The sequence below is a fragment of the Enterococcus sp. MMGLQ5-1 genome, from assembly GCF_013155265.1.
GTDB lineage: Bacteria > Bacillota > Bacilli > Lactobacillales > Streptococcaceae > MMGLQ5-1.
This window is the reverse complement of sequence record NZ_JABJXU010000002.1, coordinates 230687-288357: the sequence shown is the minus strand read 5'-3', so window position 1 is coordinate 288357 and position 57671 is coordinate 230687. Positions and strand designations below refer to the sequence as shown.

General features: G+C 36.1%; 51 protein-coding genes, 1 other RNA gene and 1 pseudogene (1 of these 53 cut by a window edge). 49 read left to right on the top strand and 4 right to left on the bottom strand.

The window, feature by feature from the left end:
- Positions 1-49: 49 nt before the first annotated feature.
- Complete coding sequence (locus HOY35_RS04320; protein WP_172210575.1) at positions 50-466, bottom strand: HIT family protein; 417 nt, start codon at positions 464-466, stop codon at positions 50-52.
- A 97-nt stretch (positions 467-563) separates the two neighbouring features.
- On the opposite strand from HOY35_RS04320, the gene HOY35_RS04315 reads away from it, so the two are divergent.
- The 18 genes and pseudogenes from HOY35_RS04315 to HOY35_RS04225 all read left to right on the top strand — a co-directional run bounded on the left by HOY35_RS04315 (position 564) and on the right by HOY35_RS04225 (position 17325).
- Positions 564-1304, top strand: a complete 741-nt coding sequence (locus HOY35_RS04315) for an ABC transporter ATP-binding protein (RefSeq protein WP_172210576.1) — start codon at positions 564-566, stop codon at positions 1302-1304.
- Positions 1297-2481, top strand: coding sequence for an ABC transporter permease (locus HOY35_RS04310; RefSeq protein WP_172210577.1), 1185 nt, complete (start codon positions 1297-1299; stop codon positions 2479-2481). The genes HOY35_RS04315 and HOY35_RS04310 overlap by 8 nt, the downstream gene beginning before the upstream one ends.
- Positions 2482-2606: 125 nt before the next feature.
- Positions 2607-3383 (top strand): phosphotransferase family protein, encoded by a 777-nt coding sequence (locus HOY35_RS04305; RefSeq protein WP_172210578.1) that lies wholly within the window; start codon positions 2607-2609, stop codon positions 3381-3383.
- 53 nt (positions 3384-3436) lie between these two features.
- Positions 3437-4081: a tRNA (guanosine(46)-N7)-methyltransferase TrmB gene (trmB, locus tag HOY35_RS04300; protein WP_172210579.1), complete on the top strand. Its 645-nt coding sequence runs from the start codon at positions 3437-3439 to the stop codon at positions 4079-4081.
- A 451-nt stretch (positions 4082-4532) separates the two neighbouring features.
- Positions 4533-4673, top strand: a complete 141-nt coding sequence (locus HOY35_RS04295) for a hypothetical protein (RefSeq protein ID WP_172210580.1) — start codon at positions 4533-4535, stop codon at positions 4671-4673.
- Between the two features lie 319 nt (positions 4674-4992).
- Positions 4993-5421, top strand: coding sequence for a MarR family winged helix-turn-helix transcriptional regulator (locus HOY35_RS04290; RefSeq protein WP_172210581.1), 429 nt, complete (start codon positions 4993-4995; stop codon positions 5419-5421).
- The gene (locus tag HOY35_RS04285) at positions 5414-7666 is read left to right on the top strand and encodes an excinuclease ABC subunit UvrA (RefSeq protein WP_172210582.1); all 2253 of its coding nucleotides are present in this window, start codon (positions 5414-5416) and stop codon (positions 7664-7666) included. Before HOY35_RS04290 ends, HOY35_RS04285 begins: the two co-directional genes overlap by 8 nt.
- A gap of 499 nt (positions 7667-8165) precedes the next feature.
- Positions 8166-8855, top strand: a complete 690-nt coding sequence (locus tag HOY35_RS04280; RefSeq protein WP_172210583.1) for a tRNA (adenine(22)-N(1))-methyltransferase TrmK — start codon at positions 8166-8168, stop codon at positions 8853-8855.
- 107 nt (positions 8856-8962) lie between these two features.
- Positions 8963-9754: a Nif3-like dinuclear metal center hexameric protein gene (locus HOY35_RS04275; RefSeq protein WP_172210584.1), complete on the top strand. Its 792-nt coding sequence runs from the start codon at positions 8963-8965 to the stop codon at positions 9752-9754.
- Positions 9755-9765: 11 nt separating this feature from the next.
- Positions 9766-10992, top strand: coding sequence for a peptidase T (gene pepT, locus HOY35_RS04270; RefSeq protein ID WP_172210585.1), 1227 nt, complete (start codon positions 9766-9768; stop codon positions 10990-10992).
- 81 nt (positions 10993-11073) lie between these two features.
- Positions 11074-11409 carry a metal-sulfur cluster assembly factor gene (locus tag HOY35_RS04265; RefSeq protein ID WP_172210586.1) on the top strand — a complete coding sequence of 112 codons (336 nt, stop codon included), beginning with the start codon at positions 11074-11076 and terminating at the stop codon, positions 11407-11409.
- 149 nt (positions 11410-11558) lie between these two features.
- Positions 11559-11762 (top strand): hypothetical protein, encoded by a 204-nt coding sequence (locus HOY35_RS04260; protein ID WP_172210587.1) that lies wholly within the window; start codon positions 11559-11561, stop codon positions 11760-11762.
- Positions 11763-11862: 100 nt separating this feature from the next.
- Positions 11863-12030 (top strand): phage holin family protein, encoded by a 168-nt coding sequence (locus HOY35_RS13655; RefSeq protein WP_367650301.1) that lies wholly within the window; start codon positions 11863-11865, stop codon positions 12028-12030.
- 8 nt (positions 12031-12038) lie between these two features.
- Positions 12039-12260, top strand: a pseudogene (locus HOY35_RS13650) (phage holin family protein); the annotation flags it as partial.
- A 74-nt stretch (positions 12261-12334) separates the two neighbouring features.
- Positions 12335-13924 carry a T7SS effector LXG polymorphic toxin gene (locus HOY35_RS04245; RefSeq protein WP_172210590.1) on the top strand — a complete coding sequence of 530 codons (1590 nt, stop codon included), beginning with the start codon at positions 12335-12337 and terminating at the stop codon, positions 13922-13924.
- On the top strand, positions 13921-14544 hold the full coding sequence (locus tag HOY35_RS04240; protein WP_172210591.1) for a hypothetical protein: 624 nt from the start codon (positions 13921-13923) through the stop codon (positions 14542-14544). The genes HOY35_RS04245 and HOY35_RS04240 overlap by 4 nt, the downstream gene beginning before the upstream one ends.
- Positions 14545-15258: 714 nt before the next feature.
- Positions 15259-16206 carry a S41 family peptidase gene (locus tag HOY35_RS13645; protein WP_172210593.1) on the top strand — a complete coding sequence of 316 codons (948 nt, stop codon included), beginning with the start codon at positions 15259-15261 and terminating at the stop codon, positions 16204-16206.
- Positions 16207-16419: 213 nt separating this feature from the next.
- The gene (locus tag HOY35_RS04225; protein WP_349627489.1) at positions 16420-17325 is read left to right on the top strand and encodes a TMEM175 family protein; all 906 of its coding nucleotides are present in this window, start codon (positions 16420-16422) and stop codon (positions 17323-17325) included.
- 711 nt (positions 17326-18036) lie between these two features.
- Here HOY35_RS04225 and HOY35_RS13605 read toward each other — a convergent pair.
- Positions 18037-18162 carry a hypothetical protein gene (locus tag HOY35_RS13605; protein WP_283770039.1) on the bottom strand — a complete coding sequence of 42 codons (126 nt, stop codon included), beginning with the start codon at positions 18160-18162 and terminating at the stop codon, positions 18037-18039.
- Between the two features lie 79 nt (positions 18163-18241).
- Here HOY35_RS13605 and HOY35_RS13440 point away from each other — a divergent pair, with 79 nt between their 5' ends.
- On the top strand, positions 18242-18640 hold the full coding sequence (locus HOY35_RS13440) for a LysM peptidoglycan-binding domain-containing protein (protein ID WP_249641466.1): 399 nt from the start codon (positions 18242-18244) through the stop codon (positions 18638-18640).
- A 107-nt stretch (positions 18641-18747) separates the two neighbouring features.
- Here HOY35_RS13440 and HOY35_RS04215 read toward each other — a convergent pair whose 3' ends face one another.
- A complete protein-coding gene (locus tag HOY35_RS04215; protein WP_172210595.1) occupies positions 18748-19173 on the bottom strand; it encodes a hypothetical protein in 426 nt (141 codons plus the stop codon).
- 301 nt (positions 19174-19474) lie between these two features.
- Here HOY35_RS04215 and HOY35_RS04210 point away from each other — a divergent pair, with 301 nt between their 5' ends.
- Both HOY35_RS04210 and HOY35_RS04205 read left to right on the top strand, forming a co-directional pair.
- Positions 19475-20644: a MucBP domain-containing protein gene (locus tag HOY35_RS04210; RefSeq protein ID WP_172210596.1), complete on the top strand. Its 1170-nt coding sequence runs from the start codon at positions 19475-19477 to the stop codon at positions 20642-20644.
- 133 nt (positions 20645-20777) lie between these two features.
- Positions 20778-21086, top strand: coding sequence for a hypothetical protein (locus tag HOY35_RS04205; RefSeq protein WP_172210597.1), 309 nt, complete (start codon positions 20778-20780; stop codon positions 21084-21086).
- Between the two features lie 190 nt (positions 21087-21276).
- Here the strand turns inward: HOY35_RS04205 and ssrA are convergent.
- Positions 21277-21630, bottom strand: a transfer-messenger RNA (tmRNA) gene (ssrA, locus tag HOY35_RS04200).
- A 397-nt stretch (positions 21631-22027) separates the two neighbouring features.
- Between ssrA and clpX the strand changes: the two genes are divergently transcribed.
- The 28 genes from clpX to rpoC all read left to right on the top strand — a co-directional run.
- Positions 22028-23263, top strand: a complete 1236-nt coding sequence (clpX, locus tag HOY35_RS04195) for an ATP-dependent Clp protease ATP-binding subunit ClpX (RefSeq protein WP_172210598.1) — start codon at positions 22028-22030, stop codon at positions 23261-23263.
- A gap of 16 nt (positions 23264-23279) precedes the next feature.
- The gene (gene yihA, locus HOY35_RS04190) at positions 23280-23864 is read left to right on the top strand and encodes a ribosome biogenesis GTP-binding protein YihA/YsxC (protein ID WP_172210599.1); all 585 of its coding nucleotides are present in this window, start codon (positions 23280-23282) and stop codon (positions 23862-23864) included.
- Positions 23865-24040: 176 nt separating this feature from the next.
- Positions 24041-25879, top strand: a complete 1839-nt coding sequence (lepA, locus tag HOY35_RS04185) for a translation elongation factor 4 (RefSeq protein WP_172210600.1) — start codon at positions 24041-24043, stop codon at positions 25877-25879.
- 300 nt (positions 25880-26179) lie between these two features.
- Positions 26180-26482, top strand: a complete 303-nt coding sequence (locus HOY35_RS04180; RefSeq protein ID WP_172210601.1) for a WXG100 family type VII secretion target — start codon at positions 26180-26182, stop codon at positions 26480-26482.
- Positions 26483-26500: 18 nt separating this feature from the next.
- A complete protein-coding gene (locus HOY35_RS04175) occupies positions 26501-26809 on the top strand; it encodes a WXG100 family type VII secretion target (protein WP_172210602.1) in 309 nt (102 codons plus the stop codon).
- A gap of 64 nt (positions 26810-26873) precedes the next feature.
- Positions 26874-27488 carry a hypothetical protein gene (locus HOY35_RS04170; RefSeq protein WP_172210603.1) on the top strand — a complete coding sequence of 205 codons (615 nt, stop codon included), beginning with the start codon at positions 26874-26876 and terminating at the stop codon, positions 27486-27488.
- Between the two features lie 14 nt (positions 27489-27502).
- Positions 27503-28885: an Mbeg1-like protein gene (locus HOY35_RS04165; protein WP_172210604.1), complete on the top strand. Its 1383-nt coding sequence runs from the start codon at positions 27503-27505 to the stop codon at positions 28883-28885.
- On the top strand, positions 28872-29054 hold the full coding sequence (locus HOY35_RS04160) for a hypothetical protein (protein ID WP_172210605.1): 183 nt from the start codon (positions 28872-28874) through the stop codon (positions 29052-29054). The genes HOY35_RS04165 and HOY35_RS04160 overlap by 14 nt, the downstream gene beginning before the upstream one ends.
- 29 nt (positions 29055-29083) lie before the next feature.
- The gene (locus HOY35_RS04155; protein ID WP_172210606.1) at positions 29084-29380 is read left to right on the top strand and encodes a hypothetical protein; all 297 of its coding nucleotides are present in this window, start codon (positions 29084-29086) and stop codon (positions 29378-29380) included.
- An 8-nt stretch (positions 29381-29388) separates the two neighbouring features.
- Complete coding sequence (locus HOY35_RS04150) at positions 29389-29688, top strand: WXG100 family type VII secretion target (protein ID WP_172210607.1); 300 nt, start codon at positions 29389-29391, stop codon at positions 29686-29688.
- Positions 29689-29851: 163 nt separating this feature from the next.
- Positions 29852-30349 (top strand): LURP-one-related/scramblase family protein, encoded by a 498-nt coding sequence (locus HOY35_RS04145; RefSeq protein WP_172210608.1) that lies wholly within the window; start codon positions 29852-29854, stop codon positions 30347-30349.
- Between the two features lie 85 nt (positions 30350-30434).
- On the top strand, positions 30435-31883 hold the full coding sequence (locus HOY35_RS04140; protein ID WP_172210609.1) for a gluconokinase: 1449 nt from the start codon (positions 30435-30437) through the stop codon (positions 31881-31883).
- 245 nt (positions 31884-32128) lie between these two features.
- Positions 32129-32917 carry a GTP-sensing pleiotropic transcriptional regulator CodY gene (gene codY / locus HOY35_RS04135; RefSeq protein WP_172210610.1) on the top strand — a complete coding sequence of 263 codons (789 nt, stop codon included), beginning with the start codon at positions 32129-32131 and terminating at the stop codon, positions 32915-32917.
- 34 nt (positions 32918-32951) lie between these two features.
- Positions 32952-33503, top strand: a complete 552-nt coding sequence (locus tag HOY35_RS04130; protein WP_172211007.1) for an isochorismatase family cysteine hydrolase — start codon at positions 32952-32954, stop codon at positions 33501-33503.
- 358 nt (positions 33504-33861) lie between these two features.
- Positions 33862-35610, top strand: coding sequence for an aspartate--tRNA ligase (gene aspS / locus HOY35_RS04125; RefSeq protein ID WP_172210611.1), 1749 nt, complete (start codon positions 33862-33864; stop codon positions 35608-35610).
- Positions 35611-35679: 69 nt separating this feature from the next.
- Positions 35680-35979: an Asp-tRNA(Asn)/Glu-tRNA(Gln) amidotransferase subunit GatC gene (gene gatC / locus HOY35_RS04120; protein WP_172210612.1), complete on the top strand. Its 300-nt coding sequence runs from the start codon at positions 35680-35682 to the stop codon at positions 35977-35979.
- Entirely contained in the window at positions 35979-37439 is a 1461-nt protein-coding gene (gene gatA, locus HOY35_RS04115) for an Asp-tRNA(Asn)/Glu-tRNA(Gln) amidotransferase subunit GatA (protein ID WP_172210613.1), read from the top strand. Before gatC ends, gatA begins: the two co-directional genes overlap by 1 nt.
- 3 nt (positions 37440-37442) lie before the next feature.
- Positions 37443-38876: an Asp-tRNA(Asn)/Glu-tRNA(Gln) amidotransferase subunit GatB gene (gene gatB / locus HOY35_RS04110; protein WP_172210614.1), complete on the top strand. Its 1434-nt coding sequence runs from the start codon at positions 37443-37445 to the stop codon at positions 38874-38876.
- A 325-nt stretch (positions 38877-39201) separates the two neighbouring features.
- Positions 39202-40860: a LysM peptidoglycan-binding domain-containing protein gene (locus HOY35_RS04105; protein ID WP_213173245.1), complete on the top strand. Its 1659-nt coding sequence runs from the start codon at positions 39202-39204 to the stop codon at positions 40858-40860.
- A gap of 45 nt (positions 40861-40905) precedes the next feature.
- Positions 40906-41169 carry a hypothetical protein gene (locus HOY35_RS04100; protein ID WP_172210616.1) on the top strand — a complete coding sequence of 88 codons (264 nt, stop codon included), beginning with the start codon at positions 40906-40908 and terminating at the stop codon, positions 41167-41169.
- A 197-nt stretch (positions 41170-41366) separates the two neighbouring features.
- The gene (locus tag HOY35_RS04095) at positions 41367-41531 is read left to right on the top strand and encodes a hypothetical protein (RefSeq protein WP_172210617.1); all 165 of its coding nucleotides are present in this window, start codon (positions 41367-41369) and stop codon (positions 41529-41531) included.
- Between the two features lie 72 nt (positions 41532-41603).
- Positions 41604-43979 carry a hypothetical protein gene (locus HOY35_RS04090; RefSeq protein ID WP_172210618.1) on the top strand — a complete coding sequence of 792 codons (2376 nt, stop codon included), beginning with the start codon at positions 41604-41606 and terminating at the stop codon, positions 43977-43979.
- 51 nt (positions 43980-44030) lie between these two features.
- The gene (locus HOY35_RS04085) at positions 44031-45047 is read left to right on the top strand and encodes a peptidylprolyl isomerase (RefSeq protein WP_172210619.1); all 1017 of its coding nucleotides are present in this window, start codon (positions 44031-44033) and stop codon (positions 45045-45047) included.
- Positions 45048-45175: 128 nt separating this feature from the next.
- Positions 45176-46093 (top strand): hypothetical protein, encoded by a 918-nt coding sequence (locus HOY35_RS04080; RefSeq protein WP_172210620.1) that lies wholly within the window; start codon positions 45176-45178, stop codon positions 46091-46093.
- A 56-nt stretch (positions 46094-46149) separates the two neighbouring features.
- The gene (locus HOY35_RS04075) at positions 46150-48837 is read left to right on the top strand and encodes a YfhO family protein (protein WP_172210621.1); all 2688 of its coding nucleotides are present in this window, start codon (positions 46150-46152) and stop codon (positions 48835-48837) included.
- Positions 48838-48972: 135 nt separating this feature from the next.
- Complete coding sequence (locus tag HOY35_RS04070; protein ID WP_172210622.1) at positions 48973-50430, top strand: glycosyltransferase family 39 protein; 1458 nt, start codon at positions 48973-48975, stop codon at positions 50428-50430.
- A 415-nt stretch (positions 50431-50845) separates the two neighbouring features.
- Entirely contained in the window at positions 50846-54442 is a 3597-nt protein-coding gene (rpoB, locus tag HOY35_RS04065) for a DNA-directed RNA polymerase subunit beta (RefSeq protein WP_172210623.1), read from the top strand.
- Positions 54443-54473: 31 nt separating this feature from the next.
- On the top strand, positions 54474-57671 hold the 5' portion of the coding sequence (gene rpoC / locus HOY35_RS04060) for a DNA-directed RNA polymerase subunit beta' (RefSeq protein ID WP_172210624.1). The gene runs 462 nt beyond the window's last position; only the first 3198 of its 3660 coding nucleotides appear in the window; it begins with the start codon at positions 54474-54476; its stop codon lies beyond the right edge, outside the window.

The following is a 57671-nucleotide window of genomic DNA, read 5'->3' as shown; positions in this document are numbered from 1 at the left end:
AAACAAATTTTTAAAGCTAGTCGTTTTTCTGACAAGCGTGTTCAGCACTTTATTTACCATTAATCCGGTCTGCAACTGCCTTTAGTTTTTCAATTGGATATTCGGCAGATCGGTCGGCAAAGCTCATTTTAAATTCATCTGTCTCATCATATCTAGGTAACAAATGAACATGGGTATGGAAAACTGACTGGTAGGCAATTGCTTCGTTGTTATTAACGATATTCATCCCAGTGGCACCTAAGTTATTTTTAATCAAATTAGCAATTTTAGGAATGCGACTGAATAGCTCACTAGCCTCACTTGCTGTCATTTCTAGTAAATTTCGAGAATGCTTTTTAGGAATTACCAAGGTGTGTCCTTCAGTTACCTGAGTAATATCTAGAAATGCGAGAATAAAATCATCCTCGTAGACCTTTACACTTGGAATCTCACCAGCAATAATTTTGCAAAAAATACAATCACTCATAATAACCTCCAGTATTTGTTTATAATAAGTGTAACAAATTTTGCTGATTTTTTCTAATTTTGTTACACTAAGAGAAAAGAAATTAATGAGGCGAGCTATGACATTAGAAATTAATAAATTAACAGGTGGTTATTTAAATTTTCCCGTTTTAAAAGAGGTTACCTTCAATGTAGCAAATGGGGAATTAGTGGGGTTAATTGGGTTAAATGGTGCTGGGAAAAGCACGACCATTAAAGAAATTATTGGTCTATTGACGCCGTATTCAGGTGAAATCAAAATTGACAAGCTCACCTTAAAGGATGACTTAGAGGCCTATCGAAAGAAAATTGGCTTTATTCCAGAGCAGCCTTCACTCTATGAGGAATTGACACTCAAAGAGCATATCGAGGTAACAGCAATGGCTTATGATATTCCAATTGAGCTAGCAATGTCGCGAGCTGAAAAATTGCTTGCTACCTTCCGACTTGAAGATAAATTAGAGTGGTTTCCTGCGGACTTTTCTAAGGGAATGAAGCAGAAGGTAATGATATTATGCGCCTTTTTGACCGAACCAAGTCTTTATATCATTGATGAACCGTTTTTAGGACTGGATCCGTTAGCGATTAATGCCCTGCTTGAGTTAATGCTAGAGATGAAAGCTAAGGGTGCTGCCATTTTAATGAGTACACATATTTTATCAACAGCTGAAAAATTCTGTGATCGCTTTATTGTTTTGCATGAGGGTCATTTAATTGCTGACGGCACGATTGAGGAGCTTAGAGCACAGTTTGGCTTGCCAAATCAGAGCCTAGACGAAATCTATCTGCATTTGACTAAGGTAGGTGGCGCGAGTGCGTGAACTATACCGAAAACGGCATAGAGCTTATCAAAAAGAACTGATAAAATATTCTAAATACATTATTAATGATCATTTTTCGATTGTTTTACTTTTTTTGATTGGCGGATTGTCTTATTATTATGTTCAAATTTTAGAAATGGTTGAGGTTGGCAACCTCTTTGCAAAGCTTGCAATTATGATTGCAATGCTATTGATCCTTCAGTTAGGTAAGTTGAATTTATTGGTTGAAGCAGCAGATATGACTTTCCTGCTAGTGAAAGAAAAGAAGATGAGCATCTATTTTCGTGAAGCCTTAAAGTCATCTATGCTTTTCCCAATTTTAGTTAATTTTCTATTAGTATTAATCATAACACCGCTTTATATTAGGTCAACTGGTTTTCCAGTTTATAGTGTTATTGCATTATTTATATTACAAATTTTTGAAAAAATACTTTTTAATCAATTAAAAATAAATAGCTTTTATCAAAAAAAACAAGCTTTACTTTGGACGTTTTATGCGCAATTAATTGTCTTGATTATTTTTAGTCAATTTATCTCACCAATATTTGTCTTACTTTTTGCCATTGTTATTGCAAGCATTTTACTGAATATAAGTAGTCAGAGTGTAGGGTTATTAAATTGGGAGTTGATTATTAACTATGAAGCCCAGCGTAAACGTCGCGTTTATCAATTTATTTCAATGTTCACTGATGTCCCAAATTTACCAGTAAAAGTCGCTCGCAAAAAATATTTCGATTTTTTATTGAGAGAAAAAGATTACACTACGCAAAAAACCTACCTTTATTTATTTAAGCACGCTTTTTTTAGAAATAATGATTATTTCAATTTAGCTTTACGATTAAATTTAATTAATATTCTAGTTGTATTTTCGGTTAATGATATACGAATCGCAGCGCTTGCAAATTTGGTTATTTTATATTTGATTGGCTTTCAGATGATCCCCTTGTATCGACATTTCGATAATCATGTATTAGCAGCCATCTATCCAGTAGCGCGCAAGTATAAAAGGGTGGCGCTTATTAAAATAATTTTTTCAATTATGACAGTTAGCGCTTTTATTTCTGTTATTTTAGCCTTCATCCATTTTGATTGGCAATTAGTATTATTAAATTTTGTAATTTCACTTATCTTTATCGTTATTTTTTGTCATTTTTATCTACCAAAAAGAATTGATTAATAATTAACCTTGACGATTATTTTCAGTATCGTTAAAATAGAGTAAGTCTGATGTAAAAAAGATGTGAATTGTATTTTTTGAACAATAAAATTTATTTACATTGAATAAGGTGAAAGGGGCATTTGATGGCGTTTCAATTGGATAATAACTGGCAATTAAGCCCAATTCCTGGTGAAACCGGCCAGTCATTTATTGGTATTAAAAACGGTGAACGTGCGTTTATCAAGAAAAATACCACGCCGCTTTTAGCTTCTTTAGCAAAGGAATATATTGCGCCGCGTCTTTTATGGACCAAACGCTTGCCAAATGGCGATATTCTTTCAGCTCAAGAATGGTTAGATGGCAAGATATTATCGGCTGATGAGGTTGTTAATTATATTGAAATTCCAGAAATTCTTTCACAGCTGCATAATTCTTCAACCTTGTTATCAATGTGTCAAAAAATTAATGTTTCAGTTAAGAGCCCTGAAACCATTTATAACGAATTTGTGATGAAGGCTGATTTACGCCTGCTCAATAACCAGTATCTCGTTAAAATTATCGAAGAGCTGCGTGATTTTCCAGAGTTTGATGAGCAGCATTTTTCAGTTATTCACGGTGACGTGAACCATCGAAATTGGGTAATTTCAGGCACGAGAATTTATTTGGTGGATTGGGATAGCGTTTGTATCAGTGACCGCTTAGTTGATATTTCTTATTTATTAACACATTATATTGAAGAGAAATATTGGAAGCACTGGTTTTACGCATATGGTAAGAGCTTAAATCAGTATGTATATAAAGATTTTATTTGGTACGCTCAGATGAATTTTTTAAATTTGATTCATCAATTTTATGAGGAAGAAGATCATTTCAGATTTAACCGAGAGATTGCGTTATTAAAAAAGCTAAGAAGAGAGTGAGGTAGGGTTAAACTTGCCTTGCTTTATTATGTGGGAAAGGAATTTAAAAAATAATGCGCGTTAGAAATCGGAAAGGTGCACCGGAGTATATGGCATCACACCCAGAGATTGTCGTAACTGAGCCAGAAATTTACAAAGGAAAATGGCATGAGCGATTTGGTAATCCCAACCCAATTCATATTGAGGTTGGTAGTGGTAAAGGCCGTTTTATTACCGAAATGGCGAAACGACATCCTGAAATTAATTATATTTCAATTGAAATTCAGCTCAGTGTCCTAAGTCATGTTTTGGACAAGGCTTTGGCGGATGAAATTCCCAATCTTCAGCTATTGCAGGTTGATGGCAGTAGCTTGACCAATTATTTTGCTGATGATGAGATTGATTTAATCTATTTAAATTTTAGTGATCCTTGGCCTAAAAAGAGACACGAAAAGCGTCGTTTAACATCAAGTGCTTTTTTAGAGGTTTTTCAAAAAATTTCTAAAAATCAAGGGGCGCTTTATTTTAAAACTGACAATCAAGTGCTTTTCGAGTATTCACTCGCTAGCTTTTCGCAGTTTGGGATGAAGCTCAAGCAGGTTTGGTTAGATTTACATTCTAGCGATTTTGAGGATAATATTATGACTGAATATGAGGAAAAATTTTCCACTAAAGGACAGCGAATTTATCGGGTTGAAGCCCAGTTTCCGCCTAAATAATTTTAAACCACCTAAACAAATAATTGTTTGGGTGGTTTTTGAATCGTTTCATTATAGAATTTTTTAGTGTGATTAGTATCAATCAATGATATTAATAGTGCTTTTTTATATTCTTTTCTACTCTTTGAAATCCATAATCAGTATTAAAATTAGGATGTACACTTATCAAGCCTGCAAACTTAATAGAAACATTTAAGCTCTTACGATAGTTGTTCCAAAATAATTAGATCAAAAAGCTATTTTGGGGAATGCAACAATATATGATGTTTTTGCTATATTACACCATATAGGAATAATGTTTTTTGTCTATAAATCACTTTTTAGTTAATATGGTAGTCTACAACTCACTCCACTGTGCCTTGTAGTGTATCTCTAAACTCTATTGTATCCGCACCCATTTATCTTACTATTGGACTCTAGTTGCGGTACGTGAGCTGAGATGGAGGTTTATATGACTAAAGCAATTATGCTTTTTTATAATACAGGCATGAATATGAATTTACCGATTATAAAAATGCAAAATGCTGCCAAAGAACAAGGCATTGAAATAAAAATATTTGCTGTTTCGTCTGCACAGCAAATGAAAATATAGAAAGTAAGTCGATAGATATTTTAATGTTTGATCCACAAGTACGATTTTTAGAAAAATAATTTAAAGTAAAAATAGTGCCAAAAGACATGCTGGTAGTTTCAATTAAGATATCAGATGATTAGTTAAACAAGAGAATAGCTTAGAGAAGACGTTATTTTATCTAAGTAAAAACATTAGTGCTTATGCTATAAGTAGCAGTAAGATTAAAATTTTGAACTGCCAAGTGTGTGAATTGACTATTCAGCTAAAAAAAGACTTTTAAATTGATTTCTAATAAGATATAATTTCCATATAGAAACTATATTTGAAAGGAATTATAATGAATTTAAAAACATCCTTAATTGATTTACAGTGTGAGATGGTGGCTGAAAGAACGCTAGTCAATCCCAAAAATATCTCATGGCTACAGTATGATATTTTATATCAATTAGAAAAAGAAGGCGCGATTTTACCCTCAAATTTAAGTATTATTTTAGGAACTTCACGGACAAAATTGTCAAAAGCTTTAAAAGCCTTAAAATCTTTAGGATATATCCAACAGCTACCTAATAAACTAGACGGAAGAGAATTATATACTTCTATCACTGAGGATGGAAAAATATTGCTAACGAATATTTTTACGAATCATATTGTGTTATATCAAACTGCTTTAAAATCATTTGATGAAAGGGAGCAGGAAGAATTTGCGCGTTTAGCAAGCAAACTATCAAATCGTTTAAGAGAGGAGCGAGTAGGAAACGATGAGTGACTTTATCAAGATAAAAAACGCAACAACAAATAATCTTAAGCATGTTTCAGTTAATATCCCAAAGCATAAGATAGTTGCTGTTACAGGCGTTTCAGGCTCAGGGAAATCCTCTTTAGTATTTGATACCATAGCAAGCGAATCACAACGGCTATTAAATGAAACTTATTCTAGCTACATTCAAGATCTGTTACCAAAATACATAAAGCCTGTTGTTGATTCTATCTCTAATCTTCCAGTTTCATTGGTCATTAATCAAAAAAGAATTCAAGGGAATTCTCGGTCAACAGTTGGCACTATTACAGATATTTATTCGAGTTTAAGGCTACTTTATTCTAGAATTGCCGTACCATTTATCGGTTACTCTATGAAATATTCTTTCAATAATCCAGATGGCATGTGCAGGAATTGTAAAGGTTTAGGTGAAGTAAAATCAATTAGCATTGAAAATTTAATTGATTTTGATAAATCCTTAAATGAAAATGCGATTCAATTCCCTACTTTTCAAAAAAATGGTTGGAGATTATCAAGGTATACAGAATCTGGGTTCTTTGATAACGACAAGAAAATATCTGATTACTCAAAGGATGCGCTAGATTTGCTCTTCTATTCCCCTAAAATAAAACCTAGTAACCCTAGTGAAAATTGGCATAAAACAGCTGAATACATTGGATTGATTCCTCGAATAATGGAAAGCTTTGTTAATGTAGAAAGCTCGAAATATAAAAAAGAATTAGATAAAATTTTAACAACGAATATCTGTCCATCATGTCATGGTACTAGATTAAATGATGAGGTATTGAGTGCGAAGATAGCTGGTAAGTCTATTGCAGATTGCTGCAATATGGCTATTACTGATTTATTCGATTTTGTTAATTGTATTGATAATCAAACAGTATCCATTATCATAGATGAATTGAAAACGAAATTAAAAAGCTTATGTACTGTTGGCCTAAATTATCTAACCTTAAACCGTGCTACAAGCACTTTGTCTGGCGGAGAGTCACAAAGAATTAAGATGACAAAATATCTAAATAGCTCGTTATCAGATGTTCTCTATATTTTTGATGAACCGAGCGTGGGCTTGCACCCACAAGATATTAAAGGTATTAATCGTATCTTGCAAGAGATTAAAACCAAGGGAAATTCTGTTTTGTTCGTAGATCATGACCCAGATATTATTAAAATAGCCGATGAAGTAATCAATTTTGGTGAAGGTGCTGGAAAAGACGGAGGCAATCTGACCTTTCAAGGTACTTTTGAAAAATTATTGCATTCTAATACAGTTACTGCCAAAGCATTTTTAAAAGAGCATCATCTTAATACATTGAGAAAAGATTTTTCAAACTACTATAAACTCGAAAATGTTTCAAAAAATAATCTCAAAAATATTTCTATCAGAATTCCTGAAAAAGCTATAACTATAGTGACAGGAGTTGCTGGTTCGGGAAAAAGTACATTAATAAGACACCTTTTTAAAAAGCAATATCCACAATCAACGATTCTGGATCAGAGCTTGCCTCATGCTTCGAGTCGCTCTAATCTTACTACTTATTTAAATATATTCATTGAAATTAGAAAAGTTTTCAGCCGCTCAAATAAGGTGGACATCGCATTTTTTTCGGTAACTGGTAAAGGGGCTTGTCCTGAATGTAAAGGGAAAGGTACAGTTAAGCTTGATTTAGCTTACTTAGGGGCTTCACAACAAATTTGTGAGAAATGCCAAGGAAAGCGATTTAATGAGCAAGCACTCTCCTATTCTTATCGCGGAAAAAATATAAGTGAAATTTTCGATTTGACAGCTCAAGAAGCGATGAATATATTCTATGATAATCCAGTAATCAAACATACCTTAGAATCTATCATACGAGCCAATCTATCGTATATAAAACTTGGACAAACACTTGATTCATTCTCTGGTGGAGAATTGCAAAGATTAAAGATAGCTCAATTATTATCACAAAAATCATCTGAAATCATTATTTTAGACGAACCATCGACGGGTTTGCACGAATCTGATATTGATCATTTAATCGCACTAATTCATGAGCTGGTCATAGCTGGCAATACAATAATTATTTTGGAACATAATTTGTCTATCATCAGTCAGGCCGATTGGATTATTGACCTAGGTCCAAGAGGTGGTAGCTTAGGCGGAAAATTATTATTCCAAGGCTATCCGATTGATTTTATTAAGTGTCAGAAATCCTATACCGCTAGTCATCTAAGGCAATTTATAAAGATTTAAAAAGAAAATGATAGCTGATTAGCACTTTATAGAAGAATGACTTAGCTCAATAAAATTAAGCCTACACAATTTGAAGAATTTAAAAAAGAAAACCAAGGTGTTATAATAACCTACAATTTTATAATATAAAAACAGGCAAGGCTCTCTTCTTCATGTCTCAAATATCGGCAAAGTATACTTTCAGAGTATGCTTTGTCTTTTTGGCTTTACAATCTATTGACTGATGAATATTTTGGTCCATACTTTATTGGTCTAATTTGGGAATTGTTTCTCGGAAACACTGTCGTTTTCATAATAAAATGACAACATTCTGAGGCAAATGTCTTCCGTTCTCGTCTATTTAGTGATTAGTCAATCAATGAGAGAGAGCATCTCAAATTTCATCACCTTGAATTTTTTAGATACTATGGCTTTTTTTCTGACCGTACGGCATATATCAGTTGCTTTTAACGGTGACAGGCTATTTGGACTGCCATAGAAATCGTGCTATAATAATTGCATGAATTCAGAAAAATTATCTAAACGACTAGAAACAGTGGCAGGCTTTGTGCCCCAAAATGCCAGATTGGCAGACATCGGCAGTGATCATGCTTATTTGCCTGTTTATTTGACAAAAACAAAGCAAATCAGCTATGCAATTGCTGGCGAGGTGGTAAAGGGACCCTTTGAAAGTGCTAAAAAGGAGGTTGAAGCTCAAGGCTTGGCTTCAAAAATCAAAGTACGCTTAGCGGATGGTCTGGCTGCGATTCAACCTGAGGATGAAATCGATACAGTGACCATTGCTGGTATGGGTGGACAGCTCATTTCAGAAATCCTAAATGCTGATTTAGAGCAGTTAATTAATGTCAAGCGTCTTATACTCCAGCCTAATGTCGGTGAATGTGGTCTTCGCAGGTGGCTTAATCAAAATGGCTATCACATTGTAGCAGAATCGATATTACAGGAGCATCAGAAAATTTATGAGGTGATCGTAGTAGAAAAAGGGCAGCAAGCATTAAATGAACACGCCTTACTTTTTGGTCCTTTTTTAATGCAAGAAAAATCTACCGTTTTTATTAAAAAATGGCAGCAAGAGCTTGAGAATAAAGAAAGGGTTTTAAAAAAATTAAAGCAAGCAAAGCAATTAAATCAAGAGAAAGTGGCTCAATTTAGTAAAGAAATAACATGGATACGTAAGCTAATCATTTAACATTTTCATCGTTTAATCATTAAATCGTAGTTTGTCTGGCTATTAATAGTAAAATATAACAAGTTCCATTTAATGTTATATATTTAAGAAAAGGTGTTGAAATATTTATGAAAATGAAAGCAATAATTGAAGCCTATGAGAAATTTTGTCCAGTTGACTTAGCGATGGCTGATGATCCGGTTGGCTTGCAATTAGGTGATGAAAATGCTGATGTCTCTAAGGTGATGGTCGCTTTGAATATCAGAGAGCAAACTGTTCAAGAGGCGATAGATAAGGATATTGACTTAATTATTGTAAAGCATCCATTAATTTTTTCACCGCTAAAGACATTAGTTGATGCTCATTTTCAGGAGAAAATAATTTTGACATGCATTCGTCATCAAATTGCGGTTTATGTGAGCCATACGAATATTGATATCGTTCAAGGTGGGCTAAATGATTATTTTTGTGATAAATTAAATATACGAGAAACTGAAATATTGTCTGAAACTAAGGATGGGGAAGGAATTGGTAGAATTGGCAAGATTCAGCCTGTCCCATTTCATTCATTTGTAAGCCAAGTTAAAGAAAAATTCGGCTTGAAGCATTTAATCGCGATTGATTACGATGATCAGTCAAGGGTTATCCGTAAAGTCGCAATCTGTGGTGGCAGTGGCGGCAAATTTTATCCAGAAGCCATTGCTAAAGGCGCTGACGTCTATCTAACAGGTGATATTTATTACCATACTGCGCATGATATGCTAAGCCAAGGGCTTTTAGCTGTTGATCCGGGGCATCACATTGAAAAGGACTTTATACCACTTGTTGCTGAAAAATTAGGCGAGTGGCAACGAAAATATGGCTGGTCACTTGAAATTATTGAGTCTAAGGCTGTCACAAATCCATTTCAAATTATTTAAGGGGTGTTAAAATGAAATATGATAAATTATTAGAACGTTTCATCAGATATGCTAAAATTGAAACGCGCAGTAACCCAGAGAGCAATCAAGTCCCTACCACCAAATCACAAATTGATTTTGCGCATTTGTTAGCAGATGAATTGCGGGCAATTGGCTTAGCGGATGTTCATTATTTAAAAAGTAATGGCTATCTAATTGCTACCTTGCCAAGTAATAGCTCAAAATCCCTAAAAAAAATTGGCTTTATTGCGCATATGGATACGGCTGATTTTAATGCTGTCAATGTTGCGCCACAAATCATTGAAGATTATCAGGGCGAGATTATCCCGCTTGGTACATCAGGTTTTGAGCTTAATCCTGCTGAATTTCCTAATTTAATGCATTATATTGGTCAAACCTTAATCACAACGGACGGGACGACTTTGTTAGGCAGTGATGACAAATCAGGAATCGCTGAAATTATTACGGCAATGGCCTTTTTAATTTCACATCCTGAAATTGAGCATGGTGAGATTCGGATTGGCTTTGGGCCAGACGAAGAAATTGGTGTTGGTGCTAATCTTTTTGATGTTGAAGCTTTCAATGTTGACTTTGCTTATACCGTTGACGGTGGCCCGCTTGGTGAATTACAGTATGAGACCTTTTCAGCAGCCGAAGCAACCATAAGAATTCAAGGGAAGAATGTTCATCCTGGTACTGCCAAGGATGTCATGATTAATGCCTTGCAAATTGCTCATGATTTTCATGCAATGCTGCCAGCAGCCGAGGTTCCTGAGAAAACAGAGGGGTATCAAGGCTTTTACCATCTTTTAACGCTCTCAGGTACGGTTGATGAAGCAGAGTTGTACTACATTATCCGTGATTTTACTCGAGAGGGCTTAGAAAAACGTAAAAATAAGTTTGTTCAAATTATTAATCAGCTAAATGAAAAATATGGCGAGCAGCGTGTTAAATTAACTCTGCAGGACCAGTATTATAATATGCGAGAAGTCATCGAAAAGGATATGGCGCCAGTTGAATTAGCTGAAAAAGCGATGATAAGGCTAGGGATTCAACCAATTATTGAACCGATTAGAGGTGGTACAGATGGTTCAAAAATTTCATTTTTAGGTTTACCGACGCCGAATTTTTTTGCTGGTGGTGAAAATATGCATGGTCGTTATGAGTTTGTTTCCTTGGAAACAATGGTAGCGGCAACTGACACCATCATTGAGATTATCAGGCTCAATGCCGAATAAGCGAAGCACTTGAAATTACTAGGGTTAACCTGTAAAATATAAGCACATACAACATTGCTTTGATGATAATTGGAGGATACTATGAGCGAAAATACTTGGACACCTGAAGAGGTTGAACAAATTAAAGATAGAATTTTAACAGCGCTTGAATCGGTAATTGACCCTGAACTCGGTGTCGATATCGTAAATCTTGGCTTGATTTATGAAATCGGTTTTGAGGATAATGGACATACTGAAATTAAAATGACCTTGACCACCATGGGCTGTCCATTGGCTGATATTTTAACCGAACAAATTCACGACGCCCTAAAAGAAGTACCAGAGGTGACAGAAGTTGATGTAAAGCTTGTCTGGTATCCTGCTTGGTCAGTCGATAAAATGTCAAGATATGCTAGAATCGCCTTAGGGATAAGATAAGTGCAATGTGTTGATATAACTGGATTTAAACTCCATTATGCCTAGTGCCAAGCTTAAAAGCTGGACATTGGTCATACGGATAAGAAGTCCATTGGTATAGTTGAAAATTCTTCTATTTACTTTGAAAAAAAGTAGATAGGAGTTTTTTTATGGAAAAAATTTTAGTTGAAGATGCAATTGAAGAACTGTTGTTTAATGATGAGGCGAGAGGGTTAGCAATAGACACAGCTGAAAAACATACAAAATTTTTAGAGATGTTTAGAGTATTTGTAATTGAAAAACAGATTAGTTATATTGATGAAGTTGAGCCTTGTCACATTAGAGCGCTGATAAGTCAGTGTTTTTCTTTTTGAGTTGAAGGAGTGAAATTTCATGGAAAGGATAAAACAGATGTATTTTTAACGCACTTGAGATTAGGGCACTGGATAACCCAGTTTTTAATTTTTTGATTGTTTGTGGCGATCATTAATCACATTGTTAATTGGCTCATGGCTGCCGCTGATGACAACACTTTTAATAATTCAAGTTGTTGATATTATCAGTGGAATAATGGCTAGTGGTAAGGAAAAGACAGCTGGAATTGCAATAGGAATTAGCTCAAACAGACTTTACAAAGGGTAAGCAAAGGCGACATGTGGCTATTGTTTATAGTTGCTAATCAAATTGATGTGTTCGCTTTTGATAATTTATCTGTTATGAAAACAGTAGTGATTAGTTATTTGATTGCGAATGAGGGGTTAAGTATTCTAGAAAATCTAGATAGGTTAGTGGTAAAAGTAGCAAAGGGATTAACTAAGTTTTTGGAAAAGTTGATAAAGACAATGAAGAAGAGCATCTGGATTAATTTCTAGATGCTTTTTATTTTGGGCTTCTACTTGTCTTTAAAAAAATGCTGTGATAGTCTAATTATAAAATGTTAAATAACATGGAAATTTTTAAGAAAGGGCTGACCAACTTGGGACTAAAATATGCAAGTAGTGAATCATCAGAATTAATTGCTGCTTTGACTACTAACGTTAATACAGCGAATTCAACGATTGAGTCGTTGAAATCAGGTTCTCAACAGCTGACTGCTGCAATCGATGGCAATACCTTATCGGGTGCTGCTTATACTGCTGGGAAAGGTCTGTTTCAAGAATTAATTATACCAACAATTACTCGGGTCACCGAAGCAACTGACGATGTCAAAGCTGATTTATCAAAATACAGTGCTGCTAATGAAATTGTTTCAACGGAATCATTGTTGGATGAGGCTAACTTGAAGCAACAAATTGAAATAAAAAAAGCTTCAAAAGCTGCGGTAGATGCTGCCAGTCGTTCAATTCATTTACAAACCCTCTCTAATCCCATTGCTAAGCTAGCAGATGCTTTATTCGATGCTCAAAATCGATTAAATGGTATTTCTGACGATTTGCAGGATGATATTGACAAATTACAAAAGAAGCTGGATAAGCTTTATGAATTTTCAAGTGCAGTCAGTGGTTTATTTAGTGACAGCTTAAATAACTTTAAAATTGCGATGCAAGGTGTTACTGTTCTGAATAATACGACTGTTAACAGCGATGGCACTTATTCGTTACCAGAAGGTACAGATAAAAGTTGGTTTACGGATAAAAAATCTGATGACGACATTATTGAGCAAAACATAGCGCTTTTAGGGCTTCCTAAAGCAGCAGAAAAGTATTATCAAAAAGAGCTGAAAAAAATCTTGAAGAATGTCCCTAAAGAACAATGGGGTAAGACAATTCAAGAAATCAATGAAGGTTTATTATTTGATGATGAAGGCAATATCTTATTAATTGGCAAGGCTAATTTTGGTAGTGGTGACGGTCTGATTGTTCTAAAGAACGGTAAATATGATGAGAAGCTGACAAAAATTGCCAACCAAGAGGCCGATGCAGAGCACTGGGAGAAGGTTAAAGACAATAGCGGAAAACTTATTTTTGGTTTAGCTGCACTTCTTGGTGGCGGTGGGCTTGGTTTACTTTCTGGAACAGTAACCGTTGGTTCTGGTGGGACATTAGCGCCAGCGGGTGTAGCTGGTCTTTTAACTTCAGAAAGTATGATTGCTTATGGTATTGGCGCACTCGGCGCAACGGTTGCAACAGTAGGTGCAGCCTCCTCAATCAGTGGTGTTAGCAGTATTGAACAATCAAGTGCGGGATTGAATTATAGCTTTGCTAAGGATTATGATAGTCATATTGGCAGTCATCCAACGAGTAGGACAATCGGGAAGTCTGTTGAGGGTAGGATAGATGGAAAGAAGGGTGACTTTAGAGTTGATGCTGAGCCAGGCTCTGATCGGGCTGTCCATATTCAAAACAGTGTCAATAAAGTAAAAGATAATATCCGAATGGATGATCTTGATAAAATAAATATTGATAATCTTACAGAAATCAAAAACTTAATCCCCCCAGAATACAAAAGATATGTTGGGAAGAGTGGATTAGATAAGCTTGCTAAAAATATACAAAGTGCTTATAAATATGTGAAAGGAGTGCGTGCCAACCAATGATTATTTACGGACAACTAAAATCAAAACAATTATATTTAGACGACAAAGAGTTATCAGAAAAAATGTGGGGGATTGCTATTAAAGAGGCGGATGGTAATTTACTTTTGAATACATCACCTTTTGATATTGATACAAATATTTTAAGTGACCCATTTGATATGTACTGCTTAGGATTACCTAAATCAGGATACGATAAACGATGGGCAGAAGTTTTTATCGGTAACCCAGATGAAAAATTTTATTTTGAGGTTCCAAGTTGGGGGAAAAAAAACGAGTTGGAATTTTACACTATCCATACTCAAGTCACTACGCTTGATAAACGCGCCTTTTACATCATGGTTATTGAAGTGATGAAGCAAGCGGGTGGTAAGATTAGTGAGGATGATAAAGAAACATGGATAACACTTGAAGCGTTTGAAGCTAAACATCAAGATATCTTATCGCTGTCCTTTGATGAAGCTAATGAAATTAGCCTAAAAGAAGCGAAAACTATGACATTAATTGAAGAACGCGCCCCAGATTCCATGACTGAAGCTGAATATAAGTATCGTGGTTGGGACTGGGATTATGAATGGTTTTCAGAGATTTATCCAGACTTAAAGCACAAAAATAATCAGTGATATCAGATTGAACCATAGAAGCATATTTGAACAAAGAAAAAATACGCAAGTTTTATGATTGTTCTAATTATTTGATTTAGGTAATAGTGTTTTATGGAAAACTAGCTAAAGTGTCGGTTGTTTTTTTGAGGTGGGCTATAGGTATTTTTTGGAATGCTGAGCAATCCGTGATATAATTAATCTTTTTCATAAACTCCTAGCACTGCCAGAAATGGTGGTGTTTTTTTATTTGCTTATAAAATAACAAAAAATAATAATCTTTTATAAAAAGTTATCAATAAATATCACTCAAAAATAATACTTACTTTATCAAGTATCTAACAAGGTCAACTGACTAAAACGCTTAAGTTTACTATAATTATTAATATCAAATAGTATTGAGTTTCTTAATTAAATTATTTAGTTTTAAAACCTTGTATACCAATGCTTTTCCTAACCGAACAAATTCACGACGCCCTAAAAGAAGTACCAGAGGTGACAGAAGTTGATGTAAAACTTGTCTGGTACCCTGCTTGGTCAGTCGATAAAATGTCTCGATATGCTAGAATCACCTTAGGGGATAAGTTAGGTGCAATGTGTTGATATAATCAAAAATACTTCTGTTTACTTTATAAAAGTAAATGGAAGTTTTTTATTTAGTGATTTTTTATGACAATAATGTAAGTTTTCTTTTATGCATGCAACGAGTAGACTTGAAGTTAAGGAGGCTATATTGTGAAAAAGAAAATTAAATTAATGATATTATTGCTATTGACAGTCATCTTTTTTGGCTTTATTTTTATTTGGAAGTACGGTGGAAATTATAATATTTATTTAATACCACCGAGTCCCAAAAAATATGGTGAAATCGCCTTAAATAAAATTGATAATCTCGGATTATATACTAAAAGTAAGGCATGGGAGGTAAAAAAACAGGAAACAATGGCTGAATTTGATCATGCTAAGACAATTGATGATACAATCAAGCCTCTGGAGGATGCATTAAAGATTGCTTGTGGTAAGCATGGCTCGATTTATCAAGATAATCCAGACAGTAATCAATTTGACGTTATGATGCCTACAGGAAAGATAGAGAATAATGTCCTAATTCTGACTGTGCCAACCTTCACGGGAGATTCGGATGAGGGTAAAAGATATGCTGAAATAATTACGGAAAATTTGTATAAAGCAACCTATAAAGGTATTATTCTTGATTTTCGTGATAATAATGGTGGCGATATGGGACCTATGGTTACAGGACTAGCACCAATTTTATCAGATGGAAATTTGATTGGCTTTATTGATAAAAATAATCATGACACAAAAGTCAGTTTGAAAAATGGCATGGTAAAAAATGGTGGTTCATCAGTCTCAATTAATAATCAAAAGAAAATTGCAAAAGTGCCAATAGCAATTTTAATAAATGGTCAAACTGGCAGCTCGGCAGAAATTACTGTCCTATGCTTTGCTGGTAAACATGATATTCAGCTTTTCGGGCAACCATCAGCTGGCTATACAAGTGCTAATAGTCAAGTAAATTTATACGATGGTCGAGTGATGCAAATTACATCTGCGAAAATAAAAGATGCTAGAGGCAGGGTTTATGACAACCAAAAAATTATGCCAAATGTTGAAACTAATGAGCCCTTAGATGCAGCATTGAACTGGCTGAATAATAATTAATTTCATTTTAAAGTGAGCGATATACAAAATATTATTTTTGAATAAGGAATATTCAACTATGACTAATTATAAAAACAACTAAAAATCAAATAACGTGTCGGTATGCTTCACAATACTTTCTATTTTGTATTGATTAAATTTGATTATTTAATTAATTTATTCAGTATCACATTATTATTTTAAATAGTGTTATAATAACAAAATAAAAAGTAGGTGAATTTATTGAAAGAACGTGTTTTGGTTTTTAGTGATGCAATTATCGCAATTATTCTAACTATTATTGTTTTAGAATTACCTATAAAGTATTTTAATGACGGTTCAGTTGATTGGATTTCATTGATTCAGTCGGTTGGTATTTATTTTATCAGCTTTTGCTTTGTAGCTAATCTATGGTTTCAGACTGCCTACGCATTTAACCATATTGACCAGATTAAAAATAAAATTTTAGTTATTTATATGTTTTTATTATTTCTTCTATCCCTGATTCCTTCGGCAACTAGGCTCTTGATTGAGGATACCACCCAGACTACAATATTTATCTACGGTGTTTTAACCTTGATTGTAACAATGGTCATGAGACGTTTAATTGTAGCTTTAACCAAGCAAAGTATCAAGGTAGCTCATAATCAAGCAAGACGAATTAAAGAATTAAATCGACAAGATTTAATGAGTATCATTTTTCGCTTCGCATTGCTTTTATTCTCACAGTTTTTTATACATGCAGCTTTAATTATCTATTTGATATTGCCAATTTTAGCATTTCTGCAAAATATTATTGATCGTGAAGAAAACCAGATTGTTGATCGTCTGGACCAAGAACAACAGGCAGACTATTTTAAAAATCGGCATCGGCTATGGGGCAATCAAATGAAACGGTATTCACATTTGCTTCGTGATTCTCTACAAGCTAATAATGGAGATAGCTCAAATAATTGGCAACAAATTATGATAGAGTGGCAAAAAAATCTTGATGAAGAAATTGAAAAATATCAAAAGCAGTTATTAACTAAAAATAAGCGTGATAATAAACGACTAGAATTTGAATTAAGACAGCTCTTGAATCAAAAAAAACGGTTGAAATTACAAGAGGAGCGACTAAATAATAGCAGAATATCCTAGCCTTAAAAATAATGAATTAGTTGATATTTATAGCATGCTATCGATAAAAATTAAGAAGTAGAAGCTTGTTTTTATTTTTTGTTCAGTAATATCAATAGTCACCTCGCACGAGGTGGCTTTTTCCTTATATACTAATTTAATTGCTATAATTTAAATCAGTTTTGTATCTTGATATGAATCGGAGCAGCTATGAATAAAAAACGATTTATTAGTGCCGAGATGTGAACACTTTTAATAGCAAGTCTAATCTCAGTTCTAAACATTAATTGGATTGCTACAGCATCTTTTAATTGATACCATTTTGTTAAGTCAGGAGTGTTGAGTGGTGGCATAACCTCATCCTTTTTTATAGAGAGTTTAACTGCTCTATCCACTTTAATTTGAATGGACTTTTTAAATTTTTCTTTTATCCATCCATTTTCAAAAAATCTGACTAAAACTTTTTAGTCTTATATTTTTTGTACTGTTTTTTAATTCATCCATAGATTGTAACCAAGCATAAATTGAAGTAGTGGTTATTTCACTGATATAGCTTTGTTTAATGTATTCTTGATACTTATCTATCCACTTCCTATCCTTATTTCACTCAAGGTTAATAATAAGCAACAAAAAAGGCTAAAATGTTGATTTATCAACATTTTAGCCTTAGCTATTATATGTAGCTGGTGGACTTGATGGCAACATTGATTTAACAGGGATTACTGATAATGGCTATGGTGTAGCAAATACACCAGCAACAGAAACACCAGCGGTTAATGAAGGTGAACAGGCTAATTCAACACCTAAAGCCGATATAAAGGTTGGTGATACAGTTAAGGTTAACTTCTCATCGAGCAATTGGGCGACTGGTGAAGCTATTCCAAGTTGGGTTAAAGGTAATTCATACACAGTCTAGCAAATTAGTGGTGATCGAGTGTTGTTAAGCGGTATTCTTTCTTGGATTAATAAATCCGATACAGAGATTATTAGTGTCAATACGGCAAGTACAAGTCAAGCTCAATCGACACCATTGACATCTAGTTATACTGTCAAATACGGTGATAATTTAAGCTCAATTGCTTTAGCTTATAGTACAACTTGGCAAGCGTTACAATCGCTAAATGGGCTAAGTAATCCAAGCTTGATTTATCCTGGTCAAATTTTACAAATTAGTGGCCAATCAGTTTCAACATCAACCGTTCGTTATACAGCAGTTTGGGGTGACACTTTAAGTGGTATTGCTTCAAAATACGGAACGACTGCTCAAAGTATCAAAGCATTGAATGGCTTATCGAGTGATTTAATCTTTGCTGGTATAAGTTATAGAATTAAATAAGTAATACCCACGCCCTTGTATTAATTTACAAGGGTTTTTTTATTTTGTGTGTAAAAAAAATAAACCGTTACGATTGTTTTCGTAGCGGTTTATTTATTCTATTAAAATTATTCTTCAACAGAATATCGCTGTTGCTTAAATGTTGTAATATCGCCATTTTCTGTATCGTCTGAATATTGAACTAATTGTACCTTTGATTTATAATCCGTACGATGAGCATTATTAATTTTTTTGATGTTAATTTTATAATCTTGATTGTTCTTTATTTTTTGTTCAAACACCTTTTGATTAGCTACATAAATAAAAGTTAGCTTATTTTCATCTATTCCACTAGTCATAAACTCTAATTCATTATCTTTGACATTAATACTTGTTGTCATTAATTTCAAAGTTCCATCCCCAGTATCTTGATTTTTAGCGACTTGATATTCAGCATTATCTTTGCTTCCTAATGAATCTTCAATCGTTTTTGAACACGAAGTTAATAATGTAATAATAGATAATAGTCCTATAAATAGGCTTGTTTTTTTCATAATTCAATCCCTCCTTTATTCATAATAAAATGTTGTCATTTAAATTATATCAGTCTTGAGTGGTAATTTATTTTCTATGTATTTTTTTATTATATCAGAGATGGTGGTGGGTTTTTGTTTGACAAATAGCTACTTACTTGATAATATCTGTTCTCAAAGTCATTAAGTATTAACGGAGACTACTCGATAACATGAGTAGCTTTCTTTCATTAAAATAATACTTTTAAAGATTAAATCACATTATTGATATGCTACAATACATGTATTAAAGTCAAGGGATAATATTATTAAGGAGTTTAATATGAAGAAAATTTTAAAGAAGTTTATATTTTCAATTATTCTAGTTGCTAGTCTGTTTGCGCTGACAACTCAAATTTCGTCTGCGGAAGAAAATTCTGCTCAAGTTTCTACACAATATCAATTGTTTGATGAATTATCAACAAATGAACAAGTATCTGTTATCAAGAATGATCCAATTTTTTTAATTGATAATGATTTTGAAAATGTTACATTGGTATATAAAAAAAATGATAAAAAACCCATAGCAGATAAAACCAATAATAGCGGTAATGCAGTAAAACAAAATGTAAATAATAATATAAAAAATAATTCATCAAAAAAATTACCAGCTACAAATGAGAATAAAGCTAATCCGCTGCTGATTGTGTCTGGTTTTGTAATTCTAGTTTCTGGAGTTAGTCTAATTGTGATAAAAAGAAAACAACTAAAGGATCTATTACTATTAGTAATTATTGTTGGCGGAGTTGGTAGTACAATAATTGTTAATGCTGAATCGGAAAGTTTACCAAAATCAACCGTTGAAAATTTATCAAAAAATACAATTTATAATAAACAAAAAAGCATCAATGGTTATGAGTATATTGGCTATATTCGAAATTCGTCTAATAATCCAAAAGTTGAAAATGGAACTGTGACAATTAAATATCAAGATGTTAACGGCAATGAATTAGCTGCAGACAATAATTTGATTGGAATTATCGGATCAAATTATGAAGCAGAACAGAATATATTTGAAGGATACACGTTTGAAAGAATCGAAGGTAATCAAACAGGAACGTTCTCAAATGAAAATCAAGTCGTTAAATTCATTTATAGTAAAAATATTGAAACCGGGAAAATAGTTTTACAGCAATCTGGTTTACTCCCAAGTGATGAAGAATCATATTATTATGTTGCTACTTACTATGACAAAGATGGAAATGTACTAAAAACCGAAGAATTACATGGTGATACTACGCTTCAAAATCAAGAAATTACTTTGAATCTAGGTGATTCATATACGGTATATTCATATGTCGTTTTCCAAGGTTACTCTGAAGAAACCAAAGAACAAAATTACCTTAGATATGTACTGTTACCTGATCCAGAAGACCAAGAATTGACAAAAGGAGTTCTAACTCAAAAATTATTAATCATTAATTACAAATTTTATAATAATACACCAGTATAAATAATAAATGATTGGCGCGTTATTTTTAAGCTTTTTACCTCTAAGTGAAAGGCAATTTAAAAGGCTGATTATATGAAATCTCATGAAGAACACATCAGAGAAATCTTTAATTCGTGATTATCATGATAGGGGAATGAGGAAATGGCAAGGTATGTATTTATCTGAACAGACTACAATGCTTAAGCAGATGGAAGAAAAGGACAATCACGTTGTTTATCGATATGAGCCGATGGAAACGAGAGATATGATGGATTTACTATATTTTGCTTTTTCTCATAATAAGGTTGTCCTTGCTCAAGTGGGTGAAATAGATTTAGGCTGGAATCAGCAGGAATACATAATAGGTTCTGTTAATGGATTTGATGAAGGTAAGGTATTTATAGACAATAAACCTTATGAAATTGAAGAAATTGAGTATATTGAGATATACAAAAAAGACTAGAATATTCTAGTCTTTTACTTGTGCCAAATACATAATAAAAAACTACCATATCTATTGATATAAGTAGTTTTTTATCACTTTAAAATGTGCCAAATATGTGCCAAATTATTATTCAACAATGAGCATCAATAATAAACAAATACTGATAAATCAACGTTCGTTTAACAATAACTAGCAATAAATAGCTATTATATGGAGCTGGTGGGAATTGAACCCACGTCCAAACACCTCGCTACATAAACGTCTACAGCCATAGATATATGATTTTTATTTAACCTTAAAAGCTGTCATATAACCCCAGAGTTTAAGGCGAGCTTGAGAATCTCTTATTTAATAGTCAAGCGCTATTAAATCGTAACCTTCTAAAATGAAATCTTTAAAGGCTCGAAAGTAAAGCGATTAAAGATTACGAGAGCTGGTGTTTAGGCAGCTACAGCGTAAGTATTGTTTGTTTTAGCAGTTATATTTAACTGTGACTTTTATCGAAACGTCCTTCGGGCTGCAGTTCATGCTCAAGCATGCCTGTCGAATCCGTAACAACCCCGTTACGAAATATAAACATTATAACATAGCAATATCTATGTTTCAATTTATTTGAAATTAATCGCTGTATTTATGCCATTACAAAATTCATAAAAATCTTTATTACAAAATACAAGACATAAATCCAGAAAATAGTAAAAACCCTAGACACTTACTGTCTGAGGGCTTCTACCTGAGCTTGACCTAGACTTAAAATCCACGCACGCCCACAACACACTTTAAAAATACCATAAAAATATTTTTTCATCAAGAGGTTTTAGGGAAATTAAAAGGTAATTTATAGAGGATTGGTATTTTCTAAAATATTGTAAATATTCTAGAAGAATCAGCTGAAAAATGGAGACCTGACTAAAACTATGTTAAACTATAAGTATTGAATTTTTAGGAGGATATGCTTGATGAAGGAAGAAACAACAGTTCAATCTAATGTCCGCTGTTCTTTTTGTGGGAAAACACAAGAGGAAGTTCGGAAAATTATTGCTGGTCCCAATGTCTATATTTGTGATGAATGTATTGAGCTTTGTAAAGAAATAATTGACGAAGAATTTGATCAAGCAATGCTAGAGGAGCTAGGCGAGGTGCCAACACCTCAAGAATTACTTGATATTTTAAATGAATATGTGATTGGACAGAGCAAAGCGAAGAAAACTTTGGCAGTTGCTGTTTATAACCACTATAAAAGAATTAAGCATGTTGCGGAAAATACAGATGTTGATTTACAGAAATCGAACATTTGCTTAATTGGACCAACTGGTTCAGGTAAGACCTTCTTGGCACAAACTTTGGCAAAGAGCTTGAATGTGCCCTTTGCAATTGCTGATGCAACAGCACTAACAGAAGCGGGATATGTTGGTGAAGATGTCGAAAACATTCTATTAAAATTAATTCAAGCTGCAGACTATGATATTGCAAGGGCTGAGCGTGGGATTATCTATGTTGACGAAATTGATAAAATTGCTAAAAAATCTGAGAATGTGTCAATTACACGTGATGTTTCTGGTGAGGGTGTTCAGCAGGCACTATTGAAAATTATCGAAGGTACAGTCGCCAGTGTGCCCCCACAAGGTGGTCGCAAGCATCCACAGCAGGAATTAATTCAAATTGATACCAAGAATATTCTATTTATTGTTGGTGGTGCTTTCGATGGGATTGACCAAATTGTTAAAAACCGTTTGGGTGAAAAAGTAATTGGCTTTGGCTCGAATAATAAAATTAAAAATCTTGATGAACAGTCTATTATGCAATTAATTATTCCTGAAGACTTATTGAAATTTGGTTTGATTCCCGAATTTATTGGGCGTTTACCGGTAATGGCTGCTTTGGAAAAACTTACAGTTGATGACCTAGTACGTATTTTGACGGAGCCTAAAAATGCTTTAGTTAAGCAATATCAGACATTATTAGCATATGATGGTGTTGATTTGAAATTTGATTCACAAGCTCTGAAGGAAATTGCAAACAAGGCGATTGAACGCAAAACTGGCGCACGTGGCCTACGTTCGATAATTGAAGAAACAATGCTTGATATTATGTTTGATGTACCTAACCATCCAGAAATTGAGAGTGTTACGATTACAAAGGACTCAATCGACGAACAAGCAAAGCCGCTTATTACTTATAAAGAAACAGCTTAAAATCTGGGAGAAATAAATGAATATTCATAACGCAGAGATTATCATCAGTGCAGTTAGTCCGGCTCAATATCCCGATACGGGACTGCCGGAGATTGCTTTGGCGGGAAGGAGTAATGTTGGTAAGTCATCTTTTATTAATACTTTATTAAATCGTAAAAATTTGGCCAGAACATCAGGAAAACCGGGAAAGACCCAACAGCTTAATTTTTACAATATTGATGATACCTTACATTTTGTAGATGTTCCGGGCTATGGCTATGCAAAGGTTTCAAAAACTGAGCGTGCTAAATGGGGAAAGATGATTGAAACCTATCTCACAACACGTGAGAATTTGCGTGCAGTAGTTAGTTTGGTAGATATGCGCCATGAACCGACACAGGATGATATTCAAATGTATAACTTTTTAAAATACTACCAGATTCCTGTGATAGTCGTAGCGACGAAAGCAGATAAAATACCTAAAAGTAAATGGAATCGGCATGAAAATATCATTAAAAAAGCTTTGCATTTCGAGCCAACAGATCAATTTATTCAGTTTTCATCTATCACTAAAGATGGTCGAAAGGCATCTTGGCAAGCGATTGAAGCTTATATTCAATAAAAAGACTTTTAAAAGACTTCGGTTTTTTAAAAGTCTTTTAAAAAACTTTTCCATTTTTGAAATATTACTGATTTTTGAAATTAGATAGCGTAAACCTATGTTATAATGACTTGTTAAACTCATTTTGATAAAGAATTGAAACAAGTGAGTATTTGTATTTTAAGGAGTTATTTGTAATGAATATTGAAGCATTAAAAAATAGACAAGCACATATCCGAAATTTTTCGATTATTGCTCATATTGACCATGGAAAATCGACCTTAGCTGATCGAATTTTAGAAAAGACTGATACGGTTTCACAGCGTGAAATGCAAGATCAGCTCTTAGATTCAATGGATTTAGAACGCGAACGTGGTATTACCATTAAATTAAATGCAATCGAATTAAATTATCAAGCTAAAAACGGTGAAACCTATATTTTCCACCTGATTGACACACCGGGTCATGTCGATTTTACCTATGAGGTTTCGAGAAGTCTAGCCGCGTGTGAGGGAGCGGTCTTGGTAGTTGATGCTGCCCAAGGGATTGAAGCGCAAACCTTAGCCAATGTTTATCTAGCGATTGATAATGATTTAGAAATCTTACCGGTTATTAATAAAATTGACTTACCGGCTGCTGATCCTGAGCGTGTTCGTGCGGAAATAGAGGATGTTATTGGCATTGATGCTGAGGAAGCAGTTTTGGCGAGCGCAAAGGCTGGGATTGGCATCGAAGAAATTCTAGAGCAAATTGTAGAAAAGGTACCTGCACCTGCAGGCAACGTTGAAGCACCCTTGAAGGCATTGATTTTTGATTCTGTCTATGATGCCTATCGTGGCGTTGTCCTTAATATTAGAGTTGTTGACGGTGTTGTTAAGCCCGGCGATAAGATAATGCTAATGAGCAATGGTAAGACCTTTGATGTGACTGAGGTTGGTATTTTTTCACCTAAATCTGTTAATCGTGATTTTTTAATGGCGGGTGATGTCGGCTTTGTAACTGCGGCAATTAAAACTGTTCAGGATACTCGCGTCGGTGATACGATAACCTTGGCAGAAAATCCTACTCAGGAGGCTTTACAGGGCTATCGTAAGCTTAATCCAATGGTTTATTGCGGTCTATATCCAATTGATACGGCCAAATATAATGATTTACGTGAGGCCTTAGAAAAATTGCAGCTAAATGATGCAGCCTTGCAGTTTGAGCCTGAAACATCACAGGCCTTAGGCTTCGGCTTTCGCTGTGGCTTCTTAGGACTTTTACATATGGATGTGGTGCAAGAGCGTTTGGAACGTGAATTCAATCTTGACCTCATTATGACTGCGCCATCGGTTATTTATCATGTTAATCTAACTGATGGTACCCAGGTTGTTGTTTCAAATCCATCTGAATTTCCAGAGCCTGTTCGGATTGACTCAGTAGAAGAACCCTTTGTTAAGGCAACAATCATGGTACCTAATGATTATGTCGGTGCTGTGATGGAGCTATCACAACGTAAACGTGGAGAATTTGTCACAATGGATTATCTTGACGAGTATCGCGTCAACGTGATTTACAATATCCCGCTTTCAGAAATTGTTTTTGATTTCTTCGATAAATTAAAATCGTCAACCAAGGGCTATGCGAGCTTTGACTACGAATTATCTGGCTATCGACCAAGTCGTCTTGTTAAAATGGATATTTTATTAAATAGTGAAAAAGTTGACGCGCTTTCATTTATTGTTCATAAGGATTTTGCCTATGAGCGTGGCAAGATTATCGTTGATAAGCTGAAGCAATTGATTCCAAGACAGCAGTTTGAAGTACCAATCCAAGCAGCAATCGGTCAAAAAATTGTGGCTAGAAGTGATATTAAGGCACTGAGAAAGAATGTGCTAGCCAAGTGCTACGGCGGGGATGTTTCACGTAAGCGTAAACTCTTAGAAAAGCAAAAGGCTGGTAAAAAACGGATGAAGATGGTTGGCTCTGTTGAAGTCCCTCAAGAAGCCTTCCTAAGTGTTTTATCCATGGATGAAGATGAAAAGAAAAAAAGTTAATTATTATTAAAGCAATCCGTTATTTCGGATTGCTTTTTTACTGCTGATTTTTGTCAGATGATCAAGCTACTTGGTGTGCTGTAATATGCTGACTGCTTGTAATAGATAAAAATTATTAGCGCATCTAAAAGAAGTATCTGAAAATTTGTATTAGAAATCATTTTTTTAACGAGTGTTTTATTTCATATAGAATATTTTTTGATTTAAGACGTTTATAATTATATTTTTCCGCGTAGTAATATTTAGGAGCGAATGATCGTAAGCTTAGCTCCAAATTTAAAAAATATAGGGGATGTTTGAATGGGAAAAGTTATCCGTGTTACACCTGATGTTTTAAAAAAGACTTCTAACGAGTTGAAGTCACTAGCGGCGTCATATCAAAATATTTACGTACAATTACTGAATCAAGCTAGAACAATGGGAGGTGCATGGCAGAGCTCAGATAATTTAGCATTTGTTAATCAAATTGAGGGCTTTTGTGAGGATTTAGATAAAATGAAGGGTCGTTTAGATAATGCTAGTCAGGTCATTTCAAGGCAGGCGGCTAATTATTCGCAAACAATTGCCCATAACATTGCGCAAATTAAACGATTAACCAACTAATTATAAAGGAGGGTGATTATGACTGATAAAATGCAGGTCAATACAGGTCAGGTTAATGAAATTGCGGGTAAAATTGAGGGCTTGAATAAACAAATGCTGTCTTTGCTCGAAGATAGTCAGCAGCAAATGAATCAGCTGGCGGATACATGGAATGGACAGGCAGCAGAATCAACAATTGGTGCCTATAATCAATTTTCAAAGCGTTATTTTCAAAGCTATCATGATATTCTAGCCAGCTATGTACTCTTTTTGAGAAATAATGTAGCTCAAAGTTACGAAGCAATTGAAACCGAAAATATCAATCTTTCAGAAACCTTGAATTCATAAAGTGCGTGTCATTAAAGTAATTTGTTTTATTATCATAACTTTTTTATTCTTTGGAGGAATATGGATGTATACGCATAATACTTCGAATAATCAACAGGTGAAAAAAACGGCATTAAAATACTTAGAAAATACTTATCATGAAAAATTTTTGATAGAAGAATATGCAGAAAAAAGCCTATTAACACCTAGTCATCACTTTAGAGTTAAGTCATTTAAGCACCGGCGTCTGTTTAATTTGTATTTAAATCCAGATAATAAATTTGAAGATGATTATTTTTGTTTACAGCTTGAGCAAGAAGCTAATGGTTATTTTAAGGAAATAATTAAGCTAGAAAACGTTGATATTCAAACTAGAGTTGTTATTTATAATAATAAACGGCCTAAAGGTTTAATGGTAAACGCTAGCTTTAGAGATTTTATAAATACAGGTGAGGCATTAATATTTCTTTACATCATTTCAAATCGATCCCTGATTCTTACTGAGAAAGCAGAGATTTTATCAAAAATCGAAACAACGTCTGCCGTTCAGCTTGGCTCATTTATTGAAATAACTAATATAGAATTAATTAAAAAAATTAATGATCCAGTCATCATTATGTCACAGCTTTCTTTAATTAAGAATAAGCTTGATTTTAAACTGAATAGTCAGCAAAAATTGGTTCTTGAAGAGGGAAATTAGATAGGAGAAACTTAGTGAGCCATTTAAATGATTCGCAGCTGGCACAGCTGAATATTTTGATTTATCAGATGACAGGCGTCTACCCTGATGGGCTGACGGTCAAGCAGCTTGCCCAAGAAATGCTAACCAATCAAGTTAAAATGGAAAAATATTCAATCGCTGAAAGCAGCGCTTTTTGGCAATCGATTTGTGATGACGAGGTGCTTGGTGGCTATTATATTCAACAATTTTATCAAAAAAATGGGGCAAGAAATGTTTGCTTTACCGATGAATTATTTTTACCGACAGATGTTAATGTTATTTTTAGAGGAAGCGGTAATGCTGCTGAATGGCAGGATAATGGTGAAGGTGGTTATTTATCAGATACTGAGGCTCAAAAGGCTGCCGCAAACTATATTGAACAATTACCAGAGCATTTTGGCAACCAGTTAACAGCTAGTGGTCACTCAAAGGGAGGCAACAAGGCACAGTATGTGACGATTACAACTAATCGAATTGAACGCTGTGTCTCTTTTGACGGTCAAGGCTTCTCAAAGCAGTTTATCGAGAAGTATGCCGAAGCAATTGATAGCAGGCAAAATAGGATTTCCACCATTTCTGCAGCAAATGATTATGTTAATATACTTTTTTATCCAATTGCCGCCTCAGTGATGTACATTGAAACAGAAAAATATTCTAATTTTACTGACTATCATTATCCTGAAATTTTATTAAAAAATAATATTTTAGGTGCATCGACAGTGCAAAATAGCAATTTAAAGGTTATTGGTGAGTATACTCAATGGCTGCAGGAATCAAGCTTAATTTCAGAGCAGAATAAAATGCGTATTTATCTGAATTTAACCAATGCGATTGCAAAGGGGGGCAAAAATCTTTCAATGCTGGCTTGGCTTGATACAATTATTAGCCTGTCAGATTTATCCTTGGGCTATTTTGATAATTTTATACGTGATAAAATGCTGAAAGCTAATCCTCTAAACAGTTATTTATCAGCCGTTTTAGCCCAGCTCTTAGAATATCGACCTATCAGCTATCAAATATTGAGGGAGCTATACAATGCATTGCCAATAAATCACATAAGCTCAATGGAGACTATAAATGCTGGAGCCGCAAATTTTCACGTTAAAAATAACGGCTATGATTCATTAATTCGTCTTGATACAGTAGAAATGAAAAATGTAGCTTTAAGATTACAAAATTTATCTAACCGCATGGCTCAGCTCCGCTACAATGAGCAGAGCCTATCACATAAAATGTCTATAGATGAAGCGTGTGACCAAAGCTTTAATGGAAAAATCGATAATCAAGCCTCGAGTGTTTTAAAGGCAATTGCTGAATACTTAATTGAGACATCGAATAATTTTGAAAAAATCGAACGAGTGATTGAAGGAGGATAATAATATTAGTGATTATCAGCAGGAAATGAATAGCCTTAGAGCTGAATGTCAGGCCATCAAGCAAGAGCTTGAAAATTTAACTGCAAATTTATCCTTATCAGGCAAATACTCTGGCATTGGTATGTCAGCGACGGTGCAAGCACTTAGACGTCAAATAAAAAAATTATGATTGGGCAGAATAGAAAATGGAGGGATTTAATGACTTTTTTGCAGCTGGATACGACACAAATCCAAGAAACAGCAGCACTAATTAAAACCAGTGTGGATATGAATCATCAATTGTTTTATAATTTATCAAAAAGTCAGCAAAGTTTGAGTAATTGGCAGGGCGCTAGCTCAGTATTTTTTTTGCAGCAATTTTCCAAAATAAACCAAGCCTTTGAGCGACAAAATCAAGTGATTTTAAGCTATCATTCAGTTTTAACTCATTATCTTTGTCAGACACATTTGGCTACTGAGGCTGTAAATTTAAGGCTAGCAGAGCAGATTAAGTGAGGCTGATAATGTTGATTAATGTAGAGCCACAGCAGCTAATATTACAAGCAGAAAAAGTTAAGCAATATCAACAGCATTATTTGCAAAATTTTGATAGAATCAATTCTGATATCGAGCGGTTAACAATATTCTGGCAAGGTGCGGAGGCTACCGAATTTATTGGTGCTTGGCAGTCGTTAAGAGCTTCAAGCTCTGCAATTTTGCATTTTAGTCAAGCCTTAATAAAATACGCGGAGCAATTAAATCGAGTAGGTAGCTTGTATTTGGAAGCACAAGAAAAAGCACAATACTCTGCCAAGCGATTATAATTTTTTAATTAATTCTCCAGTAAGGCTAAGGCTTCCATATTATTCATTTTAAACATATAATGGAGACTGTAAACGTTTTAGTGCTTTAATGCTTTATCAATAGCAATTGCTTTGAATAATGATTATTTTTAGTGATTTTGTTGACTAATAGGAGGTTAGCTACATGAAGAATTTATATATTAAGCAAAAGGTTTTTAGTATTGGTGAAAAATTCACGGTCTTCAATCAGAATGAAGAGCCTGAATACCTTGTTCAAGGCAGCTTTTTTAAAATACCCAAAGCATTTGTGATTGAGGATAAGCAAGGTAATCCAATTGCCAAGCTAACCAAAAAGGTCTTTTCCTTTCTGCCTAAATTTTTTCTTGAGCTGGCTGATCATTCAGAAATTGTAATTTCCAAATCCTTTTCATTCTTTCATGCGCATTATGAAATAGAAGGGGAAGGCATTGAGGTGCGAGGAAATTTTTGGGATATGGACTTTGAAGTTTTGAAAAATGGTAGAGCAATTGCTGAAATTCATAAAAAATGGTTCTCATGGGGAGATACCTATGAAATTCAAATTTTAGATGAATCACTAGAAAAATTAATTATTTCAGTTGTGATTGCGATTGATTGTGTTAAAAATAGCGAAAAAAATAGCGCTGCATCATCATCAAATTAAAATTTTATATAATTGATAATACTTAAATTAATCAGTAAAAATATTATTTATCGATAAAATAATTGTTACTCATTGGGAGAAAGCATTGGAAAAAGTCATTTTAGGAATTGATATTGGTACGACGAATGTAAAGCTAATTGCAATTAATCGTCAGGGTGAGCTGGTATTTAACTCAAAAATCAAGCTTGATGTTTATCGAGGCAATGGCGGTAGCGCCACACAAAAAATTGAACAAATTTTGGCAGCAGCGGTTGATTTATTAAAGGAAATTGCCATTAGAGATGATTTGACCTTTGAGGGTCTTTCTTTTTCCTGTGCCATGCATAGCTTAATTTTATTGGATCAGGCGTTTCTGCCATTAACTGATGCGATTCTTTGGTCAGATAATCGGGCAAAGCAGCAGATTAAAAATTTAAAAACTCAGGTAGATCATGCAAGCACAATCTATCAACGAACAGGGACACCAATTCATCCGATGAGTGTCTATGCAAAATTGTTATGGTTCAAACAAGAAAGGCCTGACTTATTGGCTAAAGCAGCTTATGTTGTCAGTATCAAGGATTATTTATTGCACTATTTTTTTGCTGAACTAATAACTGACTGCTCACTAGCAAGTGCTAGTGGTCTATTTAATATGGAAAAATTTGATTGGGATACTGCTCTCCTAGCTGAGCTAAGGCTTTCTAGTGATCAGCTGCCTAAAATCGTTCCAATGAGTTATCAATTAACCAAAAGAACCTCTCTGTTTACTTCTATTTTTGGCAATCGAAAGTTATTTCCCTGCTTTGCTGGGGGTGGTGATGGTATGCTCTCTAACATTGGAGTCGGTGCTATCAATCTTGAAACACTGGCTTTTACGATGGGGACAAGTGGTGCGATGCGGGTAATTGCTAATAAGCCAATTCTTGATTTAAATGAAGTGTTGTTTTGCTATGCTTTGGATAAAAAACGCTGGTTAATTGGTGGTGCAAGTAATAATGGTGGCAATGTACTAGAATGGCTAACTGAAAAATTTGTGCCAGAATTGTCAGTATCAGAGCTTCTTAATCAGGTTGCTCCAACATTAGCTAATCCGTCAGAGCTACTATTCTACCCATATTTACATGGTGAGCGGGCCCCTTTGATGAACGCCCAATTAACTGCCCAATTTATTAATATTCAACCGCAGCATCAAATGGCTGATTTTTTAGCTGCAGCAGTTTTAGGAATGGCATTTAATTTCCGACTTTTATTTGAAAAAATTCAGCAGGCCAATCATTCGATTCAATCAATTCGTTTTACAGGTGGTGTCAGCCAATCAGAGCATTTAAGACAGCTCTTTGCTGATCTATTGAATTTACCAATTGAAGTATTAGAAACTGAAGAGAGCTCCGCACTCGGAGCAGTACTAATTGCAATTGAGGCGCTTGATTTGCAAGCTGCTTACTGTCTTGATTCGATTTATCGAAACATAGCAGTTATTGCACCTGATTCAAATCGTGCTATGATCTTAGAGAATGCCTATCAAAATTTTAAAAGTCACCTGCCATGCTAAATTCTAATTAAGTAAATTTGTCCAGCATTCAGAATGTTTTGAAATGCTGGTCTATTTTTTGTAACCGTTTGCTATCAAATAGCCATTTTTGAATTTGCCAAATAATTATACCAATTTAGAATTGCTTTAATTTTCTGAATATTATTTGTTTTTTAGATTTAATAATGTTAGAATAGCTTGAAATAATTTGACGATATTACTCGGTATTTGGGTAATCAAATAGCAGTAACTTATTGGAGGAAAACATGGCAACACTTTTAGAAAAAACCAGACAAATTAATCGACTTTTACAGGTCCATGAGATCGATTCAGAGGTTGATTTACCATATCATTTCACAGCAGAAAAGCTTGGTGATATTATTGATTGTAATGCTTATATTATTGATGAAAAGGGAAATGTACTTGGTTATTCAACGAAGTATGATGGTAATAATGAGCGAGTAAATCGATATTTGGCTGAGCGTAAGCTACCAGATTATTATGTCAGATTGGTTGATTTTTTATTTGATCCTTCGGCGAATATTAAGGTTGATGAGCCATTGACGATTTATCCCTCAGAATTAAGAGAGCAATTTCCAAACGGACTGACTACAATTATACCAATTTTTGTAGCGAGCGTTCGTCTGGGTTCGTTTATCTTATCGCGTGAGGTTAAGGAATTTGGCGATGATGATTTAATTCTCGCCGAGATGGCATCAACCGTAGTTGGGATGCAGCTTTTGAACGCTCAAACGCAGGATTTAGAGGAATCTGTTCGCAAGCAAACTGCTGTTAATATGGCAATCAATACACTGTCATTTAGCGAATTGAAAGCGGTTGAGGCTATTTTAAATGCACTTGAAGGCGATGAAGGTCGCTTAACGGCCTCGGTGGTGGCTGATGAAATTGGGATTACAAGAAGTGTAATTGTTAATGCATTGCGCAAGCTAGAGTCAGCAGGGATTATCGAGTCGCGTTCTCTTGGAATGAAGGGAACTTACTTAAAGGTCATCAATAAAGAAATATACAAAAAAATTAACCATAACGATAAGTAAAACGTAATGAAATACGGTTTTCGGAGGACTTAGAATAATGAAGGCTTTAATTTCTATTGATTACACAAATGATTTTGTGGCAGATGAGGGACATTTAACTGCGGGTAAACCTGCACAAGCGATTGAAATCGCAATGTATGAATTAACCAAAAAGTTTATAAATAATCAAGATGCTGTTTTCTTTACGATTGATTTACACGATTTGAATGATAACTACCATCCGGAATCCAAGCTATTTCCACTGCACAATTTACGTGATACGAGTGGTCGTTTATTATACGGTAAATTGGGTGCTTACTATCAGGAAATTAAAAGTCTAAATAATGTTTTTTGGTTGGATAAAAGGCACTATTCTGCCTTTTCAGGAACTGATTTGGATATTCGCTTGCGGGAAAGAAGGATTACTGATTTAACGATTTGTGGTGTACTTACTGATATTTGTGTCTTGCATACGGCCATTGATGCTTATAATCTTGGCTATCAGATTACGATTCCTAAATCGGCTGTTGCAAGTTTAAGTGAATCAGCTAAATTATTTGCTTTGGAACATTTTAAGCAGGTTTTGGGTGCGAAAGTGATTGATTAAATCTATTTTTTTTGGTAAATTATAAGTATCTATTGGTTTAAAGAGACGAATCAAGCATTATTAGCTTAAATTAGAGAGCGGTATCTAGGCTGAAAATATCGCAAAGCTAAGCTTGAGGGAACACTCTTGACGTAGACCAACGATTAATGAACGTTACTCATAGAGGGGAAAGCTAAGTGCTTTCAATATAGGTGGTACCGCGAGCAATTCGTCCTAAGACAGTTGTTGGTGGTTTTTTTGTGTTTTCACTTAGAATGAAAGTTTCAAGAAAAAATACAGTAAATTTTTCGATTAAGTGAAATGCTTCAAGAGATGTTCAAATAAATTTTAAAGCGCAGAGCGTGAGTCAGGAGAGAAAATGTCTAAAAAATATTTAGGTCAGCTAGGTTTAAATGATGTTGGTCAGTTGATTACAGTTGAGGGGTGGATTCATAATATTCGTGACCATGGTCACCTTGCCTTTATTGAGCTACGTGATCGTGAGGGCTTGCTACAGGTTTTTGTGGATTCTAGTATTGGTGAAGCGGCTTTTGGAGCAGTGCATGAATTTAAGAAGGAAAGTATCTTAAAAATAACAGGTGAATTAGTTAAACGAGATCCAAAATTTGTCAACCAACGGCTTGCAACTGGAGAAGTTGAGCTCCATGCGCAAACGATTGAGGTAGTTGCTAATTCTAAGCCGCTTCCCTTTGAATTGGATGGCAAGGCAGAAGTTGGTGATGACCTACGTCAAAAATATCGTTATCTTGATTTACGTCGTCAGCCAATGCTTGCTAATCTAAAATTACGTCATCAAGTAACGACGGCAATTCGTCAATTTTTAAATGGTGAAGCCTTTATTGATGTTGAAACACCTTATTTAACAAAGTCAACACCAGAGGGGGCTCGTGATTTCTTAGTGCCAAGTCGGACGAGTGCTAATCATTTCTTTGCTTTACCGCAAAGCCCGCAATTGTTAAAACAACTATTGATGGGTGCTGGTTTAGACCGTTATTATCAAATTGTCCGTTGCTTCCGTGATGAAGATTTACGTGGTGATCGTCAGCCAGAATTTACTCAGATTGATTTAGAGATGAGCTTTGTTTCTGCTGAGGAGGTCCAAAATTTAACTGAAGCGATGCTAAAGGCGGTAGTTAAGGCAGTACGTGGTACAGAAATAACCGAGGCCTTTCCAAAGATAAGCTATCATGAGGCAATGGCACGCTTTGGTAGTGATAAGCCAGATACGCGTTTTGAAATGGAATTAAAGGATTTGACAGCCTTATCTCAGACGATTCAATCCTTATTCTTACAAAAGGGCTTAAAGGATGGCGGCATTGTTAAAGCAATTACAGTTAAGGGCGCAGCCAAGCATTTTACTAAGAAGCAACAGGCACAGATGAAGCAATTCATGATGACCTTTAAAGTAGCTGGCTTTGCAACTGTTCCTATCGTTGATGGTCATGTAGATGGCTCGCTTAAAACAACTTTTAAAGATGTTGAGGCGGACTTCTTTAAGGCAACTGGTGCCGAGAATGGTGACTTGGTGATTATCGCGACTGGTAGAAAAGATAAGGTGGCTCAAAGCTTAGGTGCACTGCGTGTCAACTTGGCGAAGGAATTAGATTTAATTGATGAAAGTAAATTGAATTTCTTGTGGGTGGTTGACTGGCCGTTGTTAGAGTATTCTGAGGAGAAGCAACGTTATTTATCTGCGCATCATCCGTTTACTCTACCGGTGGGCGATACAGATGCTAAGCCAGAGGCTTTGATGGCAGATGCTTATGATATTGTCTTAAATGGCTATGAGGTCGGTGGCGGCTCCTTACGGATTCATGAACGAGCGCTTCAAGAAAAAATGTTTGAAGTTTTGGGTATTAAAAGAGCAACTTACTTAGAGCAATTTGGTTGGTTCTTAGATGCACTCGAATTTGGATTTCCACCACATGGTGGCTTGGCACTAGGCTTGGATCGTTTGGTGATGATTTTAGCTGGTGAAGACAATATTCGCGAAGTGATTGCCTTCCCTAAAAACGGTAGTGGCTTTGATCAATTAACAGACGCACCAAGTGAAGTAAGTCCAGAGCAATTAACAGAACTACATTTACAATTAACACCTGAAAATTAATAATTAGCAATTAAAATTAACAATTTATAATTTATAATTAATAACTAGGTTAGCGAAGAGGAGTAGATAATGAAAATTTCTAAAGAGCAAGTGAATCATGTTGCCAATCTTTCAAAATTAGCTTTTGCCCCAGAGGCAGTTGGCGAATTTTCAGAAACTTTATCAAAAATCATTGAAATGGTTGAGCAGTTAGAGGAAGTGGATACAGAAGGTGTACCATTTACATCAAATGTTGCCGAAAACGTTAACTACATGCGTGAAGACGTGGCAGTCAAGGGCTGGAATCGTGATGAATTATTAAGTAATGTGCCAGAAAGTGAAGATGGCTTTATTAAGGTACCAGCAATTATCGGCGGAGGAGATGCATAATGTCATTTAAGTCAGTTAAAGAATTACATCAAGCGTTAGTCAACAAAGAAATCTCAGCCAAAGAATTGACAGAGAAAACATTGTCAAATATTGAAGCAAAGGAAGCAAGGGTTGATGCCTTTCTTACAGTAACAAAGGAAGCTGCACTAAAGCAGGCTGAAGCCTTAGATGCTAAAGGGATTGACCCAAATAATCTTCTGGCTGGTATTCCAATTTCAATTAAAGATAATATTGTCACCAAGGATATTAAAACGACTGCAGCGTCTAAAATCTTATATAATTGGAATCCAATTTATGATGCAACAGTCATCGAAAAGGTTAAGCAAAATGATTTAATTATTGTTGGTAAAACTAACCTAGATGAGTTTGCGATGGGTGGCTCAACAGAAAATTCAGCCTTTAAAACAACTAAAAATGCTTGGGATCAAACCAAAGTACCTGGTGGTTCATCTGGTGGCTCGGCAGCCTCTGTTGCTAGTGGCGAGGTTTCATTATCTCTTGGCTCAGATACGGGTGGCTCAATTCGTCAACCTGCTGCCTTTAATGGAGTAGTCGGCTTAAAGCCTACTTATGGCCGTATTTCACGCTTTGGTTTAATTGCCTTCGGCTCTTCACTAGATCAAATTGGACCTTTTACACAAACCGTTGAAGACAATGCTTTGTTACTAAATGCGATTTCTGGTAATGATCCAAAGGATTCAACCTCGGCACAGGTAGAAGTACCTGATTTTACAAGTAAGATTGGTAAGGATATCAAAGGCTTGAAGATTGCTTTACCAAAGGAATACTTTGGTGAAGGCATCGATCCAGAGGTTAAAGCAACGATTTTAGCAGCTGCTAAAAAATTAGAATCTCTAGGTGCTATTGTTGAGGAAGTTTCATTACCGTATTCTAAATACGGTGTTGCTGTTTATTACATTATTGCTTCATCAGAAGCAAGTAGTAACTTACAACGTTTTGACGGTATTCGTTATGGCTATCGTGCTGAAAATATTGAAAACCTAGAAGATGTTTATGTTAAATCACGTTCAGAAGGCTTCGGTGAAGAAGTGAAGCGTCGGATTATGCTAGGTACATTTAGCTTGTCTGCTGGCTATTATGATGCCTACTTCAAGAAGGCTGGTCAAGTACGTACATTAATCATTGAAGATTTCAAGAAAGTTTTCGCAAATTATGATTTAATTCTTTCACCGACTGCACCATCAGTTGCTTATAATATCGGTGAAAATGTTGATGATCCAATTAAGATGTATATGGCTGATATTTTGACGATACCTGTCAACTTAGCGGGTCTACCCGGTATTAGTATTCCTGCTGGATTCTCTGAAGGCTTACCAGTTGGCATGCAATTAATCGGGAATAAGTTTGATGAAGAAACAATTTATCAAGCTGCAGCAGCATTTGAAGCAGTTACAGATTTCCACAAACAAAAACCTGTTATCTTTGGGGAGGGGAAATAAATCATGGAATTTGAAACAGTCATTGGTCTTGAAGTCCACGTTGAATTAAAAACAGCATCAAAAATTTTCTCACCTGCACCTGCTCATTTTGGCGAAGATCCAAATACGAATACGAATATTATTGAATGGGCAATGCCCGGCGTTTTGCCTGTCATGAATAAACGTGCCTTAGAATATGGTATGCGAGCTTCATTGGCATTGAATATGGACATTCATCAAAGTATGCACTTTGATCGTAAAAACTATTTCTATCCTGATTCACCGAAGGCTTATCAAATTTCACAATTTGATTATCCGGTAGGCTATAATGGTTCCATCGAGATTGAGCTAGAAGATGGTACAAAGAAAACAATTCGCATCGAGCGTGCGCATTTGGAAGAGGATGCTGGTAAAAATACGCATGGTGAAGATGGTTATTCCTATGTTGACCTCAACCGTCAATGTGTGCCGTTAATCGAAATTGTTTCTGAAGCGGATATGCGCTCACCAGAAGAAGCGTATGCTTATTTAGAGGCATTAAAATCAATTATTCAGTTTACAGATGTGTCTGATGTTAAAATGGAAGAAGGCTCAATGCGCTGTGATGCCAATATTTCATTGCGCCCAGTTGGTCAAGAAGAATTCGGGACTAAAACTGAGCTTAAGAATCTAAATTCATTTAACTTTGTTCGTCGTGGTTTAGAATATGAGGTTGAACGTCAACGTGAGGTATTAGAAGCAGGTGGCACGATTCAGCAGGAAACACGCCGTTATGATGAAGCAACTGGTGAAACGATTTTGATGCGTACCAAAGAAGGCTCATCTGACTATCGATACTTCCCAGAGCCTGATCTACCACAGTTTGAAATTTCAGATGAGTGGGTAGAGGAAGTCCGTCAAAGCTTACCAGAATTGCCTAAATCGAGACGTGAGCGCTATGTAAATGAATTAGGCTTACCTGTCTATGATGCTAAGATTTTGACCGCAACTAAAGCGATGAGTGACTTCTTTGAAGAAACAGTTGCGGCTGGGGGCGATGCAAAGCAAGCTTCTAATTGGCTAATGGGCGATATTTCTAAATATTTAAATGAGAATAAATTGGAAATCACAGCCATTAAATTAACACCCGAAGGCTTGGCAGGCATGATTAAGCTCATTGAGAAGGGTACGATTAGTTCAAAAATTGCTAAAAAGGTTTTCGTTGAATTAGCTGAAAATGGTGGCACGGCTGCTGAGGTTGTCGAGAAAAAAGGACTTGTTCAGCTTTCAGATCCAGCACAATTATTACCAATCATTGAGCAGGTTTTAGCGAATAATGAAAAATCGGTTGAAGATTATAAGGCTGGTAAACAGCAAGCAACCAAGTATTTGATTGGTCAATTGATGAAGGAAACGCGTGGTAAGGCTAACCCACAAGTATTAAATCAACTATTGCTTGAAACATTAGACAAACTATAAAAATAAACAGAATCATCGTAGACCATTTCGGTCTGCGATTTTTTGTTTGCTGCAGATAACCCGATGTTTCATAGAAAGATTGGGAAATCTGCATAAAGTTCAATCTGTTGAATTTATTCGTGACTATTTATGAGAAAATTTCGTAATAATAAGTAACGATATCTTCGCAATTATTTAGTTGTATTTTAAATGCATAAAATCCAATAATTAAATATAAATGAGGTTAATATTATAGAATACTTGGAATTTATTAATTTTTAGTTTAAAATATGATTAATGTGAAAGAAAATAATGGTAATCATGGATATATTAATAAAGGGGCGTAATGATGGCAAAAAAAAATCAATTTATCAGACGAAGGATTTTAAGACAGCAACGAGAGCAGCGTTTGCGTAAGCAAAGAGCAAGGCGAGCTAAGCTCTGCGGCATTGCTTCACTTTCTGCCATCACGGTTTTAGCAAGCACGATGTCAGCTAGTAAAATAATACGGGCTGAAGAAAATGAGCAAATATTAGCTCAAAATGAAGCTGTGGATATTGCAACCATTAAGACTGGCAATGATTTTATTGATTCAATTGCGCCATTAGCTACAAGCTTTGCTATAGAAAATGATTTATACGCATCGGTCATGCTGGCACAGGCATTTATTGAAAGTGGTGGTGGTAAAAGCGAACTGTCACAAGCACCGTACTATAATCTATTCGGGATTAAAGGTAGCTTTGAGGGGCATTCAATAAATATGTTAACGCAGGAGCAGGCAGCAGATGGCAGCTATACGTTAATTAATGCTGATTTCAGAAGTTATCCAAGCTTTGTTGAGTCAATGGCGGACTATACAGACATATTGTCAACAGAATTTTATCAAGGCGCTAGAAAAAGCTTTGCTTTAAATTACGCTGAGGCGACTGCCTTTTTAACCGGGCGCTATGCGACGAGCCTGACCTATGCACAAACGCTTAATTCAATTATTGAGCTATTTGATTTAACTCGCTTTGATAATGCAAGTGGATTAAGTGCTGGGATTAGCAGTATATCAGAAGGTATTGGTACGATCAATCATGTCCCAGTTCAATATTCCAGTAAAATCTACGCTGTTCAGGCTAATGATACACTAGATTCAATTGCGCAAATGTTTCAGGTAAGCGTTTCTGAGCTAATGGATTGGAATAATTTGCCTGATGATATGACCATTTATCCAGATCAAAGACTGGTTGTCGACGTGATACAGCGGTTATTAGTTACTGAGGCTGAAAAAATTGCTGCAGCTGAGCAAAAGTATACAATAGCTGCTGGCGATACCCTTTATGAGATTGCTTTGACCCACCAGCTTGAGCTGGCAGATTTAATGAGCTGGAATCAGCTAACTGATAGCTTAATTTACGCGGGCAATCAATTAATCATTAGGCCTGCTGATCTAGGCCTCCAAAATGAGCAAAAGATACGAGAAAATCAGCTTGCACTTGAGACAGAATATGTTGGCGAAATTTTTAATTTACCTTCACTTGAAGGCTTTGATTATCAAATTAGCGGTGATTTAAATCAATATCAAATTGATTATTACTCACAGGGACAATGGCAGTCTTCCTTACAAAAGCGCACCTATTCAGATAGTGAAATTGCTGCAATTGCCAATCAGCTGAAGGCTACTGATGGGAAACCTAAGACACTCGCAGACGGTAGTACGGTATTTTTGAGCAAAGGAAAAAAATTAAGCAATCTGAGCTTTTTCGAGACCGAAATAAGCGTAAATATTATTAATCATAGCAAGACTGATTCGGTTGCCATATTTGAGAGTGAGCTAAAGACGAAAGCAATAGAGCTAAAAGCTATAATTAATCAAACGCTTCGTTCTGATGTTCTTATTAAAATTAATTTAACGAAGGATGACGCGAGTCGCTATGCTGTATCGTGGCGTGAGGGCAACGTGGTGTATACAGCTTCTGCTAAAAGCATATCCCTATTGCATGAGAGCTTACCAAGCTAGCTTTCCCTTTAAGCAATATTTTAAATCATTAAAAAATATTAAGGTATGAAGCAATTAGAAAATGTTCTAAAGCTAATAAATAATTTAAAATTATGGTTATTGGCAAACTGGAATTATAATGATGTAAAAATTAAAGATTTGCATAGATACTATGCAGATCTTTTTTTGGTTAAAAAAATAGTCGGTTTTGATGGCTTTCGCAATGAAACTGGAGATTTATTAAGCATTTTCAGAAAAATTGCCAAATTATTTGAGAAATGGGCAGCGAACGATGCTTTTTATAAAGAGTGGGAACAAGTAGCTGATTAATTATAGTAAAAAAATTAGATTAAAGAGGGTGTTTTGTCTTTTTTTTAATTTTAAAAACGCATAATTGCTGAAAAATGAACTAATTCTTGAAATCTATCATCTTTTATGTTAAAAATAAATTAAAGTATTTTAATTAAATGAGATATCAGAGTGTTTAATTTATATTTTTATAATTTTTAATTGCATTGGAGGATAAAATGACTATAATCATGGAGCACAGCACAGTCCTTAGCTCTCGGCGCTTTTATCGCCTTGGAAATGTGGCTGCGTTTGGTATGCCTCTACGCGCTTCAGCGCATAGAGATCTACCAAGAGCCAGAGCAGAGCAAGATTGCTTTAATCAAGAGATTAATGATACTTAATTGAGTTGAGAGTCAATATGATGGTTAACATTTTTGCGAACACTTAATTTACAAAAGAAAAGGGGATTTATTATGAGCAATCGAAAAATGAAAAAATTGGGAATAAGTCTGGCGAGCGGTGCACTTATATTTTCATTAGCAGCCTGTTCTCAGAGTAATCAGACGCTAAATAAAGAGGTTACAAAGAGTCTGTCTGCTTTAAAAAAGGATGCTAAACAACAAAAAACTTTATTGACACAATTTAAAAAAGATGCAAAAAATAATTTTACTGAAATTAAAAAAGCGCTTAAAGCTTTAAAGACTACAGAAAAGGATGCCATTGAGACAAGTGCTGCTGTTGAATCAGATGTTTCAAATGACGAATCAGCTGCAACAAATTATAAGAGACAAAGCACTAAAATTATTGAAAAGATTGGTACAATTCGTGAATATATTGTGACGAACAATGATCAGGTAATCAGCAATCTTGAAACGGTTGAAAGGCATTTAACGACTACTGATGTGACAACGCGTCAGACGATTACAGATGAAATTGCTCAGCTTAAGCAGGCAGTTCAGAATGATACGAATCGGCTTTTAACAACTCTTTCTGGCTATCTGACGAATAGTGATTATGGTTTGGCGGAAATTGATGCCGATGTTGAAAAATTACAATCGACCACAGAACAAGGAATTGAAACTTTAGCAGCTCAGCTAGGACAGTCAGTCGTTGAGGTTAACGAGAATGTCAATACACAGGCTGAAGCTGCAAGGCTTGCAGTAAATCAGAATACAAATCAGCAGGTTGCGACAGCGGTTTCCAGTATTAATAATAATACCGATTTGACGGTAGCTACTGCAGCTAGAATTATAAATAGAAATACTAATAGTCGAGCAAATGATATCAACAGCAATACAAATTTAGGTATCGGTGCAGTTAACGAAAACGTCAACGGTCGTGCAGGTGATATCAACATGAACACCAATGTGGTTGGTGAGATAATCAATGGCAATACGAATGCTGGTGTTGATTCAGTAAATACGAATACGAATGACGGTGTTGTCTCAGTAAATGCAAATACCAATACGCAAGCCAACTCGACTGTGAACTCAGTAAACACAAATACGAATAACGGTGTTGATTCAGTTAACACGAATACCAATACGCAAGCTAACTCGACTGTGAACTCGGTTAACACGAATACGAATGACGGTGTTGATTCTATTAATGGCAATGTCAACGGTCGTGCAGGCGATATCAACACAAATACGAATGCCGGTGTTGTCTCAGTTAATACGAACACCAATTCGGTTGGTGAGATAATCAATGGCAATACGAATGATGGTGTTGTCTCAGTTAATACGAATACGAATTCGGTTGGTGAGATAATCAATGGCAATACGAATGATGGTGTTGCCTCGATTAATGGCAATGTCAACGGTCGTGCGGGCGATATCAACACGAATACCAATGACGGTGTTGTCTCGGTAAATACGAACACCAATACGCAAGCTAACTCGACTGTGAACTCAGTAAACACGAATACGAATGACGGTGTTGCCTCAGTTAATACGAATACCAATACGCAAGCGGACAGTACTGTGAACTCGGTTAACACGAATACGAATGCGGGTATTACCAAGGTCAATGATAATACAAATGCAGGTATTACCAAGGTCAATGATAATACGAATACAGGTATTACCAAGGTCAATGATAATACGAATGCGGGTATTACCAAGGTCAATGATAATACAAATGCAGGTATTACCAAGGTCAATGATAATACGAATACAGGTATTACCAAGGTCAATGATAATACAAATGCAGGTATTACCAAGGTCAATGATAATACGAATACAGGTATTACCAAGGTCAATGATAATACGAATACAGGTATTACCAAGGTCAATGATAATACAAATGCTAGTTTAAGTAGTATTCTTACGGAATTAAGAGGTAGTCAGTCTTCCATCAGTGCCAATCTAAGCATACAAGCTCAGGCCGCTTTAAATGCTAAAAACTTAACTAAGTCTAACGTTAGTACCTTATATGCTAACGTTAATACGGCAAATAGTGGAATCATTAGTCTTTCTTCTGCGCTTACAACTGCACAGAATACTATCAACACTAATACCAACGGTGCTCTTGAAACTGCACAGAACATTATCAACATTAATACCAACACTGCTCTTGAAACTGCACAGAGTAGCACTAACAGTGCTCTTACAACTGTACAGAATGATATCAATACCAATACTAACAGTATTAACAGTTTAACAACAGCACTTTCTACCAACACCTATGGCTATGCTACTAAGACTGATGTTTATGCTGCAGTCAATGCTTTAATTGGTCAGCTCAATGCTGATGGAGCAACTCAGATTACGACAACAGGCAACCTTGTAAGTGGTTTGAAATTTGTCGTTAAATATAATCTAACGGAAGTTACACCACCATCTTCTTAATATTAGTATAAATATTTTTAATATATAGGCTTCATGAATAAGGAGAAATCTTTGAAAAAATATTTTAACACTAGAAAAAAACGATTAATTACTATTTCTACTCTAATGTTAATTCTTATCACTGGAGTAGTAGTCATTATGTTGATTTTCGGTGGCAGTCCAACAGTCTATCAGATTGATGAAGACCAATATAGTTTAAAAGACTTTAATTTTCAACGCTATTTAGCAAGAAGTGAGGTCGTCAATAAGACAACAAACCTTTCAATTGCTGAACTTGAGGCGAGACCTGATGGTCAAACGTCAGTCCGCATTTTGATTGAGGATAAAATTGAGCAGAATTTAAAGGTTCAAACAGCAGTGAGATTACTTGCTTCGAAATACAAAATTATCTTGACAGAAGGGGATAAAAAAAGCGCGATTATGAATCGTGATGCTTTTATTAAACAAGTTGGTGGTAATACAAAATATAAAAAATTTTTAAAAGATAACGAAACTGACAATCAAACGTTGACTCAATACTATCAATCCGATATTTTATATCAAAAAATTAAAGAGAAAGTTTTTAGTGCAGGTAAGACAGCAGATTTGTCAGAAGCTGAATTAGCAGATGCGGCAAAATCCTATCCAAAAAATATTGCCAAAATTAGTTACATTCTATTCAAGTTGACTGATGACTCTGGGGAGGCGCTTTCTGCTAGTGAACTCGAAGCTAAGAGTGTACTAGCAGAGGAACTTGCTAGTCAATTAACAATCGAAAATTTTCAAACGCTTGCCAAAGAGAAAACTGAAGATTATGAAAACGCAGGTAATCCAATTTATTTGGAAAATGCTGGTTCGTCCGATACTTTAAGTCAAGCGGTATTTGCTACAGAGCCAAACCAAATTTCATCTCCAATTACTTTGGGTAGCGGTATAGTGATTATTAATCGCCTAACCTTAGATGAGGCATATTATCAAACCTATTTGGAAACATTACGTCAAAAAAAGCTGACTGATGAGATGAAGGCGATTGTGGATACCTTGAATGTTCATCATGGCAAGGGGTATCGAAAAATCGAGGTAAAATAAATATTCTTATTTAAAAAGGGAGTACAGGGTATGTTAGAACATCAAAAATTAAAAGATGAAAGTCGTAAGGAAAAAAGAATTAAAAGGGAGGGTGAGCCGCCAACACCAAGATTTTCCAAGCAAAAAAAATGATTGCGATTGTCAGTCTAAGTGTTTTTATTTTAGCTATCGGTGGTTATTTTTTCTTCACTAATAAAAGTCAAAAGGATAATCAGGCAGTCGTTTACACGATTAGTGATCAAAGCTACAAGCTTGCGGATTATAATTTTCAGCGCTATTTAAGTCGCAAGGCATTATTTAATACGACTAAATTTTTAACCAAGGATGAGCTAAATCAGGAAGCGAATGGTGCAACTTACGAAGTAGTGTTATCAGCCGATGTCGTGCAGGGTCTTAAAACACTGACTGCAATTCGTCAGCTTGCGAATCAGTATCAAGTGAAAAATGATAAAGAGCAGGCGGCCAATCGTAAAAAGACTTTTATCAAGGCGCTTGGCGGACAAAAAGCTTTTCAAAAGCTTTTAACTGAGCAAAATATAACGGAAAGGGCAGTTGATGAATATATCGAGGTGATTGTGCTAGCGGATATATTAACCAATCAGGTTTATCTTTCAGCTGATGGCAAGCGAGCAATGACCCCAGAGGAAAAGCAAGCTGCGGAGACCTTTTACAGTGATAACTATGCAAAATATGAGTATATATATTTTGCTTTGACCGATGACAATGGACAGCCAATCGATGCACAGCAAAGACAGGCCAAGGAGGCAACGGCACAGGTCATCATTGACAATGAGGCTGAAAAATCTTTTGCGGAGTACATCGTCTCAGATAGTGAGGATAAAAGTGAAGCTGGTCAGGGTGTAAGCTATCAGCTGAAAACAACGGATAATGTGCTAAGTGAGACCATTTTTGAGCTCTCAATCAATCAAGTTTCTGAGCTGAAGACATTTGATTCGGGCTTGTATATTTTTCATCGCCTAGAGCTAGATGAAGGTGCCCTTTCAGACTATGAAAATAGCTTACAGCTTGAAAAAAAAAGCCAATGATTTAAACACTGTTATTGGAAACTATCAGTTGAAAGAAGGGGTGGGCGTTGACCAGATTGAGATTAAGTAAAGGGCAAGCTTTATGGCTAGGTGCAATCCTAGCCTTTCTCGTACCCTTACTTTTGGTTTTAATTATTTTTTTTCGACTGGGAATCTATTGGGGATCGGATAGACTATTTATCTATGGTGATTTAGCACAGCAGTACTACCCTTTCTATGCAAACCTTTCTAGTGCCTTACATGGCAAGGATAGCTTGTTTTGGACGTGGTCGCTTGCTGGTGGCCTGAATTTTTATTCAGTGATTGCCTATTATGCTGGTGGTATTTTTCCACTTTTAAGCTACTTTGCAACGCCTGATAGCTTACCTGATATGATGCTTTATTCTTATATTCTCAAAATTGGCTTAACCGGCTTAGTCTTTTACTTTTATGCGCGAACGACCTTTAAGCTGCCACTTGTTTTTCAGCTTGCACTCTCATGGTGCTGGGCTATGAATGGGTTTACGCTTTATTATGGCAAGTCAATTTTACCTTGGCAAGAAGCGCAGATTTTTCTGCCATTGATTCTTTTAGGGATTGAATGGCTTTTGCGAGGTAAAAAGCCATATTTTTTATTTTTCAGCTATGCCTTAGCATTTATCACCAATTATTATATGGGCTATATGCTGGGTATTTTTTCATTATTCTACTTTATTATCAAGCTGATTGCGCTAAAAACGCAGACACCTAAAAAGAGTTTAATTCTAGCATATTCAGTAACCGCCTTAGCCAGTGGCTTGGCTTCTTTGTTTATCGTCTTGCCCAGTGTTCTGGATGTTTTTCATAACCTTGTTGCTAATTCTAAGGCTTCAAGTCTGTGGACAGGCTTGGGGAATCCTTTGGAGCTATTGATCAAAGCCTTACCGGGATTTTTTGATGGCGACAGTTCAGAATTATATAAAACGGCTCCATATTTGTTTTCAGGTCTCATTGTTTTGCTTACGTTACCGCTCTTTTTTTTACAAAAGGAGATATCAAAGCATGAAAAAATCGGTTTTTCTATGCTAATTCTTTTTCTAATTTCGAGCTTCTATCTTCAGCCGCTCAATTTAATTTGGATGGCAGGTGAAACACCGACAGGCTTGCCGTTTCGTTATAGCTACTTACTGATTTTTTGCATGATTTATCAAGCAGCACGTGGCCTTGGCTATTGGCTTATTCAGCCTGAAAAGCGACTATTCTATCCAATCGGCTGTTTTATTGCGCTGTTTGGCTTAGCTTATTTTTTTAATCCTAAGCCAAGCTTTTATCCGGCAGCTGCCTTTGGCTTTGCTGGAATGCTTGTAGTGCTATTTGTCTCTTGGCTTGTTATCTACAGGTATCTTCAGCGTTCAAAGCAGCAACGCTTTTATCAGTTAGCTCAATTGATTTTTACCTTACTCGTAGCTATTGATTTAGGCTATAATGCCAATGTTTATTTAACTGAAGGTGGAGGCGGTTCAAATAATGAGGCATCCTCGTATGTTTATGATTATTGGCGTCGCAGTATCTATATGCCGCATTTGAAATCTAGTCAAGCTTTGAAGGCTAAAGTAGTCAAAGAGAATGATTTATTTTCGCGTGTTAAGGGCAATAATTTATTTTCTGCTGGCGCACTCTATAGCTTTTCTAGTCTGACAAGCTATTGTTCGATTAAAAATCAAGCGTTTGTTGAATTTGCAAGTCAGCTCGGTTATATGAGTCATCAAATGATTGACGGTTTTAAAGGGACTAGCCTGAGTATGGATAATGGTCTATTATTGTCAGACAATCTGTTTGCCAACCGCTATATCTTTCAACCGCTAAGAAACACGTTTGGTTTAACGATAGTAGCCAAAGATGAGGTCACAGGCTATCTCGCTTATCAAAATCAGCTCGCCTTACCTTTAGGAATGCTTACCGATCGGTCGGTTTATTTACTCAAGCTATCGGCTGGTGAATATTCGGAAAATATTTCAAAAATTTATCATCAGTTAGCAGCTAGTGATTCTAGTTATTTTCACACTGAGCCAGTCAGCCTGAAGTCACAAAACAATGTGATTGTCTCAACTAATCCATTAGGTGAAACAATCATTACGCCAACTGTGTCTAATGTTGAAAAAAAGATTAGCTGGCAAGCAGAAATTCCCTCTGGCTATCAAGCCTATTTTTATTTTCACCCACTTGATAGAGCAGTTATAGGTGGTGAAATGCTTACCAATCTCCAGTTTCTAGTAAATGGGCTTCAGGTGGGCTTTTCAAGCTTAGCTTCTGAAACGGGATACTTTTATCCGGTTGGTTATAATGATACAGAGCTAGCTTGGCAGGTTGAGGTAGGAATGGTGATTACCAAAAATAATCAACCCTTGCGAATTGACCAACCAATGCTGGTATTGATTGATGAAAAAAACGTAACAGCAGATACGAAAAAAATTCGAGAGAAGGCTGTTGATTTAAAGGTTGACGGTCGCGTGGTAACTGGTACATATAATGCTACTGATAGTCAGGTGCTCTTTACCACGATTCCTTATGATAGAGGCTGGCGGGCTTATATTGATGGTGAAAAAGCTGATATTATTGCCTTTGAGGATGCAGTTATTACACTTGAATTACCCGATGGCAGACACGATATTAAGCTGGTTTATACACCTTATGGTTTCAAGGTCGGTGTTGTCTGTGCCATTTTTGGTTTGTCTGGTTTTGTAATCTATATCTGGGTGATGAGACGTAGATGCAAAGGTGGCTAATAAAATGCTAAGTCAAGCGATTTGTGCTTGACCGTAGGTTGCAGCATTTTAGTCTGCTAAGATTTGATAATTTGCATAAAATTATTTTTAAAAAAGTTGATAAAAAAGTTGAAAGGGACGGGCTATGAATTTACCATGGACAGGACAGGACAGGACAGGACAGGACAGGACAGGACAGGACAGGACAGGACAGGACAGGACAGGACAGGACAGGACAGGACAGGACAGGACAGGACAGGACAGGACAGGACAGGACAGGACAGGACAAAAGTCTATCTGCCGGTCATTTTGCTGGCATTGCTGATTATTGCGCGTCTTTTTTCTGTTATTAGCATGAAGAATCATATATATATTGATGAAGCAACGCGATGCGGACTAGCTAAGCTGATTGCTTTGGATAGTCAGCGACCCTTAGCTGGTGCATTTTATGATTTTTTTAATAGGACGCTAGGGCTACCTGTTATGTTTATTAAAACAGATCAAGGGTTTGCTAAAGGAACTTATTTTTATATGGCGGCACTTTGGATTAAACTGTTTGGCTTCTCAATTTTAAAGCTACGGTTGTTATCACAGCTAATGACTATTATTGGTATTTTGCTAACTGGTTTGTCTATACGGCGGCTATTTAGTAGACAGCTTGCATTTTTTTATTGTCTAGCCGGGCTAAGCTTGCCTTGGAGCATTCAGCAGGGCAATATGATTTGGGATAATACATTTGTACCTTTTTACTTCTCTATTTCCTTTCTAGGCTTAAGCTATGCCTTAACAAGCGTTTCAAAAAAGGACTTGCGTTATTCGATTAATTTATTTTTGATACCAACTGGTGTAATCTTAGCAGCGTATACCTATAATGGTGCGCTATTAGTTGCGATTGTCGCATATCTGTTCTTTTTAGCAGCACTGCTATTCTCTACTAAAATCAATGTAAGTAGCCTGGTTATTCTCTGCCTTTATCCATTCTTTCTAAGCCTGCCATTGTTTCATTTTATTTTAGTGGGTGATACAAGAGGGTTATCAGTGCTGGCTTTTGATTCTCTAATCCACCTTTTACAGCAGCTGCTTAGATTATATGACTTTTCATTTCTTTTTTTGACTGGAGATGGTATTTTAAGGCACTCAACAGGTAGATTTGGGATGATTGGTCTTGGATTATTAATTCCTTTGCTTATTGGTTTGTTAAGCTACTTGAAAATGATACAGGAACGAAAATTTCAAGATAAATTTATGCTACTTTCATTTTCCTTAGTGCTGATTTTAATTGTCAACTTGACAGCAGCACTTGCTGAGAGTACTCCTTTTCCGCATGCACTACGGAGCGGTGCTAGTCAGATTTTTTATCCAATCCTTATCGCTTGTGGTGCAGTCAGGCTAATGAGTTGGTTTGACAATCACCAGAATGTATTTTTTAAAATAATTACTTTATTAGCATTGATTGGTTATTTGAGTTTCACAGCATTCTATTATTATGATTTAGTGGTTGATTATCCAGTGAGAGCAAGGCGTTATTTTTCACCCCTAGAGGGAACAGAGGCAGATGGAACGCCAAAAACTTCAAATTATTACTACATTCGTTACTTATATGGTTATGAATAATGATTAAATATTATTAATCAACAAAATACTTTAAAAAAGTTAAATTGACTGATGCAGATTTGAAATTATTTTAGAAATAAACCGAAAACCGCATAGTATTCGCCCTTATATACATAAATGCCAGTTTTTCTCGGAAAAATTGGCATTTTATTTGTTTTAATCCAGTAAAATAAGATAACTATCAGACTTTTCTTGTATTTCACATATAAATCTGTTATACTATTTGAGCATAGTTAGTCGGTCGGATGCTGTGATCTATTGTCCATAGCATCTATTAAAAGAACAAGAGCAAATTTAAAATTAGGTTTGCTGTTGTCTTTTTTTGTGCCTTCGGCTAGTATCAATTAAGCTTTGTAACCAAAACTTAATATTTTTGTAACGTTTGTAATATTGCATTTTAAGGAGAGTGACTTTGTTGACAGGACATGACGTTAAATTCGGGAAACACCGTACCAGACGTAGCTTTGCCAGAATTAGTGAAGTTTTAGATTTACCTGATTTGATTGAAATTCAAACCAACTCGTATCAATGGTTCTTAGATAAGGGAATTGCGGAAATGTTTAATGATGTTTTACCGATTTCTGATTTCGCTGATACGATGTCTTTAGAGTATGTTGGTTATGATTTAAAGGAACCAAAGTATACGGTTGAAGAAGCGCGTGCAAAGGATACCAATTATTCAGCACCACTTTTTGTAACCCTACGCCTAATCAATCATGAAACTGGTGAGTTAAAAACACAAGAAGTCTTTTTTGGTGATTTTCCATTAATGACAGACATGGGTACCTTTATTATTAATGGTGCCGAGCGCGTTATCGTATCACAGTTAGTCCGTTCACCGGGTGTTTATTTCCATGGTAAATTAGATAAAAATGGTAAAGAAGGCTTTGGCTCAACAACCATTCCAAACCGTGGCGCATGGTTGGAAATGGAAACAGATGCCAAGGATATTTCTTATGTCCGGATTGACCGTACTCGTAAGATTCCTTTATCAACCTTGGTTCGTGCTTTAGGCTTTGGTGGTGACGATGAAGTCATCGAAATTTTAGGTGAAAGTGAATCACTTAGAAATACGATTGCCAAGGATTTACATAAAAATGCTTCTGATTCACGTGTCGTTGAAGGCTTGAAGGATATTTATGAGCGTCTTCGTCCAGGTGAGCCAAAAACAGCTGAATCCTCAAGAACACTCTTAAATGCACGTTTCTTTGATCCAAAACGTTATGACTTTGCTGCCGTTGGTCGTTATAAAGTAAATAAAAAATTAGATTTAAAGGTTCGCCTTTTAGGCTTGACTGCTGCTGAGCCTGTGATTGATCCAGAAACTGGTGAAATTTTAGTAGAAGCGAATACCGTATTCTCACGCGACATTATTGAGAAAATTTCTGAAGCGATTGATAATGGCTTAAATCAAGTGACTTATTACCCAGATGAAAATGATGCTGTGGTGACGGATCCAGTGGAAGTACAGGTCTTTAAGGTTATTTCACCAAAAGATCCTGAAAGAGTTGTCAATGTGATTGGTAACGGTTATCCAAGTGACGAAATCAGAACACTTCGCCCAGCAGATATTTTAGCTTCAATGAGCTACTTCTTGAACTTAATGGAAGGTATCGGCAGAGTGGATGATATTGACCATTTAGGTAATCGTCGCATTCGTTCAGTTGGTGAGCTATTACAAAATCAATTTAGAATTGGTTTATCACGGATGGAGCGTGTTGTTCGTGAAAGAATGTCAATTCAGGATAACGAAAATATTGCACCACAGCAATTAATCAATATCCGTCCTGTTGTGGCTTCAATTAAAGAATTCTTTGGTTCTTCTCAATTATCACAATTTATGGATCAGCATAATCCGTTATCAGAATTAGCGCATAAGCGTCGTCTTTCTGCCTTAGGACCTGGTGGTTTGACTCGTGATCGTGCTGGCTATGAAGTGCGTGACGTGCATTATTCTCACTATGGTCGGATGTGTCCGATTGAAACGCCGGAAGGTCCAAATATTGGATTAATTAACTCATTGTCATCTTATGCCAAGATTAATCAATATGGCTTTATTGAAACGCCATATCGTAAGGTTAATCGTGAAACTGGCGAAGTGACCAAAACAATTGACTGGTTGACCGCTGATGAGGAAGATCACTATATTGTTGCCCAAGCTAATTCGCCACTTACAGAGGACTGGAAATTTGCGAATGAAGTAGTGATGGCACGTTCAACAGGTAATAATATCGAGGTTAATATTGATAATGTTGACTATATGGACGTTTCACCAAAGCAGGTAGTTGCTGTGGCAACGGCTTGTATTCCATTCTTAGAAAATGATGACTCAAACCGTGCATTGATGGGTGCCAACATGCAACGTCAAGCGGTACCTTTGATTAAGCCTGTTGCGCCATTGGTTGGAACAGGGATTGAATATCAAGCGGCTCATGACTCTGGTGCTGCTTTAATTGCAAATGCAGATGGTGTGGTTGAGTATGCCGATGCAGCCGAAGTTCGAATCCGTCGTGATGATCAAGGCTTGGACGTTTATAAAATTACTAAATTCAGACGTTCAAATTCAGGGACTTCTTATAATCAATTAACCTTAGTGCGTCCGGGCGATCGCGTAGAAAAAGGTGACGTCTTAGCCGATGGACCATCAATGGAAAACGGCGAGCTAGCACTTGGTCAAAATCCATTAGTTGCCTTCATGACTTGGGAAGGCTACAACTATGAAGATGCCGTTATTATGAGTGAACGCTTAGTTAAGGATGATGTCTATACTTCAATTAATATTGAAGAATATGAATCAGAAGCTCGTGATACAAAATTAGGACCAGAGGAAATCACACGCGATATTCCAAATATTGGTGATGATGCCCTTAAAAACCTCGACGAAATGGGGATTATCCGGATTGGTGCTGAGGTCAAAGAAGGCGATTTATTAGTTGGTAAGGTAACACCTAAGGGTGTGACTGAATTATCAGCCGAAGAACGTCTCTTGCACGCCATTTTTGGTGAAAAGGCACGTGAAGTACGTGATACTTCCTTGCGTGTCCCACATGGTGCCGATGGTATTGTTCATGATGTTAAAATCTTTACCCGTCAGGATAATGATGAGCTAGCACCCGGTATTAATATGCTTGTCCGTGTCTTTATCGTCCAAAAACGTAAGATTCATGTCGGTGATAAAATGGCCGGTCGTCATGGTAATAAAGGGGTAGTTTCACGAATCTTGCCAATCGAGGATATGCCATATTTACCAGATGGTACGCCAGTTGATATCATGCTGAATCCTTTAGGGGTGCCTTCACGGATGAATATTGGTCAGGTATTGGAATTACATTTGGGTATGGCTGCGCGCCGTCTAGGGATTCATGTCGCAACACCAGTCTTTGATGGTGCAAATGATGATGATGTTTGGTCAACTGTTAAAGAAGCGGGTATGGCAAGTGATGCGAAAACTGTTTTATACGATGGTCGGACTGGTGAAGCCTTTGACAATCGAGTGTCAGTCGGTGTCATGTACTATATGAAGCTACACCACATGGTTGATGACAAGCTCCATGCACGTTCAATCGGACCATACTCATTAGTAACGCAACAACCACTTGGTGGTAAAGCACAATTTGGTGGCCAACGTTTTGGTGAAATGGAAGTATGGGCATTAGAAGCATATGGTGCTGCCTATATCTTACAAGAAATTCTAACTTATAAATCTGATGACGTGGTTGGTCGTGTTAAAACTTATGAAGCAATTGTTAAGGGCGAACGGATTCCACAGCCGGGTGTTCCTGAAAGTTTCCGTGTTTTAGTTAAGGAATTGCAATCATTAGGACTTGATATGCGTGTCTTAAACAATGAGAACGAAGAAATTGAGCTACGTGATATGAGTGATGATGATGATGATTTAATTACAGTTGATGCACTTGAAAAATATGCATCAGAGCATAAACGTAAAGAGGCTTTAAAGGCAGCACAGATTGAAAATGCCAAGCCTGCTGAATCATCTGAAACTGCTGAGTAATCATTGAATAAAGAATGGAGGAAATCCTTAAGTGATCGATGTGAATAAATTCGAGAGTATGCAAATTGGATTGGCTTCTCCTACGAAGGTTCGTAGCTGGAGTTATGGTGAAGTGAAAAAGCCTGAAACAATCAATTATCGTACTTTAAAACCGGAAAAAGAAGGTTTGTTTGATGAGCGTATCTTTGGTCCAACCAAGGACTGGGAATGTGCTTGTGGTAAATATAAACGCATTCGTTATAAAGGTATTGTTTGTGATCGCTGTGGTGTTGAAGTAACACGTTCAAAGGTTCGTCGTGAACGGATGGCGCATATTGAACTAGCAGCACCTGTCACACATATTTGGTATTTTAAAGGGATTCCTTCAAGAATGGGGCTTGTACTCGATATGAGTCCACGTTCTTTGGAAGAAATCATCTACTTTGCTTCATATGTTGTCATTGATCCAAAGGATACGAGTCTTGAAAGAAAGCAATTACTTTCAGAGCGTGACTATCGTGAAAAATTACAGCAGTTTGGTTATGGCTCATTTGTTGCTAAAATGGGTGCAGAAGCCATCAAAGATCTTTTAGACAATGTAGAACTTGAAAAAGAAGTAGCAGAGCTAAAGGAAGAATTAAAGGTTGCACAGGGTCAAAAGCGGACGAAGGCTATTCGCCGTTTAGACATCTTAGATGCCTTTAGAAAATCTGGTAATTCACCAAGCTGGATGGTGATGGATGTGATTCCAGTTATTCCACCAGATTTGCGCCCAATGGTACAGCTTGAGGGTGGTCGTTTTGCAACAAGTGATTTGAATGATTTATATCGTCGTGTAATTAACCGTAATAACCGTTTGAAACGTTTATTAGACTTAAATGCACCTGGTATCATTGTTCAAAATGAAAAACGGATGCTACAGGAAGCCGTAGATGCCTTGATTGATAATGGTCGTCGAGGTCGTCCAGTAACTGGTCCGGGTAACCGACCTTTGAAATCTCTTTCTCATATGCTAAAAGGTAAGCAAGGTCGTTTCCGTCAAAACTTACTTGGTAAACGGGTTGACTATTCTGGTCGTTCGGTTATCGTCGTTGGTCCAAGCCTTAAAATGTATCAATGTGGTTTACCAAAGGAAATGGCGATTGAGCTGTTCAAGCCCTTTGTGATGCACGAGCTGGTAGAACGTGATCTTGCCCAAAATATTAAAGCAGCAAAACGTAAAATTGAACGTTTAGATGATGATATCTGGGATGTTTTAGAAGATGTGATTAAAGAGCATCCAGTTTTACTTAACCGAGCACCTACTTTGCATAGACTTGGAATTCAAGCATTTGAGCCAATCCTAATCGAAGGTCGTGCGATTCGTTTGCATCCTTTGGTTTGTGAAGCCTATAATGCCGATTTCGATGGTGACCAAATGGCTGTTCACGTGCCGCTTTCAGAGGAAGCGCAAGCCGAAGCACGTATTTTAATGCTTGCTGCTGAACACATCTTAAATCCAAAGGATGGTAAGCCAGTTGTAACGCCTTCTCAGGATATGGTTTTAGGTAACTATTATCTTACAATGGAAGAAGAAGGTCGTGAAGGCGAAGGCATGGTCTTTAGAAATATGGACGAAGCAGTTATCGCTTGGCGCAATGGCTATGTTCATTTACATACACGTGTTGGGATTTCAACAACGCAATTAGACAAGCCTTGGACAGAGTCTCAAAAAGGTAAGATTTTAACGACAACTGTCGGTAAAATTATTTTCAATGAAATTATGCCACCTGAGTTTCCGTACTTAAATGAGCCAACTGACAGTAATTTGACGGATAAAACACCTGATAAATACTTCGTTGAAGCTGGTGGTGACATTAAAACATTTATCGAAGCACAGCCTTTAGTTCAACCATTTAAGAAGAAAAATCTTGGAAATATCATTGCAGAAGTATTCAAACGCTTTAAGACAACCGAAACTTCTGAAATGCTTGATAGAATGAAGGACTTAGGTTATCATCATTCAACACACGCTGGTTTGACAGTGGGGATTGCTGATATTTCTGTCGCCAATCGTAAAAATGAAATTATTGATGCTGCGCATGATCGTGTTGAAAAAATTTCTAAGCAATTCCGTCGTGGTTTAATTACCGATGATGAACGTTATGAGGCAGTTATTGGCGTATGGAATGATGCAAAGGATAAAATTCAACAAAACTTGTTAGACACAATGGATGCCAAAAATCCTATCTTTATGATGAGTGACTCTGGAGCCCGTGGTAATATTTCCAACTTTACGCAGCTTGCTGGTATGCGTGGTTTGATGGCAGCGCCAAATGGTCGGATTATGGAATTACCGATTATCTCAAACTTCCGTGAAGGTCTTTCAGTATTAGAAATGTTCTTGTCTACTCATGGTGCGCGTAAAGGAATGACCGATACCGCCCTTAAGACAGCCGATTCAGGTTACTTAACCCGTCGTTTAGTAGATGTGGCACAGGATGTAATTATCCGTGAGGATGACTGTGGCACCGATCGTGGCTTGGTGATTTCGACAATCAGAAATGGTAATGAAATTATTGAAGCACTTGAAGAACGCTTAATTGGTCGTTATACACGTAAGGCAGTTATCGATCCAAAAACAGATGAAGTGATTATTGGTGCTGATCAATTGATTACTGAAGCAATCGCTAAGGATATTATTGATGCCGGTATCGAAGAAGTAACCATTCGTTCAGTATTTACTTGTAATACACGTCATGGTGTATGTAAGCATTGTTATGGTATGAACCTAGCAACAGGTGATGCGGTTGAGGTTGGCGAAACAGTTGGTACGATTGCTGCACAATCAATTGGTGAACCGGGTACTCAGTTAACGATGCGTACCTTCCATACAGGTGGGGTTGCCGGAGATGATATTACTCAAGGTTTACCTCGTATTCAAGAAATCTTTGAAGCGCGTAATCCGAAAGGGGAAGCAGTCGTAACTGAAGTTACTGGTGAAGTAACGGATATTACAGAAGAAGCTTCAACTCGGACTAAGGAAGTGACGGTTAAGGGTAAGACAGATGAAAGAACTTATACTGTGCCTTATACTTCACGTATGAAGGTGGCTGTTGGTGACTTTATCCATCGTGGTACGCCATTAACCGAAGGGTCAATTGAGCCTAAGCATTTGCTTGAAATTCGTGATGTCTTATCCGTTGAAAATTACTTACTTGCAGAGGTTCAAAAGGTTTACCGGATGCAAGGGGTTGAAATCGGCGATAAG

Excerpts from the sequence above, each read along its gene's own strand:
- HOY35_RS04265 (WP_172210586.1), top strand. The coding sequence starts at position 11,074 with ATGAGCGAAAATACTTGGACACCTGAAGAGGTTGAACAAATTAAAGAT.
- HOY35_RS04210 (WP_172210596.1), top strand. The coding sequence starts at position 19,475 with ATGAAGAAAATTTTAAAGAAGTTTATATTTTCAATTATTCTAGTTGCT.
- trmB (WP_172210579.1), top strand. The coding sequence starts at position 3,437 with ATGCGCGTTAGAAATCGGAAAGGTGCACCGGAGTATATGGCATCACAC.
- HOY35_RS04240 (WP_172210591.1), top strand. The coding sequence starts at position 13,921 with ATGATTATTTACGGACAACTAAAATCAAAACAATTATATTTAGACGAC.
- HOY35_RS04175 (WP_172210602.1), top strand. The coding sequence starts at position 26,501 with ATGACTGATAAAATGCAGGTCAATACAGGTCAGGTTAATGAAATTGCG.
- HOY35_RS04095 (WP_172210617.1), top strand. The coding sequence starts at position 41,367 with ATGACTATAATCATGGAGCACAGCACAGTCCTTAGCTCTCGGCGCTTT.
- HOY35_RS04245 (WP_172210590.1), top strand. The coding sequence starts at position 12,335 with ATGGAAATTTTTAAGAAAGGGCTGACCAACTTGGGACTAAAATATGCA.
- HOY35_RS04145 (WP_172210608.1), top strand. The coding sequence starts at position 29,852 with ATGAAGAATTTATATATTAAGCAAAAGGTTTTTAGTATTGGTGAAAAA.
- HOY35_RS04100 (WP_172210616.1), top strand. The coding sequence starts at position 40,906 with ATGAAGCAATTAGAAAATGTTCTAAAGCTAATAAATAATTTAAAATTA.
- HOY35_RS04290 (WP_172210581.1), top strand. The coding sequence starts at position 4,993 with ATGAATTTAAAAACATCCTTAATTGATTTACAGTGTGAGATGGTGGCT.
- gatA (WP_172210613.1), top strand. The coding sequence starts at position 35,979 with ATGTCATTTAAGTCAGTTAAAGAATTACATCAAGCGTTAGTCAACAAA.
- gatC (WP_172210612.1), top strand. The coding sequence starts at position 35,680 with ATGAAAATTTCTAAAGAGCAAGTGAATCATGTTGCCAATCTTTCAAAA.
- HOY35_RS04070 (WP_172210622.1), top strand. The coding sequence starts at position 48,973 with ATGGACAGGACAGGACAGGACAGGACAGGACAGGACAGGACAGGACAG.
- HOY35_RS04285 (WP_172210582.1), top strand. The coding sequence starts at position 5,414 with ATGAGTGACTTTATCAAGATAAAAAACGCAACAACAAATAATCTTAAG.
- yihA (WP_172210599.1), top strand. The coding sequence starts at position 23,280 with ATGAATATTCATAACGCAGAGATTATCATCAGTGCAGTTAGTCCGGCT.
- codY (WP_172210610.1), top strand. The coding sequence starts at position 32,129 with ATGGCAACACTTTTAGAAAAAACCAGACAAATTAATCGACTTTTACAG.
- HOY35_RS04180 (WP_172210601.1), top strand. The coding sequence starts at position 26,180 with ATGGGAAAAGTTATCCGTGTTACACCTGATGTTTTAAAAAAGACTTCT.
- aspS (WP_172210611.1), top strand. The coding sequence starts at position 33,862 with ATGTCTAAAAAATATTTAGGTCAGCTAGGTTTAAATGATGTTGGTCAG.
- HOY35_RS04275 (WP_172210584.1), top strand. The coding sequence starts at position 8,963 with ATGAAAATGAAAGCAATAATTGAAGCCTATGAGAAATTTTGTCCAGTT.
- pepT (WP_172210585.1), top strand. The coding sequence starts at position 9,766 with ATGAAATATGATAAATTATTAGAACGTTTCATCAGATATGCTAAAATT.
- HOY35_RS04155 (WP_172210606.1), top strand. The coding sequence starts at position 29,084 with ATGACTTTTTTGCAGCTGGATACGACACAAATCCAAGAAACAGCAGCA.
- HOY35_RS04105 (WP_213173245.1), top strand. The coding sequence starts at position 39,202 with ATGATGGCAAAAAAAAATCAATTTATCAGACGAAGGATTTTAAGACAG.
- HOY35_RS04090 (WP_172210618.1), top strand. The coding sequence starts at position 41,604 with ATGAGCAATCGAAAAATGAAAAAATTGGGAATAAGTCTGGCGAGCGGT.
- HOY35_RS04150 (WP_172210607.1), top strand. The coding sequence starts at position 29,389 with ATGTTGATTAATGTAGAGCCACAGCAGCTAATATTACAAGCAGAAAAA.
- HOY35_RS04295 (WP_172210580.1), top strand. The coding sequence starts at position 4,533 with ATGACTAAAGCAATTATGCTTTTTTATAATACAGGCATGAATATGAAT.
- HOY35_RS04260 (WP_172210587.1), top strand. The coding sequence starts at position 11,559 with ATGGAAAAAATTTTAGTTGAAGATGCAATTGAAGAACTGTTGTTTAAT.
- gatB (WP_172210614.1), top strand. The coding sequence starts at position 37,443 with ATGGAATTTGAAACAGTCATTGGTCTTGAAGTCCACGTTGAATTAAAA.
- HOY35_RS04170 (WP_172210603.1), top strand. The coding sequence starts at position 26,874 with ATGTATACGCATAATACTTCGAATAATCAACAGGTGAAAAAAACGGCA.
- HOY35_RS04205 (WP_172210597.1), top strand. The coding sequence starts at position 20,778 with ATGAGGAAATGGCAAGGTATGTATTTATCTGAACAGACTACAATGCTT.
- clpX (WP_172210598.1), top strand. The coding sequence starts at position 22,028 with ATGAAGGAAGAAACAACAGTTCAATCTAATGTCCGCTGTTCTTTTTGT.
- HOY35_RS04215 (WP_172210595.1), bottom strand. The coding sequence starts at position 19,173 with ATGAAAAAAACAAGCCTATTTATAGGACTATTATCTATTATTACATTA.
- HOY35_RS04080 (WP_172210620.1), top strand. The coding sequence starts at position 45,176 with ATGATTGCGATTGTCAGTCTAAGTGTTTTTATTTTAGCTATCGGTGGT.
- HOY35_RS04305 (WP_172210578.1), top strand. The coding sequence starts at position 2,607 with ATGGCGTTTCAATTGGATAATAACTGGCAATTAAGCCCAATTCCTGGT.
- HOY35_RS04315 (WP_172210576.1), top strand. The coding sequence starts at position 564 with ATGACATTAGAAATTAATAAATTAACAGGTGGTTATTTAAATTTTCCC.
- lepA (WP_172210600.1), top strand. The coding sequence starts at position 24,041 with ATGAATATTGAAGCATTAAAAAATAGACAAGCACATATCCGAAATTTT.
- HOY35_RS04280 (WP_172210583.1), top strand. The coding sequence starts at position 8,166 with ATGAATTCAGAAAAATTATCTAAACGACTAGAAACAGTGGCAGGCTTT.
- HOY35_RS04320 (WP_172210575.1), bottom strand. The coding sequence starts at position 466 with ATGAGTGATTGTATTTTTTGCAAAATTATTGCTGGTGAGATTCCAAGT.